Source organism: Pararhodobacter zhoushanensis, from assembly GCF_025949695.1.
GTDB classification, from domain to species: Bacteria; Pseudomonadota; Alphaproteobacteria; order Rhodobacterales; family Rhodobacteraceae; genus Pararhodobacter; species Pararhodobacter zhoushanensis_A.
In genome coordinates, this window is the sequence record NZ_JAPDFL010000001.1 from 2235637 (window position 1) to 2292781 (window position 57145).

Annotated in this window: 50 protein-coding genes and 3 pseudogenes (2 of these 53 running past the window's edge); 23 read left to right on the top strand and 30 right to left on the bottom strand. The window is 65.4% G+C overall.

What is annotated here, in order from left to right; all coding sequences use genetic code 11:
* Positions 1–1137: the 3' portion of an NADP-dependent isocitrate dehydrogenase gene (locus tag OKW52_RS11275; RefSeq protein ID WP_264505788.1), read on the top strand. The gene continues 1065 nt to the left of window position 1, outside the view; only the last 1137 of its 2202 coding nucleotides appear in the window; the start codon falls outside the window, past its left edge; its stop codon occupies positions 1135–1137.
* A 236-nt stretch (positions 1138–1373) separates the two neighbouring features.
* Here the strand turns inward: OKW52_RS11275 and OKW52_RS11280 are convergent, their stop codons facing one another.
* Positions 1374–1880 (bottom strand): hypothetical protein, encoded by a 507-nt coding sequence (locus OKW52_RS11280; RefSeq protein ID WP_264505789.1) that lies wholly within the window; start codon positions 1878–1880, stop codon positions 1374–1376.
* Between the two features lie 313 nt (positions 1881–2193).
* Here OKW52_RS11280 and OKW52_RS11285 point away from each other — a divergent pair, with 313 nt between their 5' ends.
* The 3 genes from OKW52_RS11285 to OKW52_RS11295 all read left to right on the top strand — a co-directional run bounded on the left by OKW52_RS11285 (position 2194) and on the right by OKW52_RS11295 (position 4345).
* The gene (locus OKW52_RS11285; protein WP_264505790.1) at positions 2194–2460 is read left to right on the top strand and encodes a hypothetical protein; all 267 of its coding nucleotides are present in this window, start codon (positions 2194–2196) and stop codon (positions 2458–2460) included.
* A 110-nt stretch (positions 2461–2570) separates the two neighbouring features.
* Positions 2571–3269, top strand: coding sequence for an aspartyl/asparaginyl beta-hydroxylase domain-containing protein (locus tag OKW52_RS11290; RefSeq protein ID WP_264505791.1), 699 nt, complete (start codon positions 2571–2573; stop codon positions 3267–3269).
* A 47-nt stretch (positions 3270–3316) separates the two neighbouring features.
* Positions 3317–4345 (top strand): alpha/beta hydrolase, encoded by a 1029-nt coding sequence (locus OKW52_RS11295; RefSeq protein WP_264505792.1) that lies wholly within the window; start codon positions 3317–3319, stop codon positions 4343–4345.
* Here the strand turns inward: OKW52_RS11295 and OKW52_RS11300 are convergent.
* A complete protein-coding gene (locus OKW52_RS11300; RefSeq protein WP_264505793.1) occupies positions 4342–4872 on the bottom strand; it encodes a dihydrofolate reductase family protein in 531 nt (176 codons plus the stop codon). The genes OKW52_RS11295 and OKW52_RS11300 overlap by 4 nt on opposite strands.
* A 127-nt stretch (positions 4873–4999) precedes the next feature.
* Between OKW52_RS11300 and OKW52_RS11305 the strand changes: the two genes are divergently transcribed.
* A complete protein-coding gene (locus OKW52_RS11305) occupies positions 5000–6406 on the top strand; it encodes an amidohydrolase (RefSeq protein WP_264505794.1) in 1407 nt (468 codons plus the stop codon).
* A 10-nt stretch (positions 6407–6416) separates the two neighbouring features.
* Here OKW52_RS11305 and OKW52_RS11310 read toward each other — a convergent pair whose 3' ends face one another.
* The gene (locus tag OKW52_RS11310; protein WP_264505795.1) at positions 6417–6890 is read right to left on the bottom strand and encodes a MaoC family dehydratase; all 474 of its coding nucleotides are present in this window, start codon (positions 6888–6890) and stop codon (positions 6417–6419) included.
* Between the two features lie 281 nt (positions 6891–7171).
* Entirely contained in the window at positions 7172–8485 is a 1314-nt protein-coding gene (locus tag OKW52_RS11315) for an Nramp family divalent metal transporter (RefSeq protein WP_455430309.1), read from the bottom strand.
* A 154-nt stretch (positions 8486–8639) separates the two neighbouring features.
* On the opposite strand from OKW52_RS11315, the gene mntR reads away from it, so the two are divergent.
* The 3 genes from mntR (at position 8640) to OKW52_RS11330 (ending at position 11034) form a co-directional block, all read left to right on the top strand.
* A complete protein-coding gene (gene mntR, locus OKW52_RS11320; RefSeq protein WP_264505796.1) occupies positions 8640–9080 on the top strand; it encodes a manganese-binding transcriptional regulator MntR in 441 nt (146 codons plus the stop codon).
* A gap of 97 nt (positions 9081–9177) precedes the next feature.
* On the top strand, positions 9178–10629 hold the full coding sequence (gene guaB / locus OKW52_RS11325) for an IMP dehydrogenase (RefSeq protein ID WP_264505797.1): 1452 nt from the start codon (positions 9178–9180) through the stop codon (positions 10627–10629).
* 102 nt (positions 10630–10731) lie between these two features.
* Positions 10732–11034, top strand: a complete 303-nt coding sequence (locus OKW52_RS11330; protein ID WP_264505798.1) for a DUF4389 domain-containing protein — start codon at positions 10732–10734, stop codon at positions 11032–11034.
* A 270-nt stretch (positions 11035–11304) separates the two neighbouring features.
* Here OKW52_RS11330 and trpE read toward each other — a convergent pair whose 3' ends face one another.
* From trpE to OKW52_RS11360, 6 genes are all read right to left on the bottom strand, one after another.
* Positions 11305–12825, bottom strand: coding sequence for an anthranilate synthase component I (trpE, locus tag OKW52_RS11335; RefSeq protein ID WP_264505799.1), 1521 nt, complete (start codon positions 12823–12825; stop codon positions 11305–11307).
* Positions 12826–12866: 41 nt separating this feature from the next.
* Positions 12867–14726, bottom strand: a complete 1860-nt coding sequence (locus tag OKW52_RS11340; RefSeq protein WP_264505800.1) for a peptidylprolyl isomerase — start codon at positions 14724–14726, stop codon at positions 12867–12869.
* A gap of 345 nt (positions 14727–15071) precedes the next feature.
* Positions 15072–16808, bottom strand: coding sequence for a SulP family inorganic anion transporter (locus OKW52_RS11345; RefSeq protein WP_264505801.1), 1737 nt, complete (start codon positions 16806–16808; stop codon positions 15072–15074).
* Between the two features lie 503 nt (positions 16809–17311).
* On the bottom strand, positions 17312–18379 hold the full coding sequence (locus tag OKW52_RS11350) for a 4-oxalomesaconate tautomerase (protein WP_264505802.1): 1068 nt from the start codon (positions 18377–18379) through the stop codon (positions 17312–17314).
* A 98-nt stretch (positions 18380–18477) separates the two neighbouring features.
* Positions 18478–19149, bottom strand: a complete 672-nt coding sequence (locus OKW52_RS11355; protein ID WP_264505803.1) for a 4-carboxy-4-hydroxy-2-oxoadipate aldolase/oxaloacetate decarboxylase — start codon at positions 19147–19149, stop codon at positions 18478–18480.
* A gap of 94 nt (positions 19150–19243) precedes the next feature.
* Positions 19244–19975: a PIG-L deacetylase family protein gene (locus tag OKW52_RS11360; protein WP_264505804.1), complete on the bottom strand. Its 732-nt coding sequence runs from the start codon at positions 19973–19975 to the stop codon at positions 19244–19246.
* A gap of 128 nt (positions 19976–20103) precedes the next feature.
* Between OKW52_RS11360 and OKW52_RS11365 the strand changes: the two genes are divergently transcribed.
* Together OKW52_RS11365 and OKW52_RS11370 are read left to right on the top strand one after the other, a co-directional pair.
* On the top strand, positions 20104–20955 hold the full coding sequence (locus OKW52_RS11365) for an NAD(P)-dependent oxidoreductase (RefSeq protein ID WP_264505805.1): 852 nt from the start codon (positions 20104–20106) through the stop codon (positions 20953–20955).
* Positions 20952–22121: a LysR family transcriptional regulator gene (locus tag OKW52_RS11370; protein WP_264505806.1), complete on the top strand. Its 1170-nt coding sequence runs from the start codon at positions 20952–20954 to the stop codon at positions 22119–22121. The genes OKW52_RS11365 and OKW52_RS11370 overlap by 4 nt, the downstream gene beginning before the upstream one ends.
* A gap of 10 nt (positions 22122–22131) precedes the next feature.
* Here the strand turns inward: OKW52_RS11370 and OKW52_RS11375 are convergent, their stop codons facing one another.
* The 7 genes from OKW52_RS11375 to OKW52_RS11405 form a co-directional block, all read right to left on the bottom strand.
* On the bottom strand, positions 22132–23706 hold the full coding sequence (locus OKW52_RS11375) for an acyl-CoA dehydrogenase family protein (protein WP_264505807.1): 1575 nt from the start codon (positions 23704–23706) through the stop codon (positions 22132–22134).
* Positions 23703–25004 (bottom strand): TRAP transporter large permease, encoded by a 1302-nt coding sequence (locus OKW52_RS11380; protein ID WP_264505808.1) that lies wholly within the window; start codon positions 25002–25004, stop codon positions 23703–23705. The genes OKW52_RS11375 and OKW52_RS11380 overlap by 4 nt, the downstream gene beginning before the upstream one ends.
* Positions 25001–25495: a TRAP transporter small permease gene (locus OKW52_RS11385; RefSeq protein ID WP_264505809.1), complete on the bottom strand. Its 495-nt coding sequence runs from the start codon at positions 25493–25495 to the stop codon at positions 25001–25003. Before OKW52_RS11385 ends, OKW52_RS11380 begins: the two co-directional genes overlap by 4 nt.
* A 75-nt stretch (positions 25496–25570) precedes the next feature.
* On the bottom strand, positions 25571–26695 hold the full coding sequence (gene dctP, locus OKW52_RS11390) for a TRAP transporter substrate-binding protein DctP (protein ID WP_264505810.1): 1125 nt from the start codon (positions 26693–26695) through the stop codon (positions 25571–25573).
* A 34-nt stretch (positions 26696–26729) separates the two neighbouring features.
* A complete protein-coding gene (locus OKW52_RS11395; protein WP_319800465.1) occupies positions 26730–27611 on the bottom strand; it encodes an amidohydrolase family protein in 882 nt (293 codons plus the stop codon).
* A complete protein-coding gene (locus tag OKW52_RS11400) occupies positions 27602–28081 on the bottom strand; it encodes a MarR family winged helix-turn-helix transcriptional regulator (protein WP_127104151.1) in 480 nt (159 codons plus the stop codon). Before OKW52_RS11400 ends, OKW52_RS11395 begins: the two co-directional genes overlap by 10 nt.
* A 12-nt stretch (positions 28082–28093) precedes the next feature.
* Positions 28094–28867, bottom strand: a complete 774-nt coding sequence (locus tag OKW52_RS11405) for a crotonase/enoyl-CoA hydratase family protein (protein ID WP_264505811.1) — start codon at positions 28865–28867, stop codon at positions 28094–28096.
* Positions 28868–29016: 149 nt separating this feature from the next.
* Between OKW52_RS11405 and OKW52_RS11410 the strand changes: the two genes are divergently transcribed.
* From OKW52_RS11410 to OKW52_RS11455, 10 genes and pseudogenes are all read left to right on the top strand, one after another.
* Entirely contained in the window at positions 29017–30849 is a 1833-nt protein-coding gene (locus OKW52_RS11410; RefSeq protein ID WP_264505812.1) for a feruloyl-CoA synthase, read from the top strand.
* Positions 30850–30852: 3 nt separating this feature from the next.
* Entirely contained in the window at positions 30853–31614 is a 762-nt protein-coding gene (locus OKW52_RS11415) for an SDR family NAD(P)-dependent oxidoreductase (protein WP_264505813.1), read from the top strand.
* 266 nt (positions 31615–31880) lie between these two features.
* Positions 31881–32627, top strand: a complete 747-nt coding sequence (locus tag OKW52_RS11420) for a GntR family transcriptional regulator (protein ID WP_264505814.1) — start codon at positions 31881–31883, stop codon at positions 32625–32627.
* 127 nt (positions 32628–32754) lie between these two features.
* On the top strand, positions 32755–34170 hold the full coding sequence (ligM, locus tag OKW52_RS11425) for a vanillate/3-O-methylgallate O-demethylase (protein WP_127104146.1): 1416 nt from the start codon (positions 32755–32757) through the stop codon (positions 34168–34170).
* A gap of 195 nt (positions 34171–34365) precedes the next feature.
* Entirely contained in the window at positions 34366–35355 is a 990-nt protein-coding gene (locus OKW52_RS11430; RefSeq protein ID WP_264505815.1) for a TRAP transporter substrate-binding protein, read from the top strand.
* Between the two features lies 1 nt (position 35356).
* Positions 35357–35866, top strand: a complete 510-nt coding sequence (locus OKW52_RS11435; RefSeq protein WP_264505816.1) for a TRAP transporter small permease — start codon at positions 35357–35359, stop codon at positions 35864–35866.
* A pseudogene (locus OKW52_RS11440) lies at positions 35863–37166 on the top strand (TRAP transporter large permease). The gene OKW52_RS11435 and the pseudogene OKW52_RS11440 overlap by 4 nt, the downstream one beginning before the upstream one ends.
* A gap of 2 nt (positions 37167–37168) precedes the next feature.
* A complete protein-coding gene (locus tag OKW52_RS11445) occupies positions 37169–37849 on the top strand; it encodes an alpha/beta fold hydrolase (RefSeq protein ID WP_264505817.1) in 681 nt (226 codons plus the stop codon).
* A 12-nt stretch (positions 37850–37861) separates the two neighbouring features.
* The gene (locus OKW52_RS11450; RefSeq protein WP_127104141.1) at positions 37862–38176 is read left to right on the top strand and encodes a YciI family protein; all 315 of its coding nucleotides are present in this window, start codon (positions 37862–37864) and stop codon (positions 38174–38176) included.
* 17 nt (positions 38177–38193) lie between these two features.
* Positions 38194–39099 carry a methylenetetrahydrofolate reductase gene (locus tag OKW52_RS11455; RefSeq protein WP_264505818.1) on the top strand — a complete coding sequence of 302 codons (906 nt, stop codon included), beginning with the start codon at positions 38194–38196 and terminating at the stop codon, positions 39097–39099.
* A gap of 98 nt (positions 39100–39197) precedes the next feature.
* On the opposite strand, the gene OKW52_RS11460 is transcribed toward OKW52_RS11455, so the two are convergent.
* The 8 genes and pseudogenes from OKW52_RS11460 to aroQ form a co-directional block, all read right to left on the bottom strand.
* Positions 39198–39941 (bottom strand): hydroxypyruvate isomerase family protein, encoded by a 744-nt coding sequence (locus tag OKW52_RS11460; RefSeq protein WP_264505819.1) that lies wholly within the window; start codon positions 39939–39941, stop codon positions 39198–39200.
* The gene (locus tag OKW52_RS11465; protein WP_264505820.1) at positions 39938–40984 is read right to left on the bottom strand and encodes a DUF1513 domain-containing protein; all 1047 of its coding nucleotides are present in this window, start codon (positions 40982–40984) and stop codon (positions 39938–39940) included. The genes OKW52_RS11460 and OKW52_RS11465 overlap by 4 nt, the downstream gene beginning before the upstream one ends.
* Positions 40985–40987: 3 nt before the next feature.
* On the bottom strand, positions 40988–41971 hold the full coding sequence (locus OKW52_RS11470) for an imelysin family protein (protein WP_264505821.1): 984 nt from the start codon (positions 41969–41971) through the stop codon (positions 40988–40990).
* Positions 41971–43506 (bottom strand): di-heme oxidoreductase family protein, encoded by a 1536-nt coding sequence (locus tag OKW52_RS11475; protein ID WP_264505822.1) that lies wholly within the window; start codon positions 43504–43506, stop codon positions 41971–41973. Before OKW52_RS11475 ends, OKW52_RS11470 begins: the two co-directional genes overlap by 1 nt.
* Positions 43493–43979 (bottom strand): annotated as a pseudogene (gene bfr, locus OKW52_RS11480) (bacterioferritin). Before bfr ends, OKW52_RS11475 begins: the two are co-directional and overlap by 14 nt.
* Before the next feature lie 2 nt (positions 43980–43981).
* Positions 43982–44221 (bottom strand): (2Fe-2S)-binding protein, encoded by a 240-nt coding sequence (locus tag OKW52_RS11485; RefSeq protein WP_127104134.1) that lies wholly within the window; start codon positions 44219–44221, stop codon positions 43982–43984.
* A 35-nt stretch (positions 44222–44256) separates the two neighbouring features.
* Positions 44257–45516, bottom strand: coding sequence for an imelysin family protein (locus OKW52_RS11490; RefSeq protein WP_264505823.1), 1260 nt, complete (start codon positions 45514–45516; stop codon positions 44257–44259).
* A 173-nt stretch (positions 45517–45689) separates the two neighbouring features.
* Entirely contained in the window at positions 45690–46133 is a 444-nt protein-coding gene (gene aroQ / locus OKW52_RS11495) for a type II 3-dehydroquinate dehydratase (RefSeq protein ID WP_264505824.1), read from the bottom strand.
* Positions 46134–46327: 194 nt separating this feature from the next.
* On the opposite strand from aroQ, the pseudogene OKW52_RS11500 reads away from it, so the two are divergent.
* Both OKW52_RS11500 and OKW52_RS11505 read left to right on the top strand, forming a co-directional pair.
* Positions 46328–47685 (top strand): annotated as a pseudogene (locus OKW52_RS11500) (DUF1800 domain-containing protein).
* A gap of 2 nt (positions 47686–47687) precedes the next feature.
* A complete protein-coding gene (locus tag OKW52_RS11505; protein WP_264505825.1) occupies positions 47688–48842 on the top strand; it encodes a DUF1501 domain-containing protein in 1155 nt (384 codons plus the stop codon).
* Positions 48843–48881: 39 nt separating this feature from the next.
* Here the strand turns inward: OKW52_RS11505 and OKW52_RS11510 are convergent, their stop codons facing one another.
* Positions 48882–51938: an efflux RND transporter permease subunit gene (locus OKW52_RS11510; RefSeq protein WP_264505826.1), complete on the bottom strand. Its 3057-nt coding sequence runs from the start codon at positions 51936–51938 to the stop codon at positions 48882–48884.
* The gene (locus tag OKW52_RS11515) at positions 51935–53116 is read right to left on the bottom strand and encodes an efflux RND transporter periplasmic adaptor subunit (protein WP_264505827.1); all 1182 of its coding nucleotides are present in this window, start codon (positions 53114–53116) and stop codon (positions 51935–51937) included. The genes OKW52_RS11510 and OKW52_RS11515 overlap by 4 nt, the downstream gene beginning before the upstream one ends.
* A 151-nt stretch (positions 53117–53267) precedes the next feature.
* Between OKW52_RS11515 and OKW52_RS11520 the strand changes: the two genes are divergently transcribed.
* Positions 53268–53726 carry a GbsR/MarR family transcriptional regulator gene (locus OKW52_RS11520; RefSeq protein WP_264505828.1) on the top strand — a complete coding sequence of 153 codons (459 nt, stop codon included), beginning with the start codon at positions 53268–53270 and terminating at the stop codon, positions 53724–53726.
* A gap of 15 nt (positions 53727–53741) precedes the next feature.
* On the opposite strand, the gene OKW52_RS11525 is transcribed toward OKW52_RS11520, so the two are convergent.
* From OKW52_RS11525 to OKW52_RS11535, 3 genes are all read right to left on the bottom strand, one after another.
* Entirely contained in the window at positions 53742–55028 is a 1287-nt protein-coding gene (locus OKW52_RS11525; protein WP_264505829.1) for a flavin-dependent oxidoreductase, read from the bottom strand.
* Positions 55029–55124: 96 nt separating this feature from the next.
* Positions 55125–56390 (bottom strand): FAD-dependent monooxygenase, encoded by a 1266-nt coding sequence (locus OKW52_RS11530; protein WP_264505830.1) that lies wholly within the window; start codon positions 56388–56390, stop codon positions 55125–55127.
* 28 nt (positions 56391–56418) lie between these two features.
* A protein-coding gene (locus tag OKW52_RS11535) for a cytochrome P450 (protein ID WP_264505831.1) crosses the window boundary here: on the bottom strand, positions 56419–57145 show its 3' portion. It continues 455 nt past the right edge of the window; the window shows 727 of its 1182 coding nt (coding positions 456–1182); its start codon lies beyond the right edge, outside the window — the gene reads right to left on this strand; its stop codon occupies positions 56419–56421.

Genomic DNA, 57145 nt, shown 5'->3' on the forward strand with positions numbered 1-57145 from the left:
ATCAAGGCGGGCGGCAAGGGCTGGGGCCCGGATGGCGCCGAGGCTGACGTCAACTGTTGCATCCCCGACAACTGCTATGCCAGCGTCTATGACGAGACGATCAAATACTTCAAGGAAACCGGCACGCTGGACGTCACCACCTGTGGTGCTGTCTCCAACGTCGGGCTGATGGCGCAAAAGGCCGAGGAATACGGCTCGCACCCCACCACCTTCGAGATCGCCGCCAACGGCACGGTCGAGATCGTGCTGGCCTCGGGCGAGGTGCTGCATTCGCAGACGGTTGAGAAGGGCGACATCTGGCGCTCGTCCACCGCCAAGAAAGCGCCGATCCTCGACTGGATCCAGCTGGGCATCGCCCGCACCAAGGCCACCGGTGCTGCTGCCTTCTGGCTGGACAAGAACCGCGCCCATGACGCCGAGCTGATCAAATACGTCGAGCCCGCGCTGAAAGCCGCTGGCATCGACATTCCGATCATGGCCCCGCGCGAAGCCACCCGTTTCAGCTTTGAGACCATGCGCGCGGGCAAGGACTGCGTCACCATCACCGGCAACGTGCTGCGCGACTACCTGACCGACCTGTTCCCCATTCTGGAACTGGGCACCTCGGCCAAGATGCTCTCGATCGTCAAGCTGATGCAGGGCGGCGGCATGTTCGAGACCGGCGCCGGTGGCACCGCGCCCAAGCACGTCCAGCAGGTCTATGAAGAGAACCACCTGCGCTGGGACAGCCTTGGCGAGTTCTGCGCGCTGGGCGAAAGCTTCAACTTCCTGGCTGAGGCCAAGGGCATGCCCAAAGCCGCCGTGCTGGGCGCTGCGGTCGATTATGCCACGCAGCAGGTGCTCGACAACGCCAAGTCGCCGCGCGGCCGCGTGGGGCAGGACGATAACCGCACCTCGCACTACTACTTCGCCCGCTACTGGGCCGAGGCGCTGGCCGCCCAGACGGACGACGCCGCGCTGGCCGCCCACTTCGCCCCCATCGCCAAGGCGCTGGTCGAGGGGGAGGACACGATCGTCGCCGAGCTGCACAGCGTCGAAGGCGCGCCTGCCGATCTGGGCGGCTATTACCTGCTCGATACGGCCAAGGTCACCGCAACCATGCGCCCCTCGGCCACGCTGAACGCGATCATCGGCTGAGGTTTGGCTTTTGCGACAGGGAAGGGGGCGGTCCTGCGGGGCCGCCCTTTTTCATGCCGCGTCTCGCAGGATAGCGTCGCCGGGCCGGGCAGGCACATCGGCTTGGCGGTCAGATCGTCTGCACCAGCCGCAGCGGTGCCCGCGTTCTGCCCGACCACCCGAAACCCCGTCGGGCGGGGATCAACCGGGCGCGCAGCCCGGTCGGCTTCGGGCGTTCACCCCGCAAGGCGCTGATCTCAAGACCTGTTCCGGGGGCGCATTTCACGGCCTGAAGGGTCCGTATCAAGAACCGATTCGTGCAACCCGCCGATGGTTTGTGCCGTGGGTTGAAAGTCGTCATCGGTCGTCACCAGAGCCCAGCCAACAGAGCCAAAACGCGTCGCGTCTTCACCAATGAAAGAGGGATCTTCGAGCAGATAACACAGTCTCGAAATCATTTCGGCTTGTGATGCGCGCACCAGATCGACGAGATCAGCGCGCTCTGCGCCCGCTGCCAGCAGGCGGTGCAGCGCGTGGCCCTGCCCGGTGAAGGGCTCGTCCGGATGTTTGCGCGCGGCGTCAATGGCCCGGTCAATCCAGCTGTCGTCCTGCTCGTCGACGACCTGCGCCCACGCCTGCCGCAGGAAAAGAAAGCGATGCAGCTGCGGGATGCCTTCATCGATCTGGGAGCTTGCCCAGGACTCCGGCGCCCCAGCCCCAAGGCTTTTGAACAGGTCTGTGAGGTCGTTCAGTTCGCTGGACATTCGTGCGCGCTTTCCTGTTTGGCGTGACTGCCGGGTTGCAGGGTCTCAGGATCCGCCGCATTCGTCGAGACCGATCCTTGTCTCAAAGACGTGATGTGTCCATGTCGCGATCCGGTCCCCTTTGCCACCCTTTGCCCCGGCGGCTGTCCGGGGCCACCATTCGTGCGCGCCTCGGCAGACCCGGCATCCGCGGAACCCGACAGAGCCGCTGCATTCTGAGGCCGGTGAACCATCGTTAGGTGCCACGCCCCCGCCGTGCTAGCGTCCCTGCTGCGCGGCCATGACCCATGGCGGCACCGAAAAGGATACGCCCATGCGACTCTCCCTCGTGCCAGCCCTTGCCATTGCCCTGTTCCTGCCCCTGACCGCCACGGCTGAAGGCATGGACACCTTCGGCGAGGGTGCGTGCCAACAGACCTGCGAGGTCTATCGGGACTGTGCCTATGACGCGCTGCAAGCCATCTATAACGGGACGTTTCAGGGCGAGTGCCGCGATTACAACAGTTGCGGCACCCGGGTTGAGCAATGCCGTGCCGCCAGCGGAACCTGCGAACAGACCTGCAGCGACCCGCGGTTTTAACGGGCAACCGATGCCCCGCTCCGGCGGCTGCGTGTCATCGCCCTGTCACAGCCGGGTTCCAAACCGCAAGCAATCCGGTCTACGCTCATCGCGTTGCTCGCAGGTGCCCCATGCTTCAGAAACTCATCCTCAAGCGGCTGACAAAGCGGTTGCGGCAGGTCTACAGCGACCTCGACACGCCGCCCGTGCTGGACATGGCGCGCTATTTTCCTGCGCATGCGGCGCTGGCGGCGCTGTATCCTGCCCTGCGGGCCGAGGCGCTGGCGGTCTATGCCGCCAACCCCGATATCCCGCTTTTCCATGACATCACCGCCACGCAGACCCGGATCTCGGCAGGCGACGGCAAGAACTGGCGGATGTTCATGGTCAAGGCCTACCGCCATGTCATCGCCGCCAATGCCGCGCAAACGCCCGTGCTGGCCCGTTTTCTGCGCGATCACCCCGAGGTGACCACCGCCACCCTGTCTTACCTCGACCCCGGCAAGCATATCCCGCCGCATCGCGGCCCGTTTCGCGGCGTGCTGCGCTATCATTTGTGCCTCTATGCGCCCGACTGCGGCAGCGACGCCGCGCCGTGGCTGAAAGTGGACGGCACCCGTGTGCCCTATGCCGAGGGGCAGGCGCTGCTCTGGGACGACACTTTCACCCATGAGGTGCTCAACCCCGGTCCCAACCCGCGCATTGCGCTGCTCCTCGACATCCGCCGCCCGGTGACCCGCTGGCGGCACCGCGCGGCCTTTCGATGGGTGATGGCAGCGGGCTGGGTGCAGGCCCGGCTGTTGGAACGGCGGATGTCGACAAAGGCTTGAACCTGCCGCGCGCCTCGTGTCCTTTGGGGCAAACCTGAGAGGACGCCATGGGAAAACTCACCCTTCTGACCCTGTTCGCGCTGACCCGCCTGCCGGAACCCGTCGCTGCCCTGTGGCTGACGGGACGGCGCAAAAGCGTCGACGGACGGCGGATCGACGCCAAGGCGCAGGTGCTGGGTGAGCTGTTCAACTCGGTCCGGGTGCCCGGCGTGACGCCAACTCTGGCCGAGAGCCGCCAGTCGCTCAGCATTCTGGCGGACAAGTTCGACCTGCCGTCCCCGCCGCAAGTCGCCAAGCGCGACATCACCATGCCCGGCGGCGACGGCGCACGGCCTGCACGCGTCTATGACACTCAGCCCGACGCTTCCAACCGCCCGACGCTGCTGTATATCCACGGCGGCGGCTGGGTGCAGGGCAGTCTGGATACGCATGACGGGCTGTGCGGGCAGATCGCGCTCGAGGCCGGGATCAGGGTAATCTCGCTCGACTACCGCCTTGCGCCGGAACATAAATTCCCTGCCGGTCCCGATGATTGCCTTGCCGCCTACCGCGCGCTCATCGACGATCCGCAAACTTACGGCGTCAACCCCGCCCGTCTTGCTGTGGGTGGCGACAGCGCCGGGGGCAACCTGACCGCCGCGCTGATGCATGACCTCGCCACCGCCAGTCTGCCGCTGCCCAAAGCGCAGGTGCTGATCTACCCGGCCGTCGATTTCCGCATGAACAGCCGCTCGATGACGGCACTGAAAGACGCCTATGTCCTGCCCGCCGACCGCGTCGCGTGGTACATCGACCAATACCTGCCCGCAGGGCAGGACCGCAGCGACCCGCGCGTGGCCCCGCTGACCTCGGACCGGCTGGCGGGCCAGCCGCAGGCGCTGATCCTCCACGGCGGCCACGATCCGCTGTGGGATGATGCCACCGCCTACAGCGACGCGCTCAAGGCCGTGGGCGTGCCGGTGACCCTGCTGCCGTTCCCCGGCCAGATCCACGCCTTTCTGTCCACCCGCCGCGCCATTCCGCAGGGCGTGCAGGCGACCACGGCGATCAGCGACTGGCTCAGGGCGAAACTCTAGGCCGGAGCATAGCTGAGACAGACGTATTCTTCGGCGATGGTCTCGGTCGCGACCAGCCGCAGGCGCGGCAGGGGCCCGTTGAAAAACGGCGTGCCGCGTCCCAGCACGACCGGGTGCAGATACAGGCGATACAGGTCGATCAGACCCAGCGCCCCAAGGCTCGCTGCCAGCGTCGGCCCGGCGACCTCGATCTCGCCCTCGACGCTGGCTTTCAGCGCCCGGACCTCTGCCTCAACGTCCTCTCCCAGTAGCGTGGCATTCGGCCCCACCGCTGCCAGACTGCGCGATACCACCCATTTCGGCTGTCGCCGCCACGCCACCGCGAACGCCTGCTCATCCTCGCCCCAGCCGGGTTGCTCAGCGTCCCAATAGGCCATCAGCTCGTACAGGGTGCGCCCGTAGAGACTGCCCGCCTGACCCTTCGTCTGGTCGATGAAATGGCGAAACAGCGGGGGGCTTGGGGCAAATTCGGTGTGATCGACAAAGCCGTCGAGCGAAACATTCATGCCAAAAACCAGCGTCGCCATCCGTGGCCTCCCTCACCGGGCTGATGCCTCAGGCTAACCCCCTTCACCTCACCGATCAACCGACGCTGCCCGCCCGGCTTGCGTTCGCGCGCCCGGCGTCGCAGGATCGCCGCAACCGGAGATTACCATGCGCAACGCCCATCCCATCGACACCGCCATCGACACCCACCGCTGTGACCTGACCGGCATGGCCGACCGGGTCTGGGGCACGCCCGAGCTGCTCTATCAGGAAAAAGCCTCGTGCGCCGAGCACACCGCCATGCTCAAGGCTAAGGGCTTTCGCGTGACCGAAAACGTCGCGGGCATCCCCACCGCCGTGATGGGCGAGGCGGGGCAGGGCGGTCCGGTGATCGCGATCCTTGGCGAATATGACGCGCTGCCCGGTCTCAGTCAGGTCGCCGGACTGGCCGAGCCGCAAGAGCTGGTCACGGGCGGCAACGGCCACGGCTGCGGGCACAACCTGCTGGGCTCGGCCGCGTTGCTCGCCGCCTGCGCGGTCAAGGACTGGCTGGAGCAAACCGGCACCGAGGGCCGCGTGCGCTATTATGGCTGCCCGGCGGAAGAGGGCGGGGCGGCCAAGACCTTCATGGTGCGCGATGGCGCGTTCGCGGGCACCGATGCCGCGATCACCTGGCACCCCGACAGCATGACCCGCGTCGCCGATCCCTATTCGCTGGCCAATACGCGGATTGACTTCACCTTCCACGGCCGCGCCAGCCATGCCGCGATGTCGCCCCATCTGGGCCGTTCGGCGCTGGACGCGGTGGAGCTGATGTCCGTCGGCGTCAACTATCTGCGCGAGCATATGGTTCAGGATGCGCGCATCCATTACGCCTATCTCGACGCGGGCGGCAGCGCGCCCAATGTGGTGCAATCCAAGGCCCGCGTGCGCTATTCGATCCGCGCGCTGAAAACCTCCGAGATGCTGGCGCTGGTCGAACGGGTCAAGGATGTGGCGCGCGGCGCGGCGCTGATGACCGGCACCACGGTCGAGGCCAAGGTCTATTCCGCCGTCTCGGCCATGCTGGAAAACCTGACCATGGACCGCACCATGCAGCGGGTGCTGGACGCCATCGGCGGCGTACCGTTCGACGCCGCCGACCAGCCCTATGCCGCGCAGATTCAGGCGACGCTGAGCCCTGAGGACATCGCGCTGCCCTACCGCATCGTGGCGATGCAACCGCGCGCCGACACGCCGCTGTCGGACTGGATCGTCCCGCTGCGCCCGGGGGGCGAGGTGATGACCGGCTCGACCGATGTGGCCGACGTCAGCCACGCTGTGCCGCTGACGCAGGTGCAGGTCGCCACCATGGCCATCGGCACGCCGCTGCATTCGTGGCAGGCGACGGCGCAGGGCAAAAGCCCCGCCGCGCACAAGGGCATGACCCACGCCGCCACCGCGATGGCCCGCTGCGCGCAGCTGTTGATCACCGAGCCCGACACATTGGCCGCCGCCAAGGCCGAACACGCCGAGCATCAGGCGCAAGACCCTTATGTCTGCCCGATGCCCGAGGAGGTGAAGGCGCCGGTGTAAACCGCGCGCCTCAGCTCTGGCGCTTTTGAACCAGCACGTTGTCCAGCATGCTCAGGACGATCTGGTTGTGTTGATTGATCAGCGTCTGGCGCGTGATCACGATGCCCCGTTGCGGGTTCGACGCCGATAGGCGCTTGCTTTCGACATCAAGGATCAGCGTTACGGTGTCGTTCGCGTAGGCATGGGTATTAAACCGCACATCGTCATACCCGAAGGACGCGATGATTGCCGGGGGGCGGTCCAGACCGTGGATCAGACGGTTGCGCAGGGCCAGTAAAAACGGTTCCGAGACACGTATTTTATCGTGATTGACCCTTGAGTTACGCTTGATCCCCAGCAAGCTGTCACCCCAGGATTTTGCAAAAGCCTCAATGTCGTCGCGGTTGATACTCTGGCTGGCACCACGGATCCGAGAGGGACATTCGATGTCGTCAAAATAAGTTAAATTCACACAAGCACCTGAAATTGTTACTGCAATAAACACAGTGATTTAACCCAGAGTTGGTTGCAAAAATCAAGCATTGGGTTCGGACCTGCACCTGGCGGGCGTCAGGCGGATGCGCTGTGCCAATTCCAGGTTGTGCGTGTCCGGGGCACGCAACAGGTCTGGCCTTTTGCGCGCCGTTGATGGCGCGCAAATGAGCAGGTCCGCTGCCGCTTGATCCCGCGTCTGCAGAGCCAGGGCAGGGGTTGCTAAAAGGTTAATCTCTGTCGCCAAGTCTTTGTTTTCAAAGCATCGGCCTGCATGTCCCATCGGGGGACATCTCACCCCAGTCCCGGCACGCTGATCCCGAAGAACCCCGCCAACAGCACAAAATTCAGCCCCAGCACCACGACCGATCCCAGCACCGCCAGCCCGCGTACCAAAGGGCCGGTCACATGCGCGCCCATCAGATCGCGCCGCCCGGTAAAGATCACCAGCGCCACCATCGGCACCGGCAGGGCGATGGACAGCACCACTTGGCTGAGCACCAGCGCCTCGGTCGCATTGACCCCCATAGCGACGATGATGAACGCCGGCGCCATCGTCACCACCCGGCGCAGCCAGACCGGGACATGGATGCGCAAGAAGCCCTGCATGATCATCTGCCCGGCCATCGTCCCCACCACCGAGGACGAGATCCCCGAGGCGATCAGTGACACTAGAAACGCCCCCGCCGCCGCTGCACCCAGCAGCGGTGTCAGCATGTGATAGGCGGTCTCGATCTCGGCCACCTCGGCATGGCCTTGGTGGAAGGCCGAGGCGGCCATGATCACCATCGCCATGTTGACCATCCCGGCCACCGCGAGCGCCACGATCACCTCGATGTTCGAAAAGCGCACCAGCCTGCGGCGTTCACCCGCCGTGGGGTTCGTCGCCCGCGCCTGCGTCAACCCCGAGTGCAGATAGATCGCGTGCGGCATCACCGTCGCCCCGATGATCCCCACCGCGATGGTCAGCGCCGCCGTGTCGGGCAGACCCGGCGTGACCAGCCCGGTCAGCGCGCCGCCCCAGTCGACGGGCGCAATGAGCATCTCGGCCAGATAGCACAGCCCGATGATCGCCACGAAAGTGCCGATCACCAGCTCCATCGGCCGGAACCCGCGCTGTTCGACCATCAGGATCGCGTAAGTGATCACCGCCGTCGCGATCATCCCCTGCATCAGCGGCAGCCCGAACAGCAGCGCAAGGCCGATCGCACCGCCCAGAAACTCGGCCAGATCCGTGGCCATCGCGGCGACTTCGCTGATCCCCCACATCACCCAGACCACCGGGCGCGGGAAGTGATCGCGGCACAGCTCGGCCAGATTGTTGCCCGTGACGATCCCCAGCCGGGCCGAGAGCGCCTGAAACAGCATGGCGATCAGGTTCGCCATCAGCACGACCCACAGCAGCATATAGCCATAGCCCGCGCCGGCCTGAATGTTGGTCGCATAGTTGCCGGGGTCGATATAGGCGACCGAGGCGATCACGGCGGGGCCAACGAAGGACAACAGTGCGCGCGGCCCGCGCCGCCGTCCGGCAAGCGCCTCGGTCATGGTTGAACGGGTACGGTCGGTCAGGCTGGCCGTGTTGCGGGGCTGGGAACTGGACTGCACGGGGCGACTCCGGGGTGTTTGTGCGGAATGTAGCCAGGGCTACATTGCTTGCAAGTGGCAAATTATTGACGACTGCTTTGCATTCACGCCGCCCCGTCGATAGAAGAGTTCAGGGTTCGCGACAGGGCGGCCCGCAACGACGGACCCCGACACAGTGCCCGAGCCCGCCCCCGAGACCCTTCCAGACAGTGCCGAAACCTCGGACCGCTTCGCGCAGGCGCGCACGGCGCAATCGGTGGCGTTGTTGGAGGATTACGTCGAGCTGATCGGCGACCTGATCGCCGAGCATGGTGAAGCCCGCATCACCGATCTCGCGCAGCGCATGGGCGTGACGCATCCGACGGTGACCAAGGCCGTGGCGCGGCTGCGGCGCGAGGGGTTGGTGACCTCGCGGCCTTATCGGGGCGTGTTCCTGACCGACTCAGGCGCGGCGTTGGCTGGCAAGGTGCGCGCGCGCCACCGCACGGTGGTGTCGCTGCTGGTCGCGCTGGGCGTCCCGCCCGAGACGGCGGAACTGGACGCCGAGGGCATGGAACACCATGTTTCCGAGGTCACGCTGCGGGCATTCGAGGCTTATCTGGCCCGTCAGGACTGATAGGCCACACTCTGTAGCCTCCAGCCCTTTCCTTTCCGCCAAACCCATGCCATAGGGCCGTGCCAAGCGACGACTCCCCCTGCCACAGGAGCATTCCATGCAGATTCGCGAGGCTCTCACCTTTGATGATGTCCTTCTGGTCCCCGCGGCCTCTTCCGTTTTGCCCTCGACGGCGGACGTTTCAACCCATGTGACCAAGTCGATCCGGCTGAACATTCCGCTGCTGTCATCGGCGATGGACACCGTGACCGAGGCCGCGATGGCGATCGCCATGGCGCAAGCCGGCGGCATGGGGGTCGTGCACCGCAACCTCGATCTGGAAGCGCAGGCCGAGGCCGTTCGCCGGGTCAAGCGCTTTGAATCGGGCATGGTCTATAACCCGATTACCCTGACACCCGAGGCCACGTTGGCCGACGCCCGCGCGCTGGGCGAGCGGTACAAGGTCACCGGTTTTCCGGTGGTCGACAAGGCCGGCCGCGTCGTGGGGATCGTCACCAACCGCGACATGCGCTTTGTCACCGATCCCAAGACGCCCGTGCATGCGATGATGACGGCGGATAATCTGGTGCTGCTGCACGAACCGGCGAACCGCGAGGATGCGCGCGACCTGATGCACGCGCGCCGGATCGAGAAGCTGCTGGTGGTGGACGCAGAGGGCCGCCTGAAGGGGCTGCTGACGCTGAAGGATACCGAACAGGCCGTCCTGCACCCGATGGCCTGCAAGGACGAGCTGGGCCGCCTGCGCGTGGCGGCGGCCTCGACCGTGGGCGACGCTGGGTTCGAGCGATCGGCTGCCCTGATCGACGCGGGCGTGGATCTGCTGGTGATCGACACGGCACACGGGCATTCGGCCTCGGTCGCGGAAGCGGTCGAGCGGGTCAAGGCGCTGTCGAATGCGGTGCAGGTCGTGGCGGGCAACGTCGCGACGGCGGAAGCCACCAAAGCGCTGATCGGGGCGGGCGCAGATGCGGTGAAGGTCGGGATCGGCCCCGGCTCGATCTGCACGACGCGGATCGTCGCGGGCGTGGGCGTGCCGCAGCTGACGGCGATCATGGACGCTGCCTCGGCAGCGGGCGACGTGCCGATCATCGCGGATGGCGGCATCAAGTTCTCGGGCGACTTCGCCAAGGCGATCGCGGCGGGCGCAAGCTGTGCGATGGTCGGCTCGGCGATTGCCGGGACGGACGAGGCGCCGGGCGAGGTGATCCTGTATCAGGGCCGCTCATACAAATCCTACCGCGGCATGGGCTCGCTGGGGGCGATGGCGCGCGGCTCGGCGGACCGGTATTTCCAGAAGGATGCAGCGTCGGACAAGCTGGTGCCAGAGGGGATCGAAGGTCAGGTGCCCTATAAGGGGCCGGTGTCGACGGTCATTCACCAGATGGTCGGCGGCTTGCGCGCGGCGATGGGCTATACCGGCAATGCCACGGTGCCCGAGATGCGCAAGGGCTGCAATTTCGTCAAGATCACCGGGGCTGGTCTGAGCGAAAGCCACGTCCACGACGTGCAGATCACCCGCGAGTCGCCCAACTACCGGCTGGGCGGCTGAGGCCCTGGCCCTCGCGCGGCGGGGCTTGAAGGCGCCGCCGGGCTGAGGCAGGCTTGCGGCGGGCGGTAAGCCGCCCGCAATCCCCAGACCCGGAGACCGCCGATGCAGCGCCAGCACCCGCACCTCGAGGATGACGAGGACCCCGGTTTCGAGCCCGGCACCCGCGAGCTGATCCCGCGGATCCTGTGGATCGTGGTGATCACCCTGATGATCAGCGGCGCGCAGTCCGTGCTGCTGGCTGTGGCGGTGCTACAGGTGGTGATCATGATCGCCAACCGCGGGCGCCCGAACGAGGAGCTGGGCGATTTCGGCTCGATGGTCGGCGCCTGGGTCGCGAAAGCGGCGCGCTATCAGTCGGCGGCGAGCGATCAGAAACCCTGGCCCTGGACACCGATGGGATCGTGAGGGGAGCGCGGCGCTCGGGGGCATCGAGCCCCTCGCGCCGCATGGGCTGCCGCCCAAACCTGCTTCAAGGGGGACGCACGCGCCCCCTTGAAAATCCCCCCGTGGATACTTTCAGACAGAAAATGAAACAGGGTTAACGAACCCTTATCATCTGTCCTTAAATATCCTGGGGGGTGAATGCGGCGAATGCCGCAGAGGGGGGCAAGGCCCCCTTGCCCGGTCGCCCGAGGGCGCGGCGGCGACAGCCGTCTCGGCCAAGGGCGAAACCCCTCAGCTGTTGCCGCGCAGGAACAGGCCAGCGCCTTCGGCCGCAGCGCGCAGCGCCTTGGCCTTGTTCACCGATTCCTGCCATTCGGACTCTGGATCGCTGTCATAGACCACGCCGCCCCCGGCCTGGGTGTACATCACCCCGTCCTTGACCACCGCCGTGCGCAGCGCGATGCAGAAGTCCATCTCGCCATTGGCTGCGAAATAGCCGATGCCGCCGCCATAGACGCCGCGCTTTTCGGGTTCCAGCTCGTCGATGATCTGCATGGCGCGGATCTTGGGCGCGCCGGACACCGTGCCCGCAGGCAGGCCCGCCAGCAGGGCGGACAGCGCGTCCTGATCGTCGCGGATCTCGCCGACGACGTTCGAGACGATATGCATCACATGGCTGTAGCGTTCGATGATGAATTTCTCGGTCGGGTGCACGGTGCCGATCTTGGCCACGCGGCCGACATCGTTGCGGCCCAGATCGAGAAGCATCAGGTGCTCGGCCAGCTCTTTCTGATCCGCCAGCAGGTCCAGCTCCAGCGCCTTGTCCTGCTCGGGTGTTGCCCCGCGCGGGCGGGTGCCGGCAATGGGGCGGATGGTGACTTCGCCATCGCGCACCCGAACGAGAATTTCGGGCGAGGCACCGACGATATGGAACTCGCCGAGGTCGAAATAGAGCATGAATGGCGAGGGGTTCATCCGCCGCAGCGAGCGGTACAGCGCGAAGGGGGGCAGGGGGAATTCCTGCGCCCAGCGTTGCGAAGGCACGACCTGAAAGATGTCCCCGGCGCGGATGTAATCCTTGGCCTTGTCGACCGCCGCCTTGTAGCCGTCCTTGGTGAAGTTCGAGACCGCCTCACCGACCTGCGCCATATCCCCCAGCGCGCGCCCGGTGCCCATCGCCTCGCGCTCGAGGTCGCGCAGGGCATCCATCACCCGCTCGGCCGCCTGCGCATAGGCGGCGCGGGCCGAGAGCCCGGAGCCGGCCCAGGCGGGCGAGACCACCGTCACCTCGCCCTTGACCCCGTCCAGCACCGCCACGACCGAGGGGCGCATCAGCACCGCGTCGGGCAGGTTCAGCGGGTCGGGGTTGTTTTGCGGCAGATCCTCGACCAGACGGATCATGTCATAGCCCAGATAGCCAAAGAGGCCCGAGGCAACCGGCGGCAGATCCTCGGGCATGGCGATGCGGCTTTCTGCCAGCAGCCCGCGCAGGGCGTCCAGCGGGTGGCCGGGCAGATCGACAAACGCCGCGTCGTCAAACCGCGCTTCGCGGTTCAGGCGGCTGGCGCCGCCCCGGCAGTGCCAGATCAGATCGGGCTTGGTGCCGATGATCGAATAGCGCCCGCGCACCTCGCCGCCGGTGACCGATTCCAGCATGAAGCTGTCTTTGCGGTTGCCGACGATCTTGAGCATCAGCGAGACCGGCGTGTCGAGATCGGCGGCCAGGCGGGCATAGACCACCTGGTTTTCACCGCGCGCCCACCCGGCTTCGAAGTCGGCGAAACCGGGGGTCAGCAGGGCGGAATGGGTCACGGCTGGAAACCTTTGCAGCGGGACGGTCAGGGACGGTCGGATCAGGGGAAGGTGGCGTGTACCGCGTCGATGGCGGGCTGGTTCAGGGTGATCCCGGCTTCGGCCTGCAGCGCGCTGGCGAAGTAGAAAAACACATCCTGCGCCAGTGCCTGACCGATCTGCTCGTTGATCGCGCCGGTCAGCTGCTCGGTCTGCTCATCGGCGCTGTCGGGTGCTTCGGTCTCGCCAACATAGACCAACAGCAGCCGACCTTCGGCCACCGACATCACCGGCGTGTTGACGTCGCTGGCCATGATGGTTTCCAGCATCGTGGCGGGCACCTGAGTCAGGCGGTCAAGACGGGTGATGTTCTCGAACACCTCGGGTGACAGGTCACGCGTTTCGCCAAAGGTCTCGGGGCCTTCGGCAACCAGATCGGCGCTCAGCGTCTGACCCATGCTTTGCAGCGCGGCATCGACAGCGGCGACGCGGGCACCGGCAACGACGGCCTCGCGTACGTCTTCAATCGGGCGCGGGGTCGGCGGGGTGACCGAGTCGAGCCGGATCGCAAACAGACCGCCATCTGACAGACCGGCCAGTTCGGGGAAGTCATCGGCGCTGACGGCAGCGGCAGCCGTGCCGAATTCGGAATAGGCCGCGATGCCTTCGTTCGTGTCGCGGGTCCATTCGATGGTGCCCAGCTGCATCGGGGTTTCCTCGGCCAGCTGTTCCAGCGTGGCGCCGCCCGCCAGCAGATCGTCAAAGCCTTCCTGCTGGTCCTGGATCGCCCGGCGCGCGCCATCGCCCGCCAGTTCGGCACGCAGCTCGTCGCGTGCGTCCTCGAACGGGGTTTCCTGTGCGTTCAGGATCGCGTTCATGCGGAACAGGGCTGGCCCGAGGTTCGACGGCAGGGGGCCGACCACGGTGCCTGCATTGTCGAGGCCAAAGACCGCAGCCCCGGCGGCGCCCAGTTGCGCCTCGCTCACATCGCCCATATCGGCGTCTTCCAGCGACAGACCGCGCTCTTCGACCAGCGCATCAAAGGTGATCTCGCCGGCATCAAGTCGCGCCTTGGCAGCCTGTGCTTCGTCATCCGAGCCAAAGACCAGACGCTCGACGAGGCGGCGCTCGGGCTGCACGAAGTCGTCGATGCGCTGCTCGTACAGGGCGCGGATCGACTCCTCATCGACCTCGACCGTGTCGAGCACCATTTCCGGCGTGAGCCAGGCGTAGGTAATCGAACGGGTTTCGGGGGCGGTGAAATCGGCGATATTGGCCGCGTAATAGGCGATGATCGCGGGCTCTTCAGGGTCCGCGACAGGAGCCGGCAGATTGGCCTCTGTCAGCGTGAACAGCGTGAAATTATGGCGCATGGCGTAAAAGCCAAGCAGGGCGCTGCGCAGGTTGTCGGGGGTTTCGACCCCGGCGGCCGTGGCCGCCTGCAGAATGCCGCGTGCGGCGTCGCGGCGGACTTCTTCTTCGAATTCGGCCGGGGACTGGCCAACGTTTTGCAGGGCAAAACGGTAGGCATCCATGTCAAAATTGCCGGTCGGGCCCTGAAACGCGCGGATCCCGACAACGGTGCGCTGGACGTTTTCGTCGCCAACCGAGATGCCGATGCGTCCGGCTTCGTTTTCCAGCGCCGCCTGCGTGATCAGTTGTGCGCGGACCTGTTGGTCAATGCCGACCTGCTGGGCAAAGGCGATGGTGACCGGCTGGCCGATCTGCTGTTCGACCGCGCGCATCTCGCTTTGCAGGGCGCGGGCATAGGACTGCGTGCTGATCTGGCGGTCACCGACGCTGCCGATCGAGGTGACACGGCTGCCAAGGAAACTGTCAATGCCAAAGCCACCCAGCCCTGCAATCAGCAGGATCATCATCCCCCAGGCAAGGATGGATTGGGCGCTATTTTTCTTGGCCATCTCAGGGGCTCCGACTGTCAGGACTGGCCCTGTGTAGGGGCGAAAGCGCACAGGGGCAAGCGGGTTGCGCCGGGGTGATCGGGGGCTCCCGCCCGTCGGGCGCAGCATCGCAGATGCTGCCCCTCCCGTTGGGCCGGGCGCCGCGCAAGCGCGGCGCGGGCGGGGGGCGTTGCCCCCCTCTTCGGCTGGCGCCGAATTCACCCCCCAGGATATTTAGGGACAGAAAATAAGACTTCGTTAACCCTGTTTCATTTTCTGTCTGAAAATATCCACGGGAGGAGTCCAGAGGAGGGGGCGTGCCCCCTCCTCTGGCTGGGGGTACGGGGGGCGAGCAGCCCCCCGCTTTTACACCACCGCGTCGGGCAACGGTCGGGGTGCGCCCGTAAGGCTGCGCCAGCCGTCGTAATGCGACTGAAACACACGCCCGTTCAGCGCCTCCAGCAGATGCGACTTGCGCAGGCGGTCCATGACCGGGCCCTTGACCTCACTCAGGTGCAGTCCGACGCCCAGATCCTTGAGCCGCCGGTTGATCGATTCCAGGCTTTCAAGCGCCGAGTAGTCGATCTCGTTCACGGCCGAGCACATCAGGATCACATGCTTGATCGTGCAGCCCTGGGTCACGCGGTCCTGGATCAGGTCCTCAAGAAAGCGGGCATTGACGAAATACAGGCTCTCGTCCACGCGCAGGCTGAGGATGCTGGGCAGGGTCTCGACCGTGTGGCGGTTGATGTTGCGGAAATGCTGGGTGCCCGGAACCAGACCCACCTCGGCGACATGCGGCCGCGATGTCTTATAAAGGTGCAGGCCGATTGACAGAATCACCCCGGCTGAGACACCGGTCTCAACCCCGAAGCCCAGCGTCAGCAGGATCGTCGCGGCCACGGCGAAGAAGTCGGCGCGCGAGTAGCCCCATGTTTTCTTCAGGATCGAGAAATCCACCAGCGACAGCACCGCGACGATGATCGTTGCCGCCAGAGTCGCTTTGGGCAGGAAGAACACCAGCGGCGTCAGCGCCACAGCCGCGATGGCCAGACCCACGGCGGTATAGGCCCCTGCGGCGGGCGTCTCGGCCCCGGCGTCGAAGTTGACCACCGAGCGCGCAAAGCCGCCGGTTACCGGATAGCCGCCGGTAAACGCCGCCCCGATATTGGCTGCGCCCAGACCGATCAGCTCTTGATCGGGGTTGATGCGCTGGCGTTTCTTGGCCGCCAGCGTCTGCGCCACAGAAATCGATTCGACGAAGCCGATGATCGAAATCAGCAGGGCCGGGATCAGCAATTGCTTGAGCAGCTCGGGCGAAAGCGACGGCACCGTGAGCGGTGGCAGGCTTTGCGGCACAGCGCCCACGACCGCCACGCCATGATCCGCCAGCCCCAGCCCCCAGGTCAGCACCGTGGTCAGCACCACCGCCGCCACCGGCCCGGCCTTGGTCAGCACATCGGCCATCTTCGGCCCCAGCCCGGCAGCGCGCAGGCGGGGTTTGAGCCCCTTGCGCACCCAGAACAGGAACCCGGTCGCAGACACGCCAATCGCCAGCGTGATCGGGTTGGTGTCGCCCAGATGCTCAACCAGTGTCTCGAGCACCTCGATCAGTGTGTCGCCCCCGGCCGGGACGCCCAGAATATGCTTCAGCTGGCTGGCGGCGATCAGGATGCCCGAGGCGGTGATGAACCCGGCAATCACCGGGTGCGACAGGAAGTTCGCCAGAAAACCCAGCTTGAACAGACCCATTGCCAGCAAGAACACACCCGACAGAAACGCCAGCGTCAGCGCTGCGACGGCGTAGCCCATGGTCCCGCTCTGCGCGACCTGCCCGACAGCGGCGGCAGTCATTAGCGACACCACGGCCACCGGCCCGACGGCCAGCGCGCGCGACGTGCCGAAGATCGCATAAAGGATGATGGGCGCGATCGAGGCATAGATCCCGGCCTCGGGCGGAAGACCCGCGAGCAGGGCATAGGCCAGCGATTGCGGGATCAGCATGATCGTTACGATCACCGCCGCAATCATGTCATTGGAGAAGGTCTCGCGGCTATAGCTGCGGCCCCAATCCAGAACCGGGATGTATTTGCCAAGGGTCATGGTCTTGTCTTTCAGGGTCAAAGGCAACGCGCGCCATCCTTCTCCACCGGGCCAAATCGTCGAGCGCATTTCGGCAACTGGAAGTCACTGGCAATCGTCGCGTTGACGGTGCACCCAAGGGCGGCGCTCGCGACGATGACGCTGTGTCAGCCGCCAGGACAGGTGCGCGCGCTGGTGAGTGTCTGGGAGGTGTCTGGGGGTGTTGCGTCGCGTCCTCTTGGAAAATGCCGGAAACTGTGCGGGGCACAGCGCGGCAAGGGAAGGTTGGACGTGGGGTAACGGGTCTGCGTCCGCGCTTCAGTGAGTTTGTCACAGAGGCGCGGGAAAACACATACAAAAAATAAAATATGTTTATGGGTGGCCGAGAGTCCGGGCCGCATTGGGGGGCTGCTCGCCCCCCAAACCCCCTCGCCAGAAGGGGGAGCACGCTCCCCCTTCTGGACTTCCCCCGTGGATATTTTCAGACAGAAAATGCGGCGAAGGAGGCGTTAAGGTTAACGCGGTCAGGCGCGTGGGAAGACCCGGCCGTCAAAGAGTTTGCGCGCGGTGCGCAGGGTTCCGGCGCCGGTGACGGCGCCATCGGCATCCGTTTCAATCAACACTTCAGCGGCGCCGGTCGGATGCTCGATCTGATAGCGCCCGTCGCCGGGGATCACGGCCAGTCTGGCCGCCGGGCTGCCCTCAAGCGTGCAGGCTGTCGCAACGCTGACGGCGGCAAAAACCCCGATCGAGGCGTGGCAGCGGTGCGGAATGAAGCTGCGGGTATTGATCGCGCCACTGTTCTGCGCAGGAGAAACCAGTGTCATCTTGGGCACCGATTTCTCGGTGACATCGCCCAGATTCATCATCGGGCCCACCTGCAGGCGGATCTTCTCCAGCCGCTCTTTCAGCGCGCTGTTCGCCTCCATCTCCTCGCGGCTTTCCTGTCCGGTCATGCCGAAGTCCGACGCCGCCATGATCACGCAGGGCATGCCGTTGTCGATCAGGGTGCAGTCCACCCCGTCAACGACATCAACCACATTGCCCGAGGGCAGCAGCGCCCCACTCATGGAGCCTGCGATGTTCTGGAACATCAGCGGAATCGGCGCATGGCCGCCCGGAACGCCGTCAATCTGCGCCGTCCCCGCATAGATTACTCGCCCGCCCGGCGTCTGTACCACGGCCTTGGCGACTTCGCCGGTGTTGAGCATATGGATGCGCACCGGCGTCTCTTCGCCCGCCACGGCCACCAGTCCGCGTTCGATCGCCGCCGGACCAACACCCGACAGGATATTCCCGCAGGCCTGTGCGCCCGACACCAGCGCCTGATCGACGAAGACCTGCAAGAACAGATAATCCACATCCGCGTCGTCGCGGGTCGAGGGCGAGAGGATCGCCACCTTGGACGTCAGCGGGTCTGCCCCGCCGATCCCGTCGATCTGCCGCGCATCCGGTGTGCCCATGACACGCAACAAAAGGTCATCACGCGCCGCATCATCCCTCGGCAGATCCGAGGCCAGAAAATACGCCCCCTTCGACGTGCCGCCCCGCATCCACAGACACGCTATGCCGTCAATCGCTGGATCGCTCATTTTCTGTCCTCAAATATCCACGGGGGAATCCAAAGGGGGAGCGTGCTCCCCCTTTGGCGAGGGGGTCCGGGGGCGAGCAGCCCCCCGGTTTTGCCCGCTCAGATGTACTTCAGGCCCTTCTCGGCCAGCCGCTCGCGCATCGAATAGATGTCCAGCCCCAGCTCGCCCGCGGCCAGTTTCAGCCGCTTGGCTTCCTCGGCGTCCAGACGCTTCTGGGCGGCGGCCTGCACCGCCGCTGCCTCGGCGCGCGGCACGATGACCACGCCATCGTCATCGGCAATCACCACATCGCCCGGATTGACCAGCGCGCCCGCGCAGACGATCGGAATATTCACCGACCCCAGCGTTTCCTTGACCGTGCCCTGCGCCGAGACCGCCGTCGACCACACGCCAAACCCCATCGACCGCAGATCGCGCGTGTCGCGGACGCCCGCGTCGATGATCAGCGCACGGCACCCCCGTGCCAGCGCCGAGGTCGCCAGCAGATCGCCGAAATACCCCATGTCGCAGGGCGAGGTCGGTGCCAGCACCATCACATCGCCCTCTTGCAGTTGCTCGATGGCGACGTGGATCATCCAGTTGTCGCCGGGCGCTGCCGAAATCGTCACCGCCGAGCCGGCGATGCTCAGATCCTGCTGGATCGGGCGCATCTTACAGCCCATCAGCCCGGTGCGCCCCTGCGCCTCGTGCACGGTGGCGACCCCGGCCTTGCCGAGGGCTTCGATGATTGCCTTGTCGGCACGCTCGATGTTCTGAACGACTACAGCCATGATCAGCCTCTTTCGTGAATATTCAGTCGGGGGCGCCGGTGATCGGCACCCCCGGAACCCGACGGCGCGGCTTTGCCTCCGCGCCGTGCGAGGCTCAAAGCTCGTCGACCGTGCGCGGGAAGATCGACTCGAAGCCTTCGGCGTATTTGCAGTCACGCCCGCCCGACATCCCGCCCGAGTTGCGCTTGAAGTGGTTGGCGCGCTGCTGGGCGACACGGGTGTAGAAGTCCCACAGGTGGACCTGACCGTTCATCGCCTCCATCGCGGCGCGTTTCTTGTCCCAGACCGAGGTGATGTCGAGGAACGTGTCGGGCTTCCAGCCCATCTGTTCGGTCTGGTGCGGCTCGAACAGGTAGACCTGCGGCGCGCCAAGGACTTTCTCGCCCGGGTTGTGGCCCCAGGCCTGCGCCGTGGCGCGGCATTCCAGCACGATCTGCGTGGTCTGCATGTGGTCCGAATTATACGGATCCCATTTCGAGTGCGACATGATGAACGACGGCTGCACCGCGCGCATCACATCGACCAGCTTGAAGCGGGTTTCGCGGGTGAAATCCATCGGGTAGTCGCCCAGATCGAATTCAACCAGATCATGCACCCCCAGCGCCTTGGCGGCAGCTTCGGCCTCGGCCTTGCGGATGTCCTTGACCTCTTGCAGCGACTTGCCTTCTTTCCACAGCTTGGCGCTTTCACCGCGCTCGCCGTAGGACAGGCAGGCGACGGTGACATTATAGCCCAGTTCGGCGTGCAGGGCGATCGCGCCACCGCAACGCCAGACGAAATCGGCGGCATGGGCGCTGACGATCAGCGCGGTTTTCTTCGGTGTCATGATGGGTCCTCCAAATCTGCGCGCAGAGTGCGGAAAACCCGACGTAAACGCAAATCGGAAAGCTGTGCGCGGGTATAAGGCGGTGCTATAGTCCCGATCAAAGAACAGGGGCTGACCCAGAGGAAAGAATGAACGGAAAACTGGCGTTTGTCGGGTTTGGCGAAGCGGGGCAGGCCTTTGCGGGAAGCCTGTCGCGCGGCGGGCTTGAGCGGGTCGCGGGCTATGACCTGAACCGCGAGCGGGCGGCCGCGATGCGCGGCCTCGAGGTGATGCCGGGTGACCGGGCGCTGGCTCTGGCCGGTGCGGGGGCGGTTTGGTGTCTGGTGACCGCCGACCGCGCCGCGGCGGCGGCTGAGGAATGCGTGCCGCATCTGGCCCCCGGAACCCTGTGGTTTGACGGCAATTCCTGCTCTCCGGGTACCAAGACACAAGCCGCCGCGCTGATCGAGGCGGGGCAGGGGCGTTATGTCGATGTGGCGATCATGGCCCCCGTGCATCCGTTGCGCGCCCGCGTGCCGTTGTTGCTGGCCGGGCCCTGGGCCGAGGAAGCCGCCGGGCAGCTGCGCGGTCTGGGGATGAACCCGACGGTGGTGGGCGACATGGTGGGTCAGGCGTCAACCATCAAGATGCTGCGCTCGGTGATGATCAAGGGGATCGAGGCGCTGACCGCCGAATGCGTGCTGGGCGCGCGCAAGGCGGGGGTCGAGGAGCGGGTGCTGGCGTCCTTGCAGGCGTCCGATCCGGGTTTCGACTGGACCGCGCGCAGCGGCTATAATTTCGAGCGCATGGCGGTGCATGGTCAGCGGCGTGCTTCGGAAATGCGTGAAGTTGCCAAGACGCTGCGCGAGCTGGACCTGCCCGACCGCATGGCCGCTGCGACCGCGCAATGGCAAGATCAGATCGGCAGTTTGAAGGTGGCGATGGATGCCGATGACCTTGGCCCGCGCGCCGATGCTTTGCTGGCCGCGCTGATCTCATGACCCCCAGCCTGCGCCATTTGCGGGTGTTTCTGGCCGTTCTGGACTGCGGCACGATCACCGGCGCGGCGCGGGCGTGCAACATCTCGCAACCGGCGGCCTCGCAGGCCATTGCGCGGCTGGAACGCGACGCGGGCATGGCGCTGATCCATCATGCGCGCGATGCCTCCGGTCCCACCGATGCCGGGCGCGCCTTTGGTCTGCGGGTGCGGCGCGCACTGGCGCGGCTTGATGCGTCGCTGGCGGTGGTGGCCCCGCGTCTGGTGCTGACCGCTACGCGTTCGCAACTGGGGGCGCTGATCGCCGTGCGCGACGCCGAGAATTTTACCTTCGCCGCCCAACGCCTTGGCCTGTCGCAGCCCAGCGTTCACCGCGCGGTGACGCAGCTTGAGTCCGAGGCCGGGCGGCCCCTGTTCCAGCGCACCGGCAAACGGATGCAGCCGACCCGCGCGGCGCAGATGCTGGCAGACGCGGCGCGGTTGTGTTTTTCGGAACTGGAGCAGGCCGCCGCTGAACTGGCTGATCTGGCCGGGCATGAGGCCGGGCAGATCGTCATTGGCGCGTTGCCGCTGTCACGCTCGATTGTGCTGCCGCGCGCGCTTGCAGAATTCCGCCGCCTGCGCCCGACCATGCCGCTGCGCATTCTGGACGGGCCGTATACCGACATGCTGGCAGGGCTGCGGCGCGGGGAGATCGACATGATCGTCGGCGCGCTGCGCGCGCCTTTGCCGGTGCCCGAGGTGGTGCAGACACCGCTGTTCACCGACGATCTGGTGTTGGTGGTGCGCCCGGGCCATCCGCTGCGGCAGGTGGGCGCGCCTGATCTCGACCAGCTTGCGCGCTATCCGTGGATTGTGCCACGGCCCGGCACGCCCTCGCGCGCGTCGTTCGAGCGATACCTGGGCGAGTTCGGGCCGCGGCGGTTGGCGATGATCGAGTGCAGCTCGCTGGTCTTGCTGCGCGAGTTGCTGATCCTGAGCGATCACATCGGCTGCCTCAGCCGGATGCAGGCCGGGGCCGAGATCGCGCTGGGGGCACTGAGCCTGCTGGACGTCAGCTTGCCGGAAAGCGCCCGGCCCATCGGGTTGACCACGCGCGAGGACTGGCTGCCCACCGCGGCGCAGGCTCAACTGGTCGAGATCCTGCACCGGGTGGGCGCCACCCTTTAAGCATCAGCCTTCAGGCGACGGGGGCCTGTGCCGTGGCGATGTGCATCGCCAACTGGGCCGAGGCGCTGGCCATGAAATGCCGCGCCTCGGGCGTGTCGGCGATCCGCGTGGACAGCCAGGCCTGCACCGCCACCCAGCCTGCGCGCAGCACGCTGTCGGCCATCCACGCCTGACGGGTGCGGTCGGGTTCGGCCATCGCGTCGTCCATGAAGCGGGCGAATTGCTCGATCACGGCGGCCTGCGCCGGGTGCGCGGCGCACTCGGTACGGGCGCGGGTCAGGAAGCTTTGCAGCGCCTTGCCGCCGTCGCCCAGCGTCTGGCGCAGGAAGAAATCCTGCCCCTGCATGCCGGTCGTGCCCTCATAGATCGCAAAGACGCGGCTGTCGCGCAGGGACTGCTCCAGCGTGTAATCCTTGGTGAACCCGGCGCCGCCCAGCACCAGGATCGCCTTGCCCGCCGTATCAAAGGACAGCTCGGCGCCGAAGTTCTTGACCAAGGGCAGCATCCACGCGGTGAAGCGGGCGAGGTCTTCGTCCTCGGCACTCAGATCCGCGGCGGTGGCGGCTTCCAGCAGGGCCAGACGATAGATGTCGATCGCGCTTTTCATCGCGATCAGCTGGCGGCGCACATCGGGATGCTCGATGATCGCAACCGGCGGTTCCTTGGGGTTGCCGCCCTGGCGGCGGTCGGCGGCGTGGGTCGCGGCCACGTCGTAGCATTTCAGCGCGGTGCCCAGACCCTGACAGGCGACGGTCAGGCGCATGTGGCGGATCATGGTGAAGAGCTGCGGCAAACCGCGCCCCTCCTCCCCGATCAGCTGCGCGCGCGCACCGTCGAATTGCAGCGCGCAGGTGGGCGAGCCGTGCAGGCCCATCTTTTCCTCGATGCGTTCGCAGGTGACGCCGGGGCCACGCTCGACCAGAAACAGGCTCAGGCCGCGCGTGCCCGGCGCGTCGCCGGTGCGCGCCAGCAGGCAGTGCCCGATCCGTTCGCGGATGTCGTGATCGCCAAAGCTGATCCAGATCTTCTGGCCGCTGACTGACCAGCCGTCAGCATCCTTGACGGCCTTTGTGCGGATGCGGCCCACGTCAGACCCGGCACCCGGTTCGGAAATGCAGATCGTCGCGCAGCGCTCACCGGCGACCAGCGCGGGCACCCAGTCATCGCGCAGCGCGGGCTCGGCCCATTCGGCCAGCAGCAACGCTGCCGAGCGGGTGCCGCCCACGGCCATCATGAAGGCAGGGCAGGCGCGCTCGAACAGCGGATTTGCGGCGGCGAACATGCTAAGCGGCATGCCCATACCACCGAAATCCTCGGGGTGTTCCAGCCCCAGCCAGCCGCCCTCGACCAGCGCGTCAAAGGCGGGGTGATAGACAGCGGGGACACGCACAGAGCCTGCGTCGAACACCGCGCCTTCGCGGTCGGCGGGAATGTCGAGCGGGGCAACGACGCCTTCGGCCATCTTGGCGGCTTCGGTCAGGATCGACTCGAGCGTTTCATCGTCGATGGGCCCGCGAACGCGGGCCCAGTTCGGTGTCACGGCGAGCGCCGCCATCATGGCGGACGCGTCATGTCTGTACGTCACATCAACCTCGGCAGGAACAGGATCAGAGAGGGGAAGGCGATGACGATGAACACCACCACGATGTCAGCCGCCAGAAAGGGCACAACGCCTTTGAAGATCTGCGAAACGGTCGCGTACTGACTGGCGACATTTCGGATGACAAAGACGTTCATCCCGACAGGGGGCGTGATCATCCCGATCTCAAGCAACTTGACCAGCAGCACGCCGAACCAGATCAGGTCGATACCCTCGGCCCGGAAGATCGGCAGCAGGACCGGCAGCGTGACCATCATCGCGCCGAAGGGCTCCATGAACATGCCAAGGATCAGGTAGATCACCACGACGCTGATCATCAGCTGAATATAGCTCAGCTCGGCACCGCTGACCCAGTTCGAGATATAGCTCGACAGCCCGGTGAGCCCCAGAAAGCGGGTGAACATCGCGGCCCCGACGCCGATGATGAACAGCGAGGACGAGGTTTGCAGCGTCTCGATCATCGAGGTCTTGAAGATCTGCCAGTTCATCCGCTTGGTGCCGATGCCGATCAGCAGCGACCCCAGCGCACCCACGGCACCGGCTTCGGTGGCGGTGAACAGGCCCGAGAACAGCCCGCCGAAGACGATGAACATCAAGAGCAGGATCGGCCAGATGTTGAGCAGGGCCTTGCGGGTGTTCAGTCCGTCGGCGTCCAGCGGCCGGGGCGGGGCGATGTCAGGGCGCAGCCAGCAGGTCAGCAGGACGATGATGGAATAGGACACCGCCGTGACCAGACCGATGGTAATGCCCCCGACGAACACCTTGGTGATCGAGGTTTCGGCGAACACGCCATAGACGATCATCAGGATCGACGGCGGGATCAGCGCACCGATGGTGCCACCCGCGGCAATCGCGCCCGAGGCGAAGCTGGGCGAATAGCCCGATTTCACCATCTCAGGGATGGCGATGCGGCCCATGGCGGCAGCGGTGGCCAGCGACGAGCCGCAGACGGCGGCGAAGCCCGAGCAGGCGAAGATCGAGCTGATCGCCAGCGCACCGGGCACACGGCGCAGCACGGCCTTGGCTGCCTCGAACAGGCCCGCTGTGAGCCCGGCATGATACGAGATGAAGCCCATCAGCAGGAACATCGGCACCGCCGAAAGGGTCCAGTTCGAGATGAACGAGAAGGGGGTGTTCGAGATGATGCCGATCGCCGGGGTCAGGCCCAGCATCCAGGCGACACCGCCGAAAGAAACGCCGATCAGCGCGATGGCGACGGGCACGCGCAGGGCCAGCAGCACAAAGAGCACCGCGATGCCTGTAAAGCCGATGGTGATACTCATACGCGCGGATCCTTCAGCGGCGAGAAGAGGCGAACAAGGGTGACCAGACCGGCAAGTCCGAAGCCCAGCGGGGGCAGCCAGTAGGCGGGCCATGTCAGCACGCGGGTGCTGTTGGCCATCAGGTAGCTGCCGCGGGCGGTGTTGGTCAGCGCGACCTTGAACGTGACCCAGGCGAGGATGAGGTAAACGATGGTCGAGATCAGCGCGACCATGCGGTCCGAAAAGCGCAGCACGCCGGGGCTCATGAAGCCCTCGAGCACCTCGACCTGCACCATGCCGCCCGACCGTTCGACCCAGGCCAGCGGAATGAAGGCCAGCGCGACCATGTAATAGTTGGTGACGATCTCGAATGTCGCGGGGATCGGCGCGTTCATCAGGTTTCGCATCGTGATGTCGATGGCGACATGGGCCATCAGGGACAATGTGGCCACGGCGCCGATGATGGCGAGCATGGCCAGCAGACTGTCTTCAATCCGTTCTAGGCGTTGCATGGTTCCTCCCCGGAAACCGGCCGCAGGGTAAAGGCATGCCGCCGGGGAAGACCCCGGCGGCATGGTTTTTGCGGATTACTGGCCGTAGGTCGCGTAGTCGACGTTGGCCCAGACAGCCTCGTTGACGCGCTCAGCCATGGCGGCCGGGTCGTTGTTGACCTCTTCGGCGACTGCTGCCCAGCTGCTGTACAGCTCCTGGAAGCGCGCGATACGCTCTTCGGCGTCGGCAATGCCATAGCGCTCGGTCGAGATCTGCGCAGCAGACGCCGCTTCGGTCGCGACGAACTCCTGCACCGCTGCGACAAACGCGTCGTCAGCCTGATGCAGCTCGATCCCGGCTTCACGCGCTGCCGCTTCGGCCTCTTCGGGCATCGAACGGCCCCAGCGGTCGGTGAAATCGGCATTGGCGCGGTTGGCAGCACGGGCCATCGCGGCACGGTCCTCGACCGACAGGCTTTCCCAGGTCAGGCCCGAGGTCATGAAGTTCGACGTTGCCTGATACAGACCCAGCGGCACGAAGGTGACATGGGTGATCACGTCGACCAGACGGAACGAGATCAGGTCAGCGATCGACGCCATCGAGCCGTCAACAACACCCTGGCTGATGGCCTCGAACGTGTCGTTGACCGAGATCTGTGCCGGAACAGCGCCGAAATGCTCGGCGAAGCGTGCCCAGGGCGAGCCGCCCGAGCGCAGACGCATGCCTTCCAGATCGGCGATCGAGTGCACCGGACGGGTCGACAGGATCTCGTAGACGTCCGACGCGCCCGAACCCAGATAGACAAAGCCGAAGTCGTGCAGCTCTTGCTGGCAGGGCTCGCATTCGACGATGAACTGGGTCATCGCGGCCGCGGCAGCCTGGCTGTTGCCCGAGGTCAGCGACAGCTCACCGGCCAGCGCCATGTAGGGCAGTTCTGCCGGGAAGTAGAGCGGCAGGAAGTTGCCGACTTCGGCAACCTGGCTCTGCAGCGCGTCCTTCATCTGGCCCAGATTGACCACTTCCGGGCCCAGCATCGTGGTGCCCAGACGGCCCTCGGATTCTTCGGGCAGGTACTGCGCGAAGTTGGTGTAGAGCACACCGTTGGCCGGGTGCGCCGGCGGGGCTGCCGGTGCGATCCGCAGTACGCGGTCTTGCGCCGCTGCACTGAAGGCAAGTACCGAAGCTGCAATTGTGAGCCCGGCGAGTTTCGACAGTTTCATTTTGGTCTCCTCCCAAAGACGCCCATCTTGATGCTCAGAGATTCAGCAATCTCATGGCATTCTCTTTCAGGATGAGGGGGCGTACCTCGTCCCGAAATTCCGCTTTCTCGAAGTCGGCCAGCCAACGGTCCGGCGTGATCGCCGGCCAGTCCGAGCCGAACAGCATTTTCTTTCTCAGCATGGTATTGGCGTATTGCACCAGAATCTTGGGGAAATACTTGGGCGACCAGCCCGAGAGGTCGATGTAGACGTTGGGCTTGTGGGTCGCCACCGACAGCGCCTCTTCCTGCCAGGGAAAGGACGGATGCGCGAGGATGATCTTCAGATCGGGGAAATCCACCGCCACATCGTCCAGATACATCGGGTTCGAGTATTTCAGCCGCATGCCCATGCCGCCGCGCATCCCCGAACCGACACCGGTCTGCCCGGTGTGGAACAGCGCAATCGCGCCTTCGTCCTGAATGGCCTCATAAAGATCATAGGCCATGCGGTCGTTGGGGTAGAAGCCCTGGAACGTCGGGTGAAACTTGAACCCCTTGATGCCGAACTCGCGCACCAGACGGCGGGCTTCGCGCACGCCCATCTTGCCTTTGTGCGGATCAATCGAGGCGAAGGGGATCAGGATGTCGTCGTTCGCTGCCGCGATTTCGGCGACTTCCTCGTTGTGATAACGCCGGAACCCCGTCTCGCGCTCGGCGTCTACCGGAAAGATCACAGCGGCAATCTTGCGTTCGCGGTAATAGGCGGCGGTGTCCTGAATGGTGGGCAGCATGCCCTCGGCGCCAGCCGGGTTCTTGAAGTAATTCGCCATGCCCGTCTGAAATTCATTATACCCGTCGTCACGGCAGGTATCGCAGGGCTCTTCGGCGTGCGTGTGAATGTCGATGGCGATGATATCGTCGAGATTCAGGGGCATTCAGGGGCCTCTTTGAAGGTAAGTTTGCCAAGCAGGCCGAGCAGTTGCTCGACTTCTTGTGGCGTCAGGCCGATACGTTCGGCGGCGTGTACGGCGAGAAAGCTCGCGCGGTAGGTATCCAGATGGGTCTGCCCGGCTGCCGTCAGCGAGAGCAGAACCGAACGGCGATCCTCAGCCGGGACCGTCCGCTTGATGTAGCCTGCGCGCACCAGCCGTTGCACCAGCTTGGTGGTATGCGCAGGCTTGATGTTCAGCGTGCGCGCCAGCGTTCCCTGCTTGAGCCCCGGGTTCAGACCCAGAACCCAGATCACCGTGAATTCGCCGGGGCGCACATCGCTGTCGGCAAACTCGCGAAAGAACTGATCGTAAGCGCGGGTCTGCGACATGCGCAGCATGAAACCCACAGAGCCACGCAGATCACCCAGCTCGACGATCTCTTCGTCGACGGTGGCAGGGAAGGGGGCGTTCATCGCGCCCGGTCCCTATTCGCCGGGGCGGGCGACCTTGCCCACCTTTTTGGACAGAAAGGCGTTCAGGCGTTCTTCGGCCTCGGGCGAGGTCGCGGTGAAGGACGCGATGAAGCTTTCGACGAACAGCCCGTCATCGGTGCCCATGTCGTTGATGCGGGGCAGGGCGTTGATGATTGCGTAGGTCGAGATCGGCGCGTTCGTCGCGGCATGCTTGGCCAGCTCGATTGCCTTTGCCAGCGCTTCGCCCGCGTCGACGACATAGTTGACGATGCCCCAACGCTCGGCGGTGACCGGATCAACCGAGCGGCCCGTCAGCATCAGATCGGTCATCCGCGACACGCCCATCAGCCGCGCCGAGCGCACCGAGGCACCGCCACCGACGAAGATGCCACGCTGGCCTTCGGGCAGGGCGAAGAACGCGGTCTGATCGGCGACCCGCACATGCACAGACGAGGCCAGCTCAAGCCCGCCACCGACGACCGCGCCATGCAGCGCCGCGAACCACGGCAGCTTGCCGCGCTGGATGCGGCCGAAGACTTCATGCCAGCGGCGCGACCCATGGACGCCCTCGAACGGGGTTTTCTTGACGTGCTCGGCCAGATCGAGGCCGGCGCAGAAATGCGGGCCGTGACCGTGGATCACGGCAGCTTTCGCGTTGGCTTCGACTTCGGTGATGACGTCGTTCAGCTCTTCGATGAAGGCGTCGGAAATTGCATTGCGCTTTTGCGGACGATTCAGTCCCACAACCGCGACATCGCCGTTATACTCAAGTGTGAGGTAATCCATAGTTTGGCCCTGTCGCTGTCTGAAAAGCGAACCGCCCCTCCCGGTCGATTCCTGCGGAAGTATCCCCGCAAAAAGTATCCATGTAAACAATAATTCTCTATCCGTGGAAAATGTATCCGAGTATACATTTTGCCACGGAGGACCCTACCATGACAGAATCACCGCTTCGCTCGGTTGAGCTATGGAATCCCGACGTCGACTGGGAGCGCCGGAATGACGGCTCGATCCTGGTCTGGCAAAACGGCAAGCTCGGCGATTATCCCGCGCGCCTGTCCGACCGCATCAAGCATTGGGCCAAAGAACGCCCCGACACCCCTTGGATGGCCGAGCGCGACGCCGCCGGTGTCTGGCAGCGTGTCACCTTTGCGCAGTTGCTGACGCATATCCGGTCCATTGGTCAAGCCCTGCTGGACATGGGCCTGTCGACCGACCGGCCGCTGGTCATTCTCTCGGGGAATTCGACCCAACACGCGCTGATCGCGCTGGGTGCGCAATACGCGGGCATCCCGTCAGCGGCCATCGCGCCCGCCTATTCACTGGTCGCCGGCGAGTTCGGCAAGCTTGACGCCGTGCGCGATCAGATCACGCCGGGTGCGGTTTTCGTGCAGGATACCGGCCCCTTTGGCCGTGCAATCGAGGCGGTGTTCGCCGATCTGCCGGTGCTGGGTGTCTCGGGCGACGGCCTTGCGATGAGCTGGGACGCGCTGCTTGCCACCCCGGCCACTGCCGCGGTGGACAAGGCCAACGCGGCCACCGGTCCCGACACGATTGCGAAATTCCTGTTCACCTCGGGCACCACGGGGTCGCCCAAGGCGGTGATCCAGACCCAGCGCATGATGTGCGTGAACATGGAGCAGATGACCGATTGCTACGCCTATCTGCGCACCGAGCCGCCGGTCATTCTGGACTGGTCGCCGTGGAACCACGTTGCCGGCGGCAACCTGTGCTTCAATACGGCGATCTATAACGGCGGCACCTTCCACATCGACGGCGGTCGCCCGACGCGTGACATGATGGCAAACACCATCCGCGACATCCGCGAGATCAAGCCGAACTGGTACTGGAACGTCCCCTTCGGCTACGAGATGCTGGTCGAGGCGATGGATGCCGACCCGTCGCTGGCCGATGCTTTCTTCAAGAACCTCAAGCTCAAGTACTATGCGGGCGCGGCGATGGCCCAGCACACCTGGGATGCGCTGGAACGGCTGGCGGAGAAGTCCACCGGCGAGCGCGTGCTGCTGGCAACGGGCCTTGGCTCGACTGAAACCGCACCGTTTGCGCTGTTCAACACCGATCCTGAGGCCCCGGCGGGCTGCATCGGTGTCCCGGCCAAAGAGATCATCCTCAAGCTGGTCCCGGTCGAGGGCAAATGGGAGGCCCGTGTCAAAGGGCCGAACGTGACGCCGGGCTACTGGCGCAACGAAAAGCTGACCGCCGAAGCCTTTGACGAGGAAGGCTTCTATTGTCTGGGCGACGCGCTCAAGTTCGTCGACGAGTCTGACCCGTCCAAGGGTTTCTTCTTTGACGGGCGCGTGGCCGAGAACTTCAAGCTGTCCACCGGCACCTGGGTCGGCGTCGGCGCGCTGCGCGCCAAGCTGACCGATGCGCTGGGTGGGCTGATGCGCGACGCGGTGATCGTCGGCGAGGGCGAGGATTACCTCGGCGCGTTGCTGGTCCCGTTCCGCCCGGCCATCGAGAAGCTGGTGCCGGGGGGCGAGGGCATGTCCGACGCCGAACTCTGCCGCCATCCGGTGCTGACCGAGGCACTGGCCGAGAAGCTTGCGGCCTATAACGCCACCGCCACCGGCTCGTCGCTGCGCGTGCCGCGGGTGATCGTGATGGACGAGGCGCTGAACATGGACCGCGGTGAAGTGACCGACAAAGGCTCGGTCAACCAGCGCGCCGTGCGTGCCAACCGCGCCGAGCTGGTTGCCGATATCTATGCGGGCAGCAAACGCGTTATTCTGGGCAAGAAGGGCTGAGCGATGCAGATTGACGGATGTTCGGTTCTGGTCACCGGCGCAGGGTCGGGGCTGGGCGAAGCAACGGCCCGCATGCTGGCTGCGCGCGGGGCCAAGGTCGCGATCCTGGACCGCGATCTGGCCAAGGCGCAGATGGTGGCCGGTGAGATCGGCGGGGTTGCCGTCGGCGGGGATGTGACCGCGGAAGGCGACGTGAACGCTGCGCTGGATGCGGCGACCTCGGCGCATGGCATTCCGCGCATCGTGGTGAACTGCGCGGGCATCGGCACTGCCGGGCGTGTGCTGGGCCGCGAGGGGCCGCTGGCGCTCGAGGCGTTCCAGCGCACGATCAACGTGAACCTGGTGGGCACGTTTAACGTAATGCGTCTGGCGGTCGCGCGCATGGCGCAGGCTGAACCGCTTGACGATGGCGAGCGCGGCGTGGTGATCAACACCGCGTCCGTTGCAGCGTTTGACGGACAGATCGGGCAGGCGGCCTATGCGGCGTCCAAGGGCGGTATCGTTGCGATGTCCCTGCCTGTCGCGCGCGAGCTGGCGCGGGTCGGCGTGCGTGTCAACGTGGTGGCCCCGGGGATTTTCCTGACCCCGCTGCTCTATACCCTGCCTGAAGAGGCGCAAAAGGCGCTGGCGGCGGATATCCCCTTTCCGCAGCGGCTGGGCGATCCGGCGGAATTCGCCGATACCGTCTGCTTCATGGCCACCAATCGCTACATCAACGGCGAATGCGTGCGGCTGGATGGCTCGGCGCGTCTGAAGGCCAAGTAAGGCCGCAGGGTCGGAAGAGTGGCGAAACCCGGGAGGGTTTTCCACCCTCCCGGACCCTCCCGGAGGATATTTTCAGACAGAAAATGAGGCGCGGTTAACGAAAGCTTAACGCGCCTCTTTGCTCTTCAAGTATCCTCGGGGGGTGAATTCGCTGCAAGCGAAGAGGGGGGCTGAAGGCCCCCTTGCTGCGTTGCCGGCGGCGCGGCAACACGGGGTTTGCGTGTTGCGGCAAAATGTATACATTTACTGTATACATGGGAGGGTTCATGTCCGAATCGAAAAGCGTCAACCTGACCAAACGGGCGACCTATGAGTTGCGCCAGCGGATCATACACGGCGGATTGCCCGGTGGCACGCGGCTTTATGAGGTCGCCCTGTCCGAAGAATTGCAGATCTCGCGCACGCCCGTGCGGGAGGCGATGTCACGGCTGGCCGAAGAAGGTTTGCTGGAGCGCGCGCCGGGTGGCGGGTTTCAGGTGCGCTCGTTCAGCCTGCGCGATGTGACCGATGCCATCGAGCTGCGCGGCGTGCTTGAAGGTACCGCAGCGCGGCTGGCGGCGGAGCAGGGGGTTGAGCCGGCGCGATTGGTGGCGATCAAGGCGTTGCTCGACAGGCTGGACGGCTGCTTTGCGCCGGGTGGCGCGACGGGGCAGGAGCAGATCGATTTTGACGCCTATAGCGAGCTGAACGCGCTGTTTCATCAGCGTCTTTCCGAATTATGCGCCAGTCCGGTCATCCTGCGCGAGCTTGAGCGCGTTGTGTCGCTGCCCTTTGCGTCGCCCTCGGCCTTTGTGCTGGGACAGGCGGATGCTGCGCGCTCGAACCGCTCGCTGGCATTGGCGCAGGCGCAGCACCGCGCGCTGGTGCAGGCGATCGAGCAGCGCGAAGGCGCGCGGGCCGAGTTCATCGCGCGCGAACACGCAAGGATCGCGCGGGGCAACCTGGAGGCCAGTTTCGTTTCCGACCCGCAGGCGCCCGATTGCGTGCCGGGTATGGCGCTGATCACGCGCTGACACCCGTTGATGCATACACGGTTTGTGTAAAATCGGTCAAAACTGGCCGGTGAGGGGCGAATTTACTTGCATCCAGCCAGCCTTCTGAGCATGTTGTATACATTCTTGCCTTGGGAGGAGAATCGAAATGGTTGCAACCAGCCTTGAAGCCCTGATCGCACAAAACAATGGTGACCCCGTCACCATGCTGCGCAATTCGAAAATTGGCATGTATGTTTATCCGGTCGTCGCACCGGAATTCAGCAACTGGCGTGTAGAACAGGAAGCCTGGCGCAAGTCGGCCGTGCTGTTTGACCAGTCGCACCACATGGACGAGCTGATCGTCGAGGGCCCGCAGGCCACCGAGTTCCTGGCTCACCACGGGATCAACGCATTCCACAACTTCGGCCTGAACCGTGCCAAGCACTACGTTCCGGTCACCCCCGCTGGTCACGTGATCGGCGACCACATCATTTTCCGCGAGCGCGAAGACAAGTACATCCTGGTGGGCCGCGCGCCGACCTCGAACTGGCTGATGTTCTGCGCCTCGTACGGCAACTGGAACGTGCGCATCCGCTACGACCCGCGCTCGAACAGCCGCCCCGAGGGTGAGCGCGTTCTGCGCGAGCATTACCGCTTCCAGATCCAGGGCCCTGACGCCGGTGCGATCTTCGAGAAGATGAACGGCGGTCCGATCCCGGACATCAAGTTCTTCCACGTCGAGTGGATCAACATCGGTTCCAAAAAGGTGCAGGCGCTGCGTCACGGCATGTCCGGCGCGCCGGGTCTGGAAATCTGGGGTCCGTACAAGGACAAGGATTACATCCACTCGACCGTCATGCAGGCTGCGCGCGACGCCGGTGTGAACCTGGTTCAGTGCGGTAGCCGTGCGTATTCGACCAACACGCTGGAATCCGGCTGGATTCCGTCGCCGCTGCCGGGCATCTACACCGGTGATGGCATGACCAAAGCCTACCGCGAATGGCTGGGCGCTGACATGTACGAGTCGGCCGGTGCCATCGGTGGTTCGTTTGTTTCGGACAACATCGAAGACTACTACGTCAACCCGTTCGAAGTTGGCTATGACTTCTACATCGGCTGGAAGAAAGACGACTTCATCGGCAAGGCCGCTCTGGAGAAAATCAAGGCCGAAGGTCCGAAGCGCAAGAAAGTCACGTTCGAGTGGAACCGTGACGATGTGCTGAAAGTCATCGCCTCGTCCTTCGAGCAGGGCACGCCCTACAAGTGGATCGACTTCCCGCAGCCGAACTACGCGTCGTCCTCGGCCGACCGCGTCGAGCGTGATGGCAAGATGGTCGGCATGTCGATGTTCAACGGCTACTCGTTCAACGAGCGTTGCCTGCTGAGCCTTGGCGTGGTGAGCACCGATGTCGAAATCGGCGACGTGCTGACCCTGAAATGGGGTGAGCCCGAGACCACCGGCAAGACCTCGACCGAAGCGCACAAGCAAGCCGAGATCCGCGTTCGTGTCTCGCCGACGCCGTATGCGGCTGAAGCGCGCACCTCGTACGCCGACAGCTGGCGGACCCGCACCAACGGGTGATACGATGTCTGGGCGGCGCCGGTGCAAACCGTGCGCCGCCTGAACCTTCGGGCCCGGGCCTGTGGGGTGATTATAGCCGCTCCTTATGATGGGATCAGCGAAATCCATTTTAACGCGCGGTGTTCTTGGTCATAGTAGGTCCGGTCGAATGTAAGCGATCCGGGGCGTCGCGCCCCGAACCTTGGGAGGACTACCATGCTCAATTTCACAACCCTTCGCGCCGCTGGCGCGGTGGCTGCCACGGCTGCCGTTCTGGCCGCGCCCGCCGGTGCCACGACGCTGCGCTTCGCCCACTGGGTGCCGCCGCAGCACACGCTGACCGCCTCGACCATCCAGCCGCTGATTGACGCCACTGCCGCCTCGGGCCTGGAAATCCAGGTGTACCCCGGTGGCGAGTTGGGCGCCGGTCCGCTGGAGCAATATGTGCGCGCTGTGACCGGTGCTGCGGATATCGTCTGGGGGCTGCAAGGCTACACCTCGACCCAATTCCCCCGCACGATGATCTCGGAACTGCCGGGCGCTGTGCCTGAGGGCATGCATGGCTATGACATGCTGTGGAATGCCTATGAGGCGGGCCAGCTGGCCAACGAGTTCCCGGGCACCGTGCCGCTGGCGCTGTGGCTGTCCGAGCCCAACGTGTTCATCATGCGCGACCACGACATCCGCACCCCGGCTGATCTGGCTGGTCTGAAGATCCGTGTGTCGGGGTCGGCTGCCGCGGCTGCCGTTGAATCGCTGGGCGCAACCCCGGTGCAGATGCCGGCGGGCGAGATCTATAACTCGCTGCAAACCGGCCTGATCGACGGCGTGATCACCGGGGCCTCGGCCATCGGCGATTTCCGTCTGGACGAAGTTGCCAACAGCTACACGCTGGGTGCGCCGCTGGGTCACATCTCGTTCTACGTGGTGATGAACCAGGGCGCCTATGACAGCCTGTCGGACGAAGAGCGTACCGCGCTGGACTCGATTGCTGGTCGCGAACTGTCGGCCTCGGCCGAAGCGGGCTGGTATGCCCGCGCCGATCAGGTGATCGGCCAGATCACCGATGCCGGTGACAACACGGTCTACACGCTGACCGACGAAGAAGCCGCTGCCTTCAGCGCGCTGACCTTCCCGGTGCGTGACACGGTCGTTGGGTCGATCGATGGCGGCGCGGACGTCCTGAACACCATGCAGGGCATGTAACGTGCTTCGTACTCTCGATACGTTTGCGGGCAGGGTTATCGCCCTGGCCGCAGTCCTCGGCACCCTCGGCCTTTTGGCCGAGGTTGTCGTGATCCTGATCGACGTGATCGGGCGCTATTTCGGCTCGCCGCTGCGCGGCGCGCAAGACGTGACGCAAATGGCCATGGTGGTGCTGGTGTTCGGCGGCATGGCGCTGTGCGACCGTCAGGGCGGCCATATCGCCGTGGATCTGTTCGAGCGGTCCTTTCCCGCCTGGCTGAACAAGCTGACCGACATTGTGGCGGCGGTGCTGGGTGCAATGGTCTTTGGCCTGATCGCCTGGAACATGTGGAAGTCGGCGTCGATCTCGCAGATGCTGAATCTGTCGACCAATATCATCAATCTGCCCAAGGACTGGTTCCAGTATTACGTGGTTGTGTGCTGCGTGATCACCGCTGCGGGCATGACTCTGCGCGCCGTCTACCTGAGCCTTGGTGGTTCGGTAACGCGACCGGAAGGTTATAATTCATGAGCGATTTCGGTATCGGCGTCACCGGGGTGGTCATTCTTTTCGCCCTGCTCGCCCTGCGCGTGCCCGTCGCCTTTGCGATGTTCGCGGTAGGTTTTGTCGGCATTGCGATCCTCAACAGTGTCAACGCTGCCATGGTGTCGATGGCGTCGGAAAGCTTCACACTGGCCTCGTCGCCGGAACTGGTCGTGGTGCCGCTGTTCATCCTGATGGGCAATGTCGCGACCGAGACCGGGATGAGCCGCAAGCTCTATGACGCGGCCTATGCGATGATCGGCTCGGTGCGCGGTGGTCTGGCCTCGGCCACGATCATCGGCTGCGGCGGGTTTGCCGCGCTGTCGGGTTCGTCGGTGGCCTCGGCGCTGACGATGGGCAAGGTCTCGCTGGGCGAGATGGAGCGTTTTGGCTACGACCCGCGCCTGAGCACCGGTGCCGTCGCTGCGGGCGGTACGCTGGGCATCCTGATCCCGCCCTCGACCGGGTTCGTGATCTACGCGATCCTGACGCAGGAATCCATCGGACGGCTGTTTCTGGCCGGGGTGTTCCCGGGCCTGCTGCTTTTGCTGATGTTCGTGCTTACGGCCACGGTGATCTGCTGGATCAATCCGGCCATGGGCCCGGCCGGTCCGCGCACCTCGGTGAATGAGAAGCTGCGCGCGATGGTCGGGGCGCTGCCGATCCTCAGCGTCATCGTGCTGACCATTGGCGGCATCTACACCGGCATCTTTTCACCCGTTGAAGCCTCGGCTGTCGGGGCAGGGATGATCATCATTATCGGCCTGCTGGCCCGGACGCTGACGCTGCAAGCCTTCTGGGCTGCGGCAAAAAGCTCGGTCACCACCACGGCGACGGTCATGCTGATCCTGATCGCCGCGCATATGATCAACCCGTTCCTGGCGCTCAGCCATATCCCGCAGGAACTGGGGACGTTCCTGACCGAACTGAGCCTGCCGCCGATGGCGATTCTGGCGCTGATCCTGTGCTGCTACCTCATTCTGGGGTGCTTCCTGGAAGGTTTCGCCATGCTCGTGCTGACCATGCCGATCTTCTTCCCGATCATCCAGCAACTGGGCTTTGACCCGATCTGGTTTGGTGTGCTGGTCGTGCTGACGCTGGAAATGGGCCTGATCTCGCCCCCGTCGGGGTCAACGTGTTCATCGTGAAGTCGGTGGCACCGCATGTGCCCTTGGGCACGATCTTTCGCGGGGTCATGCCGTTCTGGTTTGCGATGATCATCACGCTGATCCTGTTGGTGATCTTCCCGCAGATCTCGCTTCTCTTGCCTAACACGATGATCAACTGACCATGACAACGACGCTTCTGATCCCCGGCCTTTTGTGTGACGCCTACTGCTGGGAGCCGGTTCTTGAACGGCTCCCGGCGCAGGTGGCCAATCTGTCCACGCAGGACAGTCTCACCGAGATGGCGCGGGATCTGCTGGCGCAAAACCCCGGCCCCCTGCGGGTGGCCGGGCATTCGATGGGGGCCCGCGTCGCGATCGAGATGGCGCGGCAGGCGCCCGGGCGGATCGAAAAGCTGGCCCTGCTGGACACCGGCATCCATCCGCTGAAACCCGGCGAGCCTGCGAGCCGCGCCGAAATCGTGAAATTCGCCTATGACCACGGCATGCAGGCGCTGGCTGACCGCTGGCTGCCGCCGATGGTCTGGACCGGCAACCAGACGAACGCAGCCCTGATGGCGGATCTGACCGCCATGGTGCTGCGCATGGATCCCGACCTGCACGCCCGCCAGATCAAGGCGCTGGTCGAGCGGCCGGATGCAACCCCGGCAATGGCGCAGATCACCTGCCCGGTGCTGCTGATGGTTGGCCGCCATGACCAATGGTCGCCGGTCTCGCAGCACGAGGACATGCTGGCGCTGTTGCCGGATGCACGGCTGGACATCATCGAAGACGCGGGCCATTTCGCCCCGGTCGAGCGGCCCGATGCGGTTGCGGACCGGCTGGTCCCCTTCCTGCGCGACTGACGGAGAGCGCTCATGTTTTTTCTTATGGAATGCCAACACTTCCCGGCCAAGGATTCCGAGCGGGACCGGCTGCGGGCGCAGCATCGCGACTGGGTTGCCTCGGGCGGCGAGGGCCTGTGCTCGGTGCTGATCGGCTCGGCCCTGTGGGCCGATGACGGCAGCGCGCTGGGGCATTGGGGCATCCTTGAGGCCGAGACGCCGCAGGCCGCCCGCAGCTTTGCCGAAGGCGATCCCTTTGCCCGCGAGGGCGTGGTTTCGGCCATTGATATCACCCGGCTGGCGGATGGCTTCAAAGCCGACCGCATCAGCCCTCGCATGACCACCTGACACTGGAGGACCCTGTCATGGCTCTGTTCAACCTGCGCGCCAACAAAGGCGCTGCCGACAAGCCCGAGCTGAAGACCGGCGCGCTGTCCGCGCTGCTTGAAGGCACCTCGATCGAGGTGATGCCGCGCACCGCTGCCAAGATCGAAAGCTTCGCCGAAATTCTGCCCGCCGGCACGCGCGTCTATGTCGCGCATCTGGACGGCACGCCGATTGACGAGATGGTCGAGACGGTCAAGCGGATCACCGATGAGGGCTTCCCGGTGATGCCCCACGTCCCCGCCCGCATCATCGACAGCCGCGCCACGCTGGAAACCTGGCTGAAACGCTACCGCACCGAGGCCGGAGCCGAGCAGGCGCTGGTGCTGGCGGGGGGCGTGCCGACGGTGGCGGGTGAATTCACCTCGTCCATCGACCTTTTGAAAACCGGGCTGTTCGACGAGCTGGGCTTCAAGCGCCTGCATGTCGCCGGTCACCCCGAGGGCAACAAGGACATCGACCCCAAGGGCGGCACCGCCGTCGTTGATGAAGCGATGCTGTGGAAGCAGAACTTCTCGAAGAATTCCGATGCCGAAATGGCCATCGCCACGCAATTCGCGTTTGAGAGCGGGCCGATCATCGCCTGGGCCGAGCGTCTGCAAGCCATGGGCATCACCCTGCCGATCCATCTGGGCGTCGCCGGTCCGACCAAGCTGCAAACGCTGATCAAATTCGCTATCGCCTGTGGTGTCGGCCCGTCGCTGAGCGTGCTGCAAAAGCGGGCGATGGATCTGACCAAGCTCTTGGTGCCGTTCGCACCGACCGAGATGCTGGCGGAAATCGCGGCCTACAAGACCTCGCATCCTGACAGCCTGCTCGAGCATGTGCACCTGTTCCCGCTGGGCGGGATCAAGACCTCGGCGACCTGGTTGAGCGAGCACAAGTAAAAGAGGCGGGGGGCTGCGCGCCCCCGCACCCCTGCGCCAAAGGGGGAGCACGCTCCCCCTTTGGAAACCCCCGTGGATATTTAGAGACAGAAAATGGGTCAGCAGGCAGAGAGCCTGGGGAGCCAGTCGAGGGAGGCGTCTGTCGGGCCGTTGGGTTTGTATTCGGCACCGATGGGGCCGGGCCAGTTGAGCCGGGGCAGGAGCGTCACGTAGTCGACGCTGCCGTGGTCTGGCGCGCTGCGGTCGGGGACGGCGGCAATCTGGATATGGCCGATCAGCGGGCGCAGGGTGTCGACGTCATTGAAGACCTCGGGCTCGGTGCGGCCGACATGGTAGCAATCGAACATCAGTTTCAGATTGGGGCGGTTGAGCGTTTTCAGCGTGTCGACCGCTTGAGCCGTGGTGTTCAGGTGGTAGTCGGGCACGTGCCAGCGGTTGATCGCTTCGATGAGCAGGGTCATGCCGGGCGGCGCGCTGTCGCAGGCATAGGCGAGGTTGGCGTGGTAGGTCGCGTCGTCGCCGTGTTTGCCCGCCATGAGGTGCACGGCGCGCGTGTCGGTGGCCAGCGCATAGGCGAAGGCCTCATCGATGGCGGCGCGGGCCTCGGCCTCGCGGTCCTTCAGCGCAAGAAGGCCGAAATCGCCAGTGCCGCCGGGGCGGGTGTTGAGGGTCATCATCCGCAAGCCGGTTTCGAGCAGCGCGGCGCGCGTCTCGGCGGCGGGGGTGTCGTAGGGGAAGTGGCACTCGACCGCCGCGAAGCCCGCGGCCTTGGCGGCGCGGATCGCGTCGGGCAGGGGACGGTCGGTCCACAGGAAGCCGAGATTGGCGGAGAATTCCCTCACAGCGTGACGATGTGGTTATCCCAGGCGCGCGGGCGCAGGCCCAGCGGCCGGGCGTGGCCTTGCGTGACGCGCAGGACACCGCCGCCGCCATCGGTGGTCAGGAACCCGCCGGGGCAGGGGGCAAGGCCGCAGATATCGGCGCGGCGGGTGGCACCGAGGAACGCGCCGCTGGTGTCGAAACGGTGCAGCCGGCCGCCGCGGGGCGAGGTGATCGCCACCTCGCCTGCGGTAAAGGCGCAGGAGCCGGCGTAGCCCTGCATCAGAGCCTGCTCGGCATCGGGGGCTGAGGCAAGGAGGGGCGCGTTGCCCCGACGGTGCAGACCGAGGAGCGGGACAACCTGCCCCGCGTCGCCTTCCCACTGCATCGCGAAGGCGAGTGTGCCGTCGTCATGGGCGAGGTGGCGGATCGAGGCGAAGTGCAGCGCGGGATTCAGCGTGACCTGTTCGGCGATCGCGTCGGCTTCGATATAGGTCAGCGAGGGGGCCATATCCGGCACGTTCAGCTTGGTGCGGTCGCTGGGGTCGGTGGCGATGCCGCCATTGGCGACGGCAAACACGTCGCCCGGCAGGCGCAGCACTTCGTGCGGGCCGATGCCGCCGGTTTCAATCTGGCCGATGCGGCGATACTCGGCGTCCCAGAGGCCCAGAAAGCCCTGACTGTCGGACGCGCGCTGCTCGGTGGTGGTGAGCAGGCTGCCATCCTCGGTAAAGGCACCGTGGCCGTTGAACTGCATCCCCTCGGGCGGGGTCAACTGGCGCAGCAGGCTGCCGGTCGCGCAGTCGAGCACCAGCGCGAAAGCGCCGGGGCGGCGGGCAAAGACCACGGCCTGAGGCCGGTGCGGATGCCCGGCCCCGGCATGGCCGCGCGCGGGCAGGGGCAGGCGGAAAGTGTCCGCGCCATCCTCGGCGATGCCAAAGAGCGCGTAAGCGCCGTCAGCCTCACGCGCGCAGGCCAGCCAGCGCGGCCCGCCCGCATCGGCCCAGCTGGGTTTGGGCGCGGCGACGGCCACCAGCCCGGCGAGAAAGGCGCGACGGCTGGTCATGGCTCAGTCTCCGTCCGCCGAGTTGAAGCCGGGGGCGATGCCCATCGTTTCGCCGATGTCGACGATCAGCACGTCACCGATGGTGCGCACCCGGCCTTGCAGCGATTCCAACCGCAGGCGGGCTTGCGCTTCGGTGATGTCCTGAAACGCCGGGTCAGCAATCGTGCTGGCAAAATACTTTGCGGCGTCAAACGCTTGCTCGACCGCCTCAAGCGGTTGCCCGGCCAGCGCGGTCGCCATCTGGTGCAGCGCCTCCAGCGAGAGAGACACGTTGCGCATGCTGCGGCTCGCGCGCCAGGTCTCGGCCCGTTGCGGGCGCGGGCGGTCCAGCGTGCCCATCGGGCGGCCAAGGCGCTGGTCGGCGATGAACTCGATCCCGCCGTGCAGCTGGGTGAAGAGCGCGCGCTCGGCCTCTTGCGGCGAGAGGTAGACACCGTTGTCCGTCGCCCCGGCGTTGCGCAGCTCGGGCGCGAATTTCTGGTTCCAGGCGGCGTTCACGGCTTCGGCCTGATTGGCCAGATCCTGCGTCATGACCGTCACCAGCGTGCAGGAATAGCTGCCCGCCGCATAGTCGTTGAACTGCGGATCGTAGAGCATGGTTTCCAGCGCATAGAGCCCGCGCGCGGCGGCGGAGACCTCGGTAAAGGCCTCGGCGTCGGTGCCCATCGCGTCTTCATCGGCGATCAGCCGGGCCAGTGTGCGCCGCCCGCTGCTGCGATCGTCGGGCCAGTACGCCATGCTCAGCGTCGCCTGTTCCTGCGGTCCCATGCGCAGATGGCTGATACCCATCCACGCGTCAAAGGCGGTGTTCCACGCCGGGGTCAGCGCGTCGGGTAGGCAGTTTTCAGCGGCGGCCGTGGCCAGATCCTGCGTGGCACTGGCAAAGGCGGCCTCGCCGGGCAGTATATGGGTGTCGAGCACCGCGTTGACATCGGCCAGCGCCGGGGCGGCGGTGAAACACAGAGCGAAGGCAAGGCTGAGGCGCATCAGAGGGACTCCAGAAAGCGCAGCAAGGCGGCGCGGTCATCAGGGGCGAGGGCGACCACGGCGTCGCGGGCTGTCTGCGCCTCGCCACCGTGCCAGAGCACGGCTTCCAGCAGGGACCGTGCGCGCCCGTCGTGCAGGAACTGGGTATGCCCGCTGACCCGTTCGGTCAAGCCGATCCCCCATAACGGTGGCGTGCGCCACTCGGTGCCGGTGGCGCGGGCTTCTGGTCGGTGGTCGGCCAGACCCTCGCCCATGTCGTGCAGCAGAAGGTCGGTGTAGGGCCAGATCAGCTGGAAGCTTTGCTCGGGCCGGTCGGGCAGGCGGGCGGTGACAAAGGCGGGTTGGTGGCAACTGGCGCAGTCCAGCTGGTGAAAGATCGCGCGCCCGCGCAGCACTTCCGCGTCATCCACGTCGCGGCGGGCGGGGACGCCCAGATTGCGGGCATAAAAGGTGACCAGATCGAGCGCCTGCTGGCTGACCTCGACACTGTCCTGTTCGGGGTCAGCGCCGTCGATGGCCATGCGGCAGACGGTTTGCGCCGGGGTGCAGTCACCGGCGCTGTCGGGGAACAGCGGCGTCGACAGGCCCATGTCGCCCGAGAAGGCGGCGGCGCTTTGCTGCATCACCGTGGGGGCACCGGCCTTGTGGCCGAAACGGCCCAGCATGGGGGCGTTGAATTCGGGCGACCAGACGATGTTGGGGCGGCCCGAGATGCCATTGCCGTCGGCATCGTCGGGGTCGGCATGGGCGAGGATGTCGGCCACAGGGATCGCCTCGAGCAGTCCGAGGCCGAGCATCTGGGGGGCAACGCGGGGGCTGAGCATGGCGGTGTCGCCCAAGGGGCCAAAGGCCAGATCCTCGGCCCGCCAATCGGGGCGGCGCAGGGACGCGGTTTCGCCCCCTGCCAGCGCGACCGGGATTTCCTCCCAATCGACGACCAGCCGGTATTCGGCGGGCTGGCCCTGCACCGCAAAGTCCTGCATCTGCGCACCGTAAGCCGGATGGGGAAGGGTGGCGATGTAATCGGCGATTCCGGCAGGGCCTGCCGTGCCCTCGGGCGCGGGGATCGAGACGCGCAGGAACATCGAGATCGCGTTATCGTCGCCGGGGCCGGGCGGATGGCCGCGCCCGTCGAGCAGATGGCAGGTCTGGCAGCCCCGCGCATTGTAGAGCGGGCCCAGACCATCCGACGCGATGGTCGAGGACGGGGCCGAGACCCAGAGCCGGGTGAACAGGCCGTTGCCCAGACGAAAATCCATCTGGTCTTCAAAGCTCATGTTCGCGGAAGGCTGCGAGAAGGCGTCATTGCCGGTGCGGACCCGGACTGTCGCCGCACCGCCCGAACGCAGCTCAAACCGCTGCGGCAGGGTCGGATCGCTGGGCGGCGCTGTCACCAGAGCGACGCGCCGGGCTTCGGACGGGGTGCGGGGGGTGGCGTTCAGGTGCAGGTCGGTCAGATCCTGCGCAGCCAAGGGAGCCGCGAGTGGCAGGGCTGTGATCAGCCCTGCCAGCAGGCGGGCCTTACTCGGCCTCATCCATCGGCGCGGCGTTGAGCAGCGCATAGCGTTCGTCTCCGAGGCGGTCATAGAGCGCCAGCTGGGTTTCGAGGAAATCGATATGGCCTTCCTCGTCGACCAGCAGCGCCTGAAACAGCTCCATCGTGCCGAAATCGCTCACTGACTGGCAATAAGCGCGCGCCTCGCGGTAAAGCGCGACGGCTTCCTCTTCCGCCGCCAGATCGGCGGTCAGGGTTTCGCGCGGGCTTTCGCCGATGCGCAGCGAGATCGAGCTTTTGCAGATTGGGATGGCCGCCCAGAAAGATGATCCGGGCGATCAGCTTGTCGGCGTGCTGCATCTCTTCAATGCTTTCCTCACGGCTTTTCTTGGCCATGCGGGTCAGGCCCCAGTCTTCCTGCAGGCGGAAATGCAGCCAGTACTGGCTGACCGCCGTCAGTTCCGAGCGCAGGGCCTTGTTGAGATACTCGATGACCTTTGCATCACCCTTCATCGTCAGTCCTCCTGTTGGGCTGCACGGCGCAAGCCGCGTAGCTGACTGGGAACTTCCGTATTCGGATTTCCTCTCAGGGTCGAGAGAAAGGTCTTCATGCAACCACCACAATCGGCGGATTTACCCAAGGCGCGGTACACTTTGCCGGGCGTGATGATCGTCAGCGGGTCCGAGGCCCGCATCCAGTCCACGGCGGCATGGATGTCCCGGTCGGTGATGCCGGTGCAGGAACAGACGATCATCGCTAAGGCCCTCTGTGTTTGCTCGAACGCGGCGTTTACTCGAAAACGGCGCCGGGGTTGTCGAGGCTGTCCGAGCCTTCGATCGCCACACCGTCCAGATTGAGCGCGACGATGACACGCTCGATGTCACGGGTCTGCGCGACCAGCGCATCCACCGCCCCCATGATCACCGTCTCGCCGGTCTCGTTGCCGGGCGCGAGCATCATGTCATAGGACATGCCGCCCTCGGCCGTATCGACCATGGTTTGCAGCGCGGCGACCGAGGCATCCAGACCCGCAGTCAGCGCCTGATCCAGTGCCGGATCGGTCTGCGCGACCAGATCGCTCAGGCTGGGGCCGTCGACAACGCTGCCATCGGTGCGGGTGTAGCTGCCGGTATAGACGTTCCGGATGCCCAGCCCGTCATAGTAATGGCTGTAATGCGTGTTGTCCGAGAAGCAGTCATGCTCTTCCTCGGGGTCGTTCAGCATCAGACCCAGACGGATACGCTCGCCCGCCAGCTCGCCGTAGGACAGGCTGCCCATGCCGGTCAGGATCGCCGACAGACCGGCGGTCTCGTCGGCGGTGACCGCTTCGCGCGCCGCGCCGCCATCGGTCCAGTTGGCGGCCATTTCTTCAAGATCGGTGATCAGTAGCCCGGTCGCAGCGCGCAGATAGGCCGCGCGGCGGTCACAGTTGCCATTGGTGCAGGCGTCGCCCTGCGCGTAGTCGGTCCAGGGGCGTTCGCCCGCACCGGCGTCGGTGCCGTGCAGATCCTGACCCCAGAGCAGGAATTCGATGGCGTGATAGCCGGTGGCGACATTGGCTTCGACCGCGTCGGCCTCTTGCAGCACGTCTTGCAGCAGGGTCGCGTCGATCACCGAGGCGTCGATCGTCTCGCCCGAAAGGGTCAGGCTGGGATTGGCGATCACATTGAGCTGCGCGGCGGGGTTGTCGTCACCGCCGATATAGCTGCGCGCGACATAGTCGATCAGACCCTCGTCCAGCGGCCAGGCGTTCACGCGGCCCTCCCAATCGTCAACGATCGGATTGCCAAAGCGGTAGGCCTCGGTCTGCTGATAGGGCACGCGCGCGGCGATCCAGGCAGCGCGGGCGTTTTCCAGCCCGGCTTCGGACGGGGCGGCCAGAAAGGCGGCAATCGCTTCGGACAGGTTCTGCGCGCTGTTCAGCGAGTCGGTGTACGCGGCTTCGGCGATGTCTGAATAGGTGGTCAGCACCTCGGCAGGCGTCACGGCATTCGCGGCCATGGGGAAAGTCAGGGCGGCGGTCAGGGCAAGGGTCGAAATATGGCGCATGAATCCTCGGGCTGGCTGGGCGCCGGGGATGGGAGCGGCGCTTGAAAATCAGGCCGGGCTTGTCCGTGTCAGGGTGGCACAGCGTGGCTTGGCTGGGCGCAATCTGCGTCCGGCCAGCCTGAATGTCAATCCTGATATCTTTACTTGGAATAAGCGCGCCGCCGCGCGGCGGGCTATTTCCCGGCCAGCAACAGCGCCATATGCCGCATCGCCAGCGCGTAGCCATGCACGCCGAACCCCGCCAGCACCGCATCCGCGCGGGCACTGACATAGGAATGGTGGCGGAAGGCCTCGCGCTTGTGGACCTGAGAGATATGGACCTCGATCACCGGGCCCTCAAAGGTCATCAGCGCATCGAAAACCGCAACCGAGGTATGGGTCAGCGCGGCGGGGTTGATGATGATCCCGGCCGCTGTTTCGCGCGCCTCGTGGATCCAGTCGATGATCTGCCCCTCCCAGTTGGACTGGCGCAGCACCGACTCAAGCCCGGCCTCTTGGGCAATGGCGGCACAGGCGGCGGCGACATCATCCAGCGTGTCGCGGCCATAGATTTCGGGCTGGCGCTTGCCCAGCAGGTTCAGGTTGGGGCCGTTCAGGATATGGATGGTGCGGGTCATCGGGATCTGCTCACAAAGCTGTTGGCACAGCTTACCGATTGGGCACCGGGTGCGCCAGCCCGTTGGCGCTGCGCTGTTTCCTGCCGGGCGGCCCTGCGCACAGGGTTGTGTTTCCCAAACCGCTAGGTCTGTCACCGCAGGCGCGCTACCTTGTGCCATCGCCCCTGACCGGGGCGCGCACCACCGGGGGGCCCATGCGGACCATTGCCAGTTTTATCGCCCTCAATCGCTTCGGTCTGGGGGCTGCACCGGGCGAGGCCGACGCAATCGGCGATGACCCGCGCGGCTGGCTGAGCGCGCAGATTCAGCCAAGCGCGCCCCTGCCCGAAGCGCTGCGCGGGTTTCGCAGTTCGGAAGCGATCATCAACGGCATTCTGAGCGCCCGTCTGGAGAGCCCGGAGGCCCAGCAGCGAGAACGCCGCCGCGCGCAAGAGCAGGATTTCGACACTGAAATGCTGGCCCGCGCCAGCCAGATGATCACCACGCGCGCCCCGCTGGCCGAGCGTCTGGTGCTGTTCTGGTCGAACCACTTCACCGTTTCCTCGGGGCGTCGCCAGATCGCCCCGGCGATCCCGGCCTTCGAGCGCGAGGCTATTCGCCCGCATGTCTTTGGCCGCTTTGCCGATATGCTCATGGCTGTCGTTCAGCACCCCAATATGCTGGTTTATCTGGATAATACCTACTCTATCGGCCCCGGATCGCCGGCGGGCCTGCGCCATTTGCAGCGCAATCCCACCAGAACGACGCTGAACGAGAACCTCGCGCGCGAGGTGCTGGAGCTGCACACATTGGGCGTGCACGGCGGCTATACGCAGGCCGATGTCATCCAGTTCGCGCTGGCCCTGACCGGCTGGACGCATGGCGGCGTGCGGCGCGGGGACAGGCCCCGGCACGGCGGTTTCCAGTTCATCCCGCGCCACCACGAGCCGGGCGACAAAACCGTTCTGGGCCAGCGCTATGCCGAAGCAGGCGTGGACGAGGGGGGCAGATCCTCAACGCTCTGGCCCGGCACCCGGCCACGGCGCGCCATCTTGCCACCAAGTTGGTCCGTCATTTCGTCGCCGACGATCCGCCAGAGGCGGCAGTCGAGCAGATCGCGCGCGTCTATCTGGAGACGGACGGCGATCTGGGCCGGGTCATGCAGGCGGTGATCGACCTTGATGCGGCATGGGCGGATCCGCTGGCCAAGGTCAAACCGCATTACGATTATGTCATCGCCGTGCACCGCGCGGTGGGGCAGGGCGCGCCGCACCGGCGCGACATCGTGCTGCCCCTGCGGTTGCTGGCGCATTTGCCCTTCACCGCGCCGTCGCCGCAAGGCTGGGGCGATCGTGCGGCGGACTGGATCGGGCCCGAGGCGCTGATGATCCGGCTGGAATGGGTCAACCGCTTTACCTCGCGCCTGCCCGGCGGTGTCAACCCGCGCGCGGTGATGGAGCAAAGCATCGGTGCCGTGGCGCGCGATGTGACGCAGACATGGGTTTACCGCGCGCCCTCGGCCGATGCGGCGCTGACGCTGTTGTTCGGCAGCCCCGAGTTTCAGAGGAGATGAGCATGCTCACCCGCCGCCGCTTTCTGCATCTGACCGGCGCGTCACTGGCCGCCTCGCTTGCGGCATCGCGTGTCGCCTTTGCCTCGGCCCCGACCGAGAACCGCTTTGTCTTTGTCTTCCTGCGCGGCGGGCTGGACGGGCTGCACGCGCTCGCGCCCTTTGCCGACGCCGACTATCAGCGCCTGCGCCCCTCGTTGGGGCTGAAGGCCGATCAGGTGCACAGTCTGGACGGCTACTTCGGCCTGCATCAGGGTTTGGGCGCGCTGATGCCGCTGTGGCAGGCAGGCGAACTGGCCCTGATCCCCGCAGCCACGACGCGCTACCGCGACCGCTCGCATTTCGATGGACAGAACCTGCTGGAGAATGGCACCGGGCAGCCCTTTGGCGCAGGCGATGGCTGGTTGAACCGGGCGATTGCCGGGCTGAACGGCGGCGATCAGCGGCTGGGCCTGTCACTGGGCCCCTCGGTGCCGCTGATCTTGCAGGGACAGGCGCGGGTGCAGGCGTGGTCGAACGAGCAGTTGCCGGATCTGGATGAGGATTTCCTCGCGCGGCTTGCCATCGTCTATCGGGGCGATCCGCTGTTCGCGATGGCGCTGGGCGAAGCCACGGGCGCGCCTGAGCCGGATATGGGCGGCGCCAGCGAGACCGGGAATTTCCAGATCGCCGCGCATGCGGCGGCGGACCTGCTGGCGCAGGAACACGGCCCGCGCATCGCGGTGATGGAAATGGGCGGCTGGGACACGCATGTCAATCAGGGCGGGCGGCTGACGGGACTGCTGGGGCGGCTGTCGGACGGGTTGATGACGCTGCGCGCCGGGCTGGGGCCCGAGTGGTCGCGCACGGTGGTCATGGTTGCCTCGGAATTCGGGCGCACTGCGGCCGAGAACGGCAATGCCGGCACCGATCACGGCACAGGCGGGCTGGCGCTGTTGGCCGGGGGTGCGGTCCATGGCGGGCGTATTCTGGGGGCGTGGCCGGGGCTTTCCAACCGGGCGCTGTTCGAAGAGCGCGACGTGCTGGCGGTCAATTCCTACGAGGGGATCTTCAAGGCGATCCTGACCGCTCATCTGGGGCTGGATGCCGCCTACGCCGAGCGCGTGGTCTTTCCGGGCAGTAGCGATCTGGCCCCGATGGACGGTTTCTTGCGCGGATAGAAAGAAGGGGACCGAGCCTGCGCCCGGTCCCCCGTTGTCTTAGAGCAGTTTCTGTTCATCGGGGCGTTTGTCCCCGGCCAGCACCTTGCCCAACAGCCAGCGCAACCGGTCCTTGAGCCCTTCAAGAACCGAAAACACCGAGGGCACGAACAGCAGCGACAGCGCGGTGGACAGCAACAGCCCGCCGATCACCGCGACAGCCATCGGCGCGCGGAACTCGCCGCCCGTGGCGCTGCCCAGTGCCGAGGGCACCATGCCTGCCGCCATGGCAATGGTCGTCATCACGATGGGACGCGCCCGCTTGTGGCCTGCGTCGATCATCGCGGCGGCGCGGTCCTTGCCTTCGGCCACGCTGGTCAACGCGAATTCGACCAGCATGATCGCGTTCTTGGTAACGATCCCCATCAGCATCAGGAAGCCGATCACCACCGACAGACCGATGCCCGAGCCATAGATATACAGCGCAAAGATCGCGCCGCCGATGGCCAGAGGCAGCGACAGCATGATGGTCAGCGGCGTGACGAAGCTGTTGAACAGCAAGACCAGCACCACATAGACCAGCATCAGCCCGGCCCCCATCGCCAGCGCAAAGCTGGAGAAGATCTCGTTCATGGTTTCCACATCGCCCGAGGCCTGCAGCTCGGCCCCGTCGGGCATGTTGCTGGCTGCGGGCAGCGCGCTGATCGCCTCTGACGCCGGTCCCAGATAGACACCGGGCGCAAGGTCGGCCTGGATCGTGACGCGGTAGCGGCGGTCATACCGCTCGATGATGCTGACACCTGACGCCAGCTGCACATCCGCCACAGCCGACAGCGGCACCATGGTGCCCGAGCTTGACGGGATGCGGAACCCGGCCAGCCGCGAGATGTCGCTGCGCGCGGCTTCGTTCAGGCGTACGCGGATCGGGATGCGTTCCTCGCCGGCGTCGAACTGCGCCAGATTGGCGTCGATGTCGCCAATCGTCGCCACCCGGACGGCCGCGGCCAGCGTCGATGCCGTCACACCCATTTCCGCCGCCCGTTCGGGGTTGGGCGTGATCTGGATCTCGGGCCGGCGAAGCGCGGCCTCGGACGAGACGCCGCGCAGCTCGGGCAGGCTGCGCATTTCGTGCAGCAGGTCGGCGGCGGCCTGCGCCACAGCGGTCTGGGTATCGGCCAGCACGTTGATCGAAATGTCGCGCTGCCCTTCTTCGCCCAGCACAAAGACGCGCAGGTCGGGCAGATCGGCGAGATGGGCCGCGATATCGCTGTTGACCTCGGTCCACGAGCGCTCGCGCTCGGATTTGTCGCCGTAGTTGACCTGCAGGCTGAGCGAGGTTGCCGACGAGCCGTTGACGAAGACGCGCTGAACCTCAGGCACTTGGAAAACCCGTTCGCTGACCGCCTGCGCGGTGCGGCGGGCTTCGGGCAGGGTGGTGCCCGGCGGCAGCTCGACCGTGATGACCGAGCGGCCGGTATCCGAGGGCGGCACAAATTCCTGCGGCAGCAGGGTCGCGGAATAGATCGACCCGGCAAAGAGCAGCAGGCCAAACAGCAAGGTGACCGTGCGGTTGCGCAGCGTCCAGCGCAGGACGCGCATATAGGCGCGCATGATGAAGCCGTCCTTGACCTCGTGCACGACGGTTTTGCTCTTCATGAAATAAGCCGCAAAAAGCGGGGTGATCAGCCGCGCCACGGCGAGTGAGAACAGCACCGCCACTGCCACCGTCAGCCCGAACTGCTTGAAGAACTCGCCCGCGATTCCGCCCATGAAACTGACCGGCGCGAAGACCGCCACGATGGTCAGCGAGATCGCGACCACGGTCGTGCCGATCTCGGTTGCCGCTTCGATGGCGGCATCATAGGCGGATTTGCCCATGTGGATGTGCCGGTCGATGTTCTCGATCTCGACGATGGCGTCATCGACAAGGATGCCGACCACCAGCGTGATCCCCAGCAGGCTGATGGTGTTGAGCGAAAAGCCCAGCAGATCCATGACGATAAACGTCGGAATGGCTGACAGCGGCAGCGCCACGAAGGCCACCACCGTCGCGCGCCAGTTGCGCAGGAACAGGAACACCACGATGATCGCCAGCAGCGCCCCCTCGTAGAGCGTCTCCATCGCGGAATCGAAGTTGGCCTCGGTGTAGATCGTCGCGTCGTCGATCAGCGAAAACTCGGTGTCGGGGTATTGCGTGCGCAGCTCATCCAGCCGGGCTTCCGCGTTCTCGGCGGCCAGCAGATCGCTGGCCCCTGTGGCGCGGTAGACGCCAAAAGCCACCACCGGACGCCCGTTATACAGCGCAAAGCTGCTTGCCTCGGACGCGCCATCGGTGACGGTGCCCAGCTGGTTCAGCGGTACGGTCTGGCCGGTGGGCAGCCGGATCGGCGTTGCCGCCAGTTGTTCCAGCGTCGGGGCCGACCCCAGCGCGCGGATCACGTATTCCGAACCGAATAGATCGCCCTGACCGCCGCCCTGATCCAGATTGGTCTGCGCCAGTTGCTGACTGATGGAACTGGCGCTGAGGTTCAGCGCCACCAGCCGGTCAGGGTCCAGATCGACGCGGATCTCACGCTCGGCCCCGCCCAGACGCGTGACACTGCCAACGCCTGCGGCCCCCTGCAAGGCGCGGGCCACGACGTCATCGACAAAGCTCGACAGCTCTTCGATGCTGCGCGTCTGATCGGCGACGGCGAAGGTCAGGATCGGACGCCCGGTGAAATCCAGCCGCTGCACCACCGGATCGCTGGTGGTGTCGGGCATCTGGTCGCGGGCCGAGGTGACGGCATCCTTGACATCGTTCAGGGCGCGGTCGGTGTTGGTGCCCATCTCGAACTGGATCACCAGCTCGGCCACGCCGTCGCGGGCGGTGGCCTCGATATGGCGCAGCCCGGCGATGTCGCTGACCTCATCCTCGATCGGCTGGATCACCTGACTGGCGATCTCCGAGGGGGCCGTGCCCGGTGCCGCCACGCCAACGGTGATGACCGGCAAATCGACGTTGGGCATCTCGGTGACCGGCAGGCGGCCAAAGCTGACCAGACCGGCGATGCACAGCACGACAAACAGCGCGATCGGCGGCACGGGCTGCCGGATCGACCATGTGGAAAGGTTCATTCTGCGGCCCCTTCACGCACCGGGCGGATCACGTCGCCGTCGCCAAAAAACGCCCCGGCCCGCGCGACAACCTCGTCGCCCTCGACCAGCCCGTCCGTGACCTCTTGCCAACCATCCCACGCGATGCCGGTCTGGATCATCCTGCGCTCGAGCGTGTCATTGGCCCCAAGACGCAGCACGAAACTGCCCTCCACATCGCGCAAAACCGAGGCGACAGGCACTGCAAGCCCGGTGCGGTCAGCCACCACGATGCGCCCGCCGACGTACAGGCCGGGACGCAGGCCGGTCGTGTCATCCAGCGAAAGGCGCACCTCGCCCAAGCGGGTGGTCGGGCTGACCACCGGGGCGATCAGGCGAACATGGCCCGTAACCGGTGCCAGCCCGGCAATGTTCAGGGTCGCGGGATCGTCAGGGTGCAAAAGCACCAGCTCGGTCTCGATCACTTCGGCGGCGACCTCGACCACACCCTCCTCGATCAACCGATAGATCGGCTCGCCGCCGGTTGCGGCAATCGCGCCGATCTGGCCGTTGCGGTCAGAAACGATGCCCGCCACGGGCGCGGTGATTTCGGCGTTCTCGAAATCCAGCTGCGCCACTTCCAGCGACGCCTGCGCCTGTTGCAGCGCGGCCCCCGCAGCCTGCACACCGTCGCGCGCCGACTGCGCATTGGCCTGTGCGCTCAGCTGCGCGGCCAGTGACTCATCCAGTGCCGATTGCGTTGCGGTCCCGCTCGAGCGCAGGGCGCGCGCGCGCTCGAGCACCTGATTGGCTTGCTGAAGCTGCGCTTCGCTGGCGTTGACCTGGCTTCGGGCCTGATCTTGTGCCGCAACGGCATTGGCCAGCGCCGCCTCGGCCTGACGGACGCGCAGGGCCAACGTTCGGTTGTCTATGCGCGCCAACACTTCACCAGCGTCGACATGATCGCCGATATCGGCATTCAGTTCGGTGATGGCGTAGCCGCCGGCGTGCGGCGAGACCAGCACTTCGCTGCGGGCGATCAAGGAACCCGACACCGGCACCACCTGTTGCAAGGGGCGCACCGCGGCCGTGGCGACGGTTACCGATGGTGCCGGGCGCGGCTCGACCGATGCCTCTTGCGCAAACAGGGGCAGGGGCAGGATCAGCAAACCCAAAGCGGCCACAGCCGTCCGGATAAGAGAGGAAGGGGCAGCGTGCATCCGGATCTCCGTCAATGGGGCCGAGCGGCACCAGAAATTGTTCAATTTTAACTGAACGCAGGTAGGGGTGCCCGACCCCTGCGTCAAGGAGCGTTCAGTCTTGAATGACCTTTGGTGGCGTTTAAGATAGCAAGGGTTCATGGAAGATACGATGACAACACAGATTTTGACCACACGCGCCAATTTTATCGACTTTATGGGCCATGCTCTTGAAGGCAATGGCATGCCGCCGATTGCCGGGCGTATTCTGGGTCTGCTGATCTTTGACGGCGAACCGCGCTCGTTCAGCGATCTGGCGACCGAACTGGGGGTCAGCCGGGGCAGCATCAGTGCCAATGCACGCGCGCTGGTTCAGCGGGGATCGATCATCAAGGTGAACATGCCCGGCGACCGGCAGGATTATTTCCGGCTGGCTGACGAGTCGTTCTGTGTGCTCTTGCAAACCATCGCGACCCGCATGCGCAGCACGTCACGCGCCGTGCAGGGCTTTGCCAGCGAATTGCCAGACGACGCCACGCCGCACAAGCGGCTCGACGGGTTGGCGGTGTTCTTCACGGCGATGGCCGACGGCATCGAAAACGCCGCCAAGACGATCGACCAGCGCTGCTAGGCAGCGCCATCCACGTCAGCTGTCGACCGGCGCGGTGCTCTTGACGCGGGCACCCGGTGGGATCGTCGGCGGGGCCGCGTTCAGGTTCTCGATGGCAAACCCCGCGGCGGCTTTGTAGCCGGCCATGAAGCTCGTGCGCTCGTCGGGCGAGATCACCGTATCGATATCATCGAACGCACCGCCGCAGCGTTCATCCACCATATTCAGCAACCCAAACGGCCCGGCCCCGCGGTTGCGCAGGATCACGGCCGAGATCGGCCCGCAGAGCTGCTGATCGAAGGTGGCAAGCGCGTGTGTGGTCAGGCCGTTTGCAACCATGCACGCGCCCAGAATGCGCGCGTCCACAATGGCTTGACTGGCGCCGTTCGAGCCGGTGGGATACATCGCATGCGCCGCGTCGCCGATCAGCAACACGTTGCCATCGCGCCAGGTTTCCACCGGATCACGGTCAATCATCGGGTTCTCATAGGCGATGGTGCCCGCCCGGATCAGCGCCGGAACGTCGAGCCAGTCATAGGTCCAGCCGTCGAAATGATGGGCGAAATCCTCGATCGCGACTTCACGGAACCAGCCGGTATTCTCGCGCGCCGACGGGTCGTCATAGGTGACCTCGGCGATCCAGTTGATATCGGCCATGCCGTCGGCGTCGGGATGTGAAATCGGATAGATCACCATCCGGTGCTTGTGCGTGCCCAGTCCGACAAAACTGCTGCCCGTGCGGATCGGTTTGGCCCGTGTCACCCCGCGCCACATCACAGCGCCGCCCCAGTGGATTGGCGGCTGATCGGGGTGCATCTGCGCGCGGATGGCGGAATGGATGCCGTCCGCGCCAATCAGGAACGCCCCGGTTTCCTCGCGCCCATCGTCGAACAGGGCGGTCACGCTGTCGTCGGCGTTCTGGCGGTAGCCGGTCACCCGGCGACCCAGTTGCACCGCGTCGGCGCCCAGCCGGTCGCAGACCGTCTGGTAAAGCAGCATGTGCAGCGCGCCGCGATGCGCAGCGTATTGCGGCCAGTTGTAGCCCGCCAGTTCACCGCGCGGTTCGGCATAGATGTCGTTGCCATTCAGCCCGACCAGCGCCCATTCGCGCGCCGGGACGCCGACGGGATCGAGAACCTCAGGCCCGAAGCCCAGATCATACAGTTCGCGCACGGCGTTGGGCTGCAGGTTGATGCCCACGCCCAGCGGCTTGAGCGCGCGCACGGATTCGAAGACCACGCAGTCGACGCCGATCTGATGCAGCGTCAACGCTGTGACCAGACCGCCGATACCGCCCCCGGCAATCATCACCCTTTGCGTCATCCCTGTATCCCCCTGAATGATCCGCGCGCGTTTTCGCAAGAAAACGCCGCCGGAGCAACAGGGGGCGCGCGGCTTTTGGCGGCGGTGCAGGTTTGCTCAGGCAATCGAGGCCCGGGCACCGGGCGCGATGATCGGCGGTGTCTTGTTCAACTGGTCAGCCGCAAACCCGGTGATGGCAACGAAGCGCGCCAGATACCGCGCGCGTTCGGCACGGGGGCAGACCTCTTCGATATCGTCAAAGGACCCGCCGCAACGGGCGTCGATGATGCTGAACAGCTCGAAAGGCCCCTCGGCGCGGTTGCTTTCCACCACCGCTGAAATCGGCGCACACAGCTTGTCATCATAGACATCGAGCGCCCATTCCGAGAGCCCATGCTCAACGATGCTGGCACCAAGAACACGGGCGTCGATGATCCCTTGGCTTGCACTGTTGGCGCCGGTGGGAAACATCGGATGCGCAGCGGCGCCCAGCAGCACGACGCGGCCATCGCGCCAGGTGGGGACCGGATCGCGGTCCCGCATCGGCGTTTCGAAGGCGACGTCGGCGGTGCGGATCAACGTGCCGGCGTCAAGCCAATCCGTGCAGAAATTTTCGAAGTGTTTCGCAATATCAACGGGTTGTGCGGGGTTAAATAAGGCTCCGTCGGGGCGCACCGTTTGCGCGCCACGTGCCAGATGCGCGATCCAGCAGATCTTGGCCAACCCGTCCGGGCCCGGATGCGAGAAGGGAAAGAAGACGAACCGCCTGTCTTTCGTGCCGACCGCTATCGCGCTTGAGCCTGTGCGGATCGGACGCGAGCGCGTCACGCCCCGCCAGAGCACCCCTTTGGACCGGTTGATGGGGGGCTGATCAGGGTACATCTGGGCGCGCACGCACGAGTTTATCCCGTCAGCCGCCACCAGGATCGCGCCCCTTTCTTCGCTGCCGTCAGCGAACAGTGCCGTCACGCTGTCGCGATCCTGCCGGTAGCCTGTGATGCGCGCGCCCAGAACCACGCAATGCCTGCCAAGGCGCTGCATCGCGGTTCTGTAGAGCATCGCATGAAACAGGCCGCGATCGACCGAGAATTGCGGCCAGTGAAACCCGGCATCGATGCCGCGCTGTTCACTGCTGATGTCCTTGCCATTCAGGCTGACCATGGCCCATTCCCTGAGCGGCAAGCCGACCGAATTCAGCTGCGCCCCGGCGATACCCAGATCGTAAAGCTCTCTCACCGCATAGGGCTGCAGGTTGATTCCAACGCCTGCGCGCTGCAATTCGGGCGCCGCATCGTACACGGTGCAGGCGACCCCGATCTGGCGCAGCGTCAGGGCCGTGACCAGCCCAGCGATCCCGGCCCCTGAAATAATGACCCGCGTCATGCTCCCTCCGGTCTGTGGTGACCGCAGGTTATCCGGCAGGTGTCAACGCAAGGTGAACGGCAAGGGGTCCATATTCCGGCCAGCGGGTCATTTCCAGCGGGCCGGTCAGGCGCAGATCGCGGGTTTTTTGCGCGATTTGCAACAACACCTCGGCCAGCAGCACCCGCGCCAGCGGCGAGCCGGGGCACATATGCGGGCCACGGCCAAAAGTGACCAGATCGGGCGCGTCCCGGTCCAGCCGGTAGCTGTGCGGATCGGGGAAGACATCCTCGTCCCGGTTGCCCGAAGTGAAGACCACGGCCAGCGGATCGCCCTCTTTGACCAGCTTGCCGCCCAGTTCCACATCGCGCGTCGCGGTACGGGCAAAGCCGCGGTACGGGGTATAGAGGCGCAGCAGTTCTTCCAGCGCCACCGGCACCAGCGCCGGGTTTGCGGTCAGTTCGGCGTGGTGTTCTGGGTGGCGCGCAAGGTGCACGGCCATCGAGCCGATAAAGGTCGTCGGCGCGATGATGCCGACCAGCAGGAATTGCCGCAGCGCGCCAAGGATCTTGTCATCGGGCAGTGCCGCGCCGTCGACCCGAACCGCCAGCAGGTTTGACACCGGGTCCAGATCGGGGTCTTGCGGGCTGGCTTTGCGGTCCTCGATCAGCCGCGCGGCGATGTTGTAAAGTGCGTCCGAGCGTTCGCGCAGCAGGTCGAAATCCTGCCGTTGCAGCGCCATGTTGAACTCGGCCCCGACAATGCGGATCTCAGCC

What these genes read in the sequence shown, in the direction of transcription:
- OKW52_RS11280 (WP_264505789.1), bottom strand. Translation starts at nt 1,880, where the DNA reads ATGTCCAGCGAACTGAACGACCTCACAGACCTGTTCAAAAGCCTTGGG.
- OKW52_RS11285 (WP_264505790.1), top strand. Translation starts at nt 2,194, where the DNA reads ATGCGACTCTCCCTCGTGCCAGCCCTTGCCATTGCCCTGTTCCTGCCC.
- OKW52_RS11290 (WP_264505791.1), top strand. Translation starts at nt 2,571, where the DNA reads ATGCTTCAGAAACTCATCCTCAAGCGGCTGACAAAGCGGTTGCGGCAG.
- OKW52_RS11295 (WP_264505792.1), top strand. Translation starts at nt 3,317, where the DNA reads ATGGGAAAACTCACCCTTCTGACCCTGTTCGCGCTGACCCGCCTGCCG.
- OKW52_RS11300 (WP_264505793.1), bottom strand. Translation starts at nt 4,872, where the DNA reads ATGGCGACGCTGGTTTTTGGCATGAATGTTTCGCTCGACGGCTTTGTC.
- OKW52_RS11305 (WP_264505794.1), top strand. Translation starts at nt 5,000, where the DNA reads ATGCGCAACGCCCATCCCATCGACACCGCCATCGACACCCACCGCTGT.
- guaB (WP_264505797.1), top strand. Translation starts at nt 9,178, where the DNA reads ATGCAGATTCGCGAGGCTCTCACCTTTGATGATGTCCTTCTGGTCCCC.
- OKW52_RS11330 (WP_264505798.1), top strand. Translation starts at nt 10,732, where the DNA reads ATGCAGCGCCAGCACCCGCACCTCGAGGATGACGAGGACCCCGGTTTC.
- OKW52_RS11340 (WP_264505800.1), bottom strand. Translation starts at nt 14,726, where the DNA reads ATGGCCAAGAAAAATAGCGCCCAATCCATCCTTGCCTGGGGGATGATG.
- OKW52_RS11345 (WP_264505801.1), bottom strand. Translation starts at nt 16,808, where the DNA reads ATGACCCTTGGCAAATACATCCCGGTTCTGGATTGGGGCCGCAGCTAT.
- OKW52_RS11350 (WP_264505802.1), bottom strand. Translation starts at nt 18,379, where the DNA reads ATGAGCGATCCAGCGATTGACGGCATAGCGTGTCTGTGGATGCGGGGC.
- OKW52_RS11355 (WP_264505803.1), bottom strand. Translation starts at nt 19,149, where the DNA reads ATGGCTGTAGTCGTTCAGAACATCGAGCGTGCCGACAAGGCAATCATC.
- OKW52_RS11360 (WP_264505804.1), bottom strand. Translation starts at nt 19,975, where the DNA reads ATGACACCGAAGAAAACCGCGCTGATCGTCAGCGCCCATGCCGCCGAT.
- OKW52_RS11365 (WP_264505805.1), top strand. Translation starts at nt 20,104, where the DNA reads ATGAACGGAAAACTGGCGTTTGTCGGGTTTGGCGAAGCGGGGCAGGCC.
- OKW52_RS11370 (WP_264505806.1), top strand. Translation starts at nt 20,952, where the DNA reads ATGACCCCCAGCCTGCGCCATTTGCGGGTGTTTCTGGCCGTTCTGGAC.
- OKW52_RS11380 (WP_264505808.1), bottom strand. Translation starts at nt 25,004, where the DNA reads ATGAGTATCACCATCGGCTTTACAGGCATCGCGGTGCTCTTTGTGCTG.
- OKW52_RS11385 (WP_264505809.1), bottom strand. Translation starts at nt 25,495, where the DNA reads ATGCAACGCCTAGAACGGATTGAAGACAGTCTGCTGGCCATGCTCGCC.
- dctP (WP_264505810.1), bottom strand. Translation starts at nt 26,695, where the DNA reads ATGAAACTGTCGAAACTCGCCGGGCTCACAATTGCAGCTTCGGTACTT.
- OKW52_RS11395 (WP_319800465.1), bottom strand. Translation starts at nt 27,611, where the DNA reads ATGCCCCTGAATCTCGACGATATCATCGCCATCGACATTCACACGCAC.
- OKW52_RS11400 (WP_127104151.1), bottom strand. Translation starts at nt 28,081, where the DNA reads ATGAACGCCCCCTTCCCTGCCACCGTCGACGAAGAGATCGTCGAGCTG.
- OKW52_RS11405 (WP_264505811.1), bottom strand. Translation starts at nt 28,867, where the DNA reads ATGGATTACCTCACACTTGAGTATAACGGCGATGTCGCGGTTGTGGGA.
- OKW52_RS11410 (WP_264505812.1), top strand. Translation starts at nt 29,017, where the DNA reads ATGACAGAATCACCGCTTCGCTCGGTTGAGCTATGGAATCCCGACGTC.
- OKW52_RS11415 (WP_264505813.1), top strand. Translation starts at nt 30,853, where the DNA reads ATGCAGATTGACGGATGTTCGGTTCTGGTCACCGGCGCAGGGTCGGGG.
- OKW52_RS11420 (WP_264505814.1), top strand. Translation starts at nt 31,881, where the DNA reads ATGTCCGAATCGAAAAGCGTCAACCTGACCAAACGGGCGACCTATGAG.
- ligM (WP_127104146.1), top strand. Translation starts at nt 32,755, where the DNA reads ATGGTTGCAACCAGCCTTGAAGCCCTGATCGCACAAAACAATGGTGAC.
- OKW52_RS11430 (WP_264505815.1), top strand. Translation starts at nt 34,366, where the DNA reads ATGCTCAATTTCACAACCCTTCGCGCCGCTGGCGCGGTGGCTGCCACG.
- OKW52_RS11445 (WP_264505817.1), top strand. Translation starts at nt 37,169, where the DNA reads ATGACAACGACGCTTCTGATCCCCGGCCTTTTGTGTGACGCCTACTGC.
- OKW52_RS11450 (WP_127104141.1), top strand. Translation starts at nt 37,862, where the DNA reads ATGTTTTTTCTTATGGAATGCCAACACTTCCCGGCCAAGGATTCCGAG.
- OKW52_RS11455 (WP_264505818.1), top strand. Translation starts at nt 38,194, where the DNA reads ATGGCTCTGTTCAACCTGCGCGCCAACAAAGGCGCTGCCGACAAGCCC.
- OKW52_RS11465 (WP_264505820.1), bottom strand. Translation starts at nt 40,984, where the DNA reads ATGACCAGCCGTCGCGCCTTTCTCGCCGGGCTGGTGGCCGTCGCCGCG.
- OKW52_RS11470 (WP_264505821.1), bottom strand. Translation starts at nt 41,971, where the DNA reads ATGCGCCTCAGCCTTGCCTTCGCTCTGTGTTTCACCGCCGCCCCGGCG.
- OKW52_RS11475 (WP_264505822.1), bottom strand. Translation starts at nt 43,506, where the DNA reads ATGAGGCCGAGTAAGGCCCGCCTGCTGGCAGGGCTGATCACAGCCCTG.
- OKW52_RS11485 (WP_127104134.1), bottom strand. Translation starts at nt 44,221, where the DNA reads ATGATCGTCTGTTCCTGCACCGGCATCACCGACCGGGACATCCATGCC.
- OKW52_RS11490 (WP_264505823.1), bottom strand. Translation starts at nt 45,516, where the DNA reads ATGCGCCATATTTCGACCCTTGCCCTGACCGCCGCCCTGACTTTCCCC.
- aroQ (WP_264505824.1), bottom strand. Translation starts at nt 46,133, where the DNA reads ATGACCCGCACCATCCATATCCTGAACGGCCCCAACCTGAACCTGCTG.
- OKW52_RS11505 (WP_264505825.1), top strand. Translation starts at nt 47,688, where the DNA reads ATGCTCACCCGCCGCCGCTTTCTGCATCTGACCGGCGCGTCACTGGCC.
- OKW52_RS11510 (WP_264505826.1), bottom strand. Translation starts at nt 51,938, where the DNA reads ATGAACCTTTCCACATGGTCGATCCGGCAGCCCGTGCCGCCGATCGCG.
- OKW52_RS11515 (WP_264505827.1), bottom strand. Translation starts at nt 53,116, where the DNA reads ATGCACGCTGCCCCTTCCTCTCTTATCCGGACGGCTGTGGCCGCTTTG.
- OKW52_RS11520 (WP_264505828.1), top strand. Translation starts at nt 53,268, where the DNA reads ATGACAACACAGATTTTGACCACACGCGCCAATTTTATCGACTTTATG.
- OKW52_RS11525 (WP_264505829.1), bottom strand. Translation starts at nt 55,028, where the DNA reads ATGACGCAAAGGGTGATGATTGCCGGGGGCGGTATCGGCGGTCTGGTC.
- OKW52_RS11530 (WP_264505830.1), bottom strand. Translation starts at nt 56,390, where the DNA reads ATGACGCGGGTCATTATTTCAGGGGCCGGGATCGCTGGGCTGGTCACG.